Source organism: Salegentibacter salarius (assembly GCF_900168265.1).
Lineage (GTDB): Bacteria > Bacteroidota > Bacteroidia > Flavobacteriales > Flavobacteriaceae > Salegentibacter > Salegentibacter salarius.
Map to the genome: position 1 here is coordinate 1 of NZ_FVZF01000005.1, position 57671 is coordinate 57671.

The window sequence follows — 57671 nt, forward strand, 5'->3', positions numbered from 1 at the left end:
ACGTTGGGCACAATTCTCCAAATGAAGAAACTTCATTAATTTCTTCGGCTAACGTCAAGGAAAAGGATAGAGAAAAGAGGAAATTAGTAAAAGAGTGAAAAAATACAACTAATTGAAAATCAATAATAAAATTTGACGTTAGTCAGAATTAAAAACAACAAAAAATGAAGATTAAAGCCTTTATTATTTCCCTTACCCTGACAATTATTTCTTTTTGTGAATCCTACGGACAAGAAGGAAATTTAAATGATGTTGAATATACCATAATAGCAAAAGGAACGGACTCACCAATCCCCGATCTTCAAATAGTATGTTTCAATAAATATTTCAACAAAGATTATTTACCGAGCGATTTTCGAAAAAAATACAACCTGGACGAAAAACGTCTCTATAAAAAGAAAATGTTAGTTGAACTTTTTCACTCCGACACTGATGGAAAAGGCCTGGACGAAATTGAATTGATAGGAATTCAAGAAAATGATGAGAATCTAATCGTAAATTACAATGTAATTAACAGCGACACCAAAAATGACGAAGAGAAACTATCACCTTTTTTAATAGTTCAAGTTCCAAAATCAAAGAAAGATATCAAATTCGTCGTAAATGGTTCAGAATTAGGAAAAGGAACTGAGCTCTACGTGGATTAAAACTGTGCCCAACAAAATATAAAAACAATGCTTTAATTTAGTCTCAAATTTAAACTATGTGCGTTTTTTTCTAAACCTGATTTTTCCTACAGAAAAAATCATTACCTGTAAGCAGCACAGTTTTTATACGGGACGTTGGCAGCAATACAAAAATCTGAATAAAAATTGAAAAAAGACAGATTAAATTTTATTGATTTAGATCTTAATAAGATCGCACAAACTATTGAAAAACAGAATTCAATAATCAGCAGTGGACTTGCTGGAATCCAAGGAATCGAAAAAATTGCAGAAACTATTTCTAAACAAATAGGTCAATATGATAGACTAAATTCTTCACTAAATCAGACGATTGAATCTGCTTTTAAAAATCCCGAATTTATATCAAGATTAAATTCTTGGGGTAATTTAAACAGAGAACTTTCTATTCAATTTTCTAATGAAGAAGTACTTAAAAGTATCACCAGATTTACTTTTAATAGTCAGAGAATTATCAATGATTTTGATAAAATCACCAAATCCCTAAATTTCGATGGTTTTGGTCAAATAAATACCGTTAATGTTGCTATAAGTGGTTTAAGCAAAACTCTGATAAAAGATATTGCTAGAGAGGATTCTTGGAGTGACTTGGACTATGTTAACTCAGCAAATGAAGAACTATTAGATATTTCAGAACCGGACCTAATAGCTAGTCCTCAAGAAATTTTAGATTACAGAGATAAATTATTATCCCATCTTCAAGAGCTAATTCTAAAAGCTAAGTCACCAAAAGTTGTTGAATTTCTATGGAAGTTTATGAACCTGGCAAGTTTTGTACTTTCGGCTTATTCTGCATTTGTTCCAAAACCAAATCACACTACTCTTCAGATCCAAATCCAAAATCCGCAAAATGTCCAGGTGATGGAATCAAAATTTGAAAATTTCAAATTAGAGATTGAAAAAAAATTAGATGAAAAACTAGCTAATCTGGATAAACAAAGAATAGCTAAAACGAATGTTAACTTAAGATTTTCAAGTAAGAAGAACTCTAAGAAGCTCGGATTGGTTAAAAAAGGACAAATTATTAACGTTGTAGAAATAAGACATAAATGGCTTTTAATAATGTATATTGATGTTGAAACCGGTGAACCAAAATCAGGTTTTGTGTTTAAAAAATATTTTCAAAAAATCTAGATCGTACTGCTGCCAACAACTTATAAAAACAATGCTAAAATTAGTCTCGAATCGAAATTCCGTGCTCGCTTGCAACGCCTGATTGTCCTGCGGACAATCAAGCTCGCCAGCTCGCACTGTTTTTATACGGGACGTTGGCTGTAATTAGTAAAACTCAGAAAGCATACATTTTAATATGATAGAAAATGGTTTAAATAGGGAGAAAATAAAATTTGGGATGATTGCATGTTTCCTGACTTCTCTCTTCTTTCTGTATCAACATTTTTGGCAAGATACTGTAGTTGAGAATAATGATTTAGTCTCTTTCTCAGGAAATTTGGAAAATTATGTGTTTGAAAATTATAATAGTGGTATAAGGTATGATTTAAAAAATTACGTACTTAAACTTGAAAATTCACCTGATACTTATCAGATAGGAGCGGACGAAATATGGCTTTTTGATAAAAATAATTTTATCAATGAAATCCAAATAGGTGAAGAAGTTCTATTTCAAATTCCCAAAGAACAAGAGAAACATAGATTTAATAATGGGAATTTACCTATTTATGGCATTTCCCGAAATGATATAGTTTTTCTTAATTCTAAAGAAGTACTGAGAGAGAAAAGAGCCCCAACATCACTTGTGATTTCTCTAATTTTGATGCTGGCAGCTTTTTCACTTTTTTTTCTTTTCAGGAAAACGGCTGAACCAAAAAAACTACAGCCAACAACATATAAAAACAATGCTTAAACCAGTTTTGAATCGAAACTCCGTGTTTGCTTGGTTCGCTGATTGTCCTGCGGACAATCTCGCTCGTCCGCTTGCACTGTTTTTATACGGGACGTTACCCAACATATGAGAAAAGCAACTTACATAAAATTTAAAGCTCCAAAGCCTGGGCATCAATCGCAAACCGACGGAATAATAAAGCAAACTTTTAAGAAAGCTGTCAATGGAATTTTGACCTCACTAATTCCAAAAGCGAATCCGGACTTTGACCATAGAATTAACCTTATAGAAAACTGGCTGATTGAATTTGATTCAGAATCTGGAATCCCAGAACGGGAAATTGGTTTAGATAAAAATGAACTACCGATTTTAAAGATGCCTTATAAAAACAATTATGGATATTGGACTGACAACAATCTAGTATTAAAAGATTTTCAAGAACATTTTTCTTCTTTTGAAATCAGTGGTGAAGATTTTGAAAAATATTGGAAATTGTTTGACCGATCAGCGGATGAAAAAAATGAAATATTTTAAAAAAACGTTGGGTAACAACATATAAAAACAATGCTTAATTTGTTCTCAGATCAAAGTTCCGTGCTCGCTTGCAACGCCTGATTGTCCTGCGGAAAATCACGCGCGCCAGCTCGCACAGTTTTTATACGAGACGTTACCACACATTATGAAAACCAAATTTCTAATTATTTTCCTTTTAATCTTAACCTCCTCCTGTAAAAACAGAGAGGATATTCAGGCCACTTGGATCGGCGCCTATTCTTTAAGTCAGGAAACCTCTCATTTCGCACCTCATAGTGCTATCCATCAAATACTGACATTTAGAACAGATTCGGCTTTTGTAGTTGAAAGAATCATATGCGATTCTGTCTTTATCAGTAAAGCTCATTATAAATTTGAAAAAGGTGTTCTTTATCTGGGCGATAAAAAAGAAGCAATAAAAGTGGAATTGAATTCTGACAGCTTAGTCATAATAGGGGATGACAATCGCCAAAGAGTTTACAAGAAATTGAAAAACATAAACCTACCTGACCATAACAAAGAAATAAAATATACAGGCAATACTTATGTAATCAATTCACAACAAGGGACGGACACTATAAAGTTCCTCAGTAATAATACTTACCTCTCAAAAATGGAAAATATTGACCGATGTTGGGATCAAATAAACCATTCCGGTTATGAAATCCTTTTTTTGGGTGGATTTGAATCTCCTACTCTGGTGTTAAAACATGTTAGAGGAGACAGCCTCGAATTTTCTTCCTATGCTCAAGAAGAACATTCAGTTTCCTTGAGAAAATTAAACAAAAACGTGTGGTAACAACATATAAAAACAATGCTCAAACCAGTCTCAAATCGAAACTTCCGGCTCGCTTGCTCAGCGGATTGTCCTGCGGACAATCACGCACGCCAGCTCGCACGGTTTTTATACGAAACGTTGTGAAAAACACCGCTGACTAACAATACGCAGGAAAAATAAAACTGACTCGGATATATAACGGACTCTAAAAATGCCATTTTGAAAGGAAAAATAAATTGAGTTTTAAAAGAAGAGTTGCGACGGACTTCTCACTCAGGCGGAGAAAAAAAGAAACGATAAAAATATCATTTTTGAGAGGTTAGTAAATCAGAGTTTCAGATCCAAATAAAACGGACTTTCTCACTCAAGCAGAGAAAAAAATCGGACGTGAAAATGCCTTTTTTGAGAGGTAAGCAAATAGAAACTTTAAAAGCAAAAGGCAGCGGATTGAAAAGCGAAGCGGCTCACTCGGGCGAGCGGTGCATTTCACAACAACGTATAAAAACAATGCTTAATTTAGTCTCGAATCGAAAGTGCGTGCTCGCTTGCAGCGCCTGATTGTCCTGCGGACAATCAAGCTCGCCAGCTCGCACAGTTTTTATACGGGACGTTGTAAAACATTTCGCCACAACTTTTTAGAGGAATAGCAATTGGAAAAACCATACAGATCGTATTCAGGGAAAAGAAATGAATTACTATATGAATTAGCGGATCAATTCCTCGAACTTGGAAAAAAAGGCTTTGAAAGAAAAACAAAGGACTTTGAACCGCAACCATTTGCATCACTTGTAAATCTGGCATTTGCTGCAGAATTATTCCTAAAATATCTGATTGAAGAAAACAGTGAAAAAGGTTGGGGACATAATCTTAAAAAGCTATTTAATAAATTAGATGAGAACGACCGGAATACTATTTATATGTCTCTAATTTTTAGTTATTCCCAGAAAGGTAGAGTTGACGAATTGAAAAATGGTAAAATGACGGAGTTACTCGAAAATCATTCTAATTTGTTTGAGGACTTCCGATATTTATATGAAAATCCTGGACGGGCATTTAAATCTGACAAAGTGGATTTCGGATTTTTAATGGATTTTGTTGTTATTACAAAAGGGTTGTGTGATCAGCGAAAATCGGATTCAAAAAAACGTAACTAAGGGAATAAAAACGTTTTACAACAACATATAAAAACAATGCTTAAATCAGTCTTGAATCGAAACTTTTTGCTCGCTTGCTCAGCGGATTGTCCTGCGGACAATCACGCGCGCCAGCTCGCACAGTTTTTATACGAGACGTTGTGAGTCATCGAGAGGATTTTTAGGGAAAGATTGAAAATAGAGAAAGCCGGTGATTTTTGTTTTTCAATCTTTGGTCGTTTAATTAGCAAATGACGGGTAAATCGGCAATAGCTATTTATTCTTAAAATCTATTTTCAGCCATTTCTGCATTGGTTCGTAAGAACTTTAAAAAAAGGCGTTTTATCGGTAATTGTAGTTTTTCTCGGGAAGAAAAAAAGCTACGTGTTATAAAATCAATCAGCCGGAAGTGGCGCTTTTTTTTAGCACATTTGGAAGTTTCGGCTGTCGGATTTGAAGACGTCTCACAACAAAATATAAAAACAATGCTTTAATTTAGTCTTAAACCGAAACTATGTGCGTTTTTGCGAAGCCTGGTTTTTCCTTCAGAAAAATCATTGCTTATAAGCAGCACAGTTTTTATACGGGACGTTGTGTGTAAGTGTGAAAAAGTCTAACTTAATTTAAAACTATGGATATGAAAACAAAATCGAATTTTAAAACTGCAATTCTGAATTTATTTATTCCTCTATTTGTTTTGACTGCAAGTTTAGAATCAGTTGCTCAAGAAAAAAAATCGACGGATTTAAAAGATTTTAAGTTGGTGGTAGAGAAAACGGAAAGTGGAATTAAAATGCAGGGTGTTAAAGGAACTGCGTGGGTTGACTTGTCATTTACTATAAATAACGACCGACCACAAGCGATTGACGAATATGGAATGACTGATTTGGATAATGTTTCATCAAACAAGGATTCAAATCTTGCTGATTTTCTTTTTACCATAACCAGAACTGATAAAGGAATTGAATTCAAAGGATTAGAGGGAACAGCCTGGACTGATTTAAGTTTTTCACTCGCAGAAAATGGGAAACAAGCGATTGACCAAAATGGAATGACAAAACTGGATTAAAAACACCTACACACAACATTATATAAAAACAATGCTCAAACCTGTCTCAAATCGAAACTCTCTGCTCTCTTGCAACGCCTGATTGTCCTGCGGACAATCAAGCTCGCTCGCTCGCACAGTTTTTATACGGTACGTTGGCAGTAAGATAAAAAATGAAAAAGTTATTTACGATAGTTACAATTCTTCTAAGTCTGACTGCAGTGAGTCAAGAATTGTCCGTTCTCGAAATCCAGGCCGAGGTTGATAATATAAATTCCGACAACGGTTTAAAACATCACGTTTTTGATACAAATGAAATTTACAATCAGACTACTGATGGTGGCAGATCTTTTGAGCTCTGGGTGGATAAAGGAAATATCAAAAAGATTACTCAGACTCTTTTTCTCTCAAACGGACAATTTATTACCACTGTTTATCTTAAAAATGAACAACCAATATTAATTACAGAGACGGAAAAGCATTTTCAGTGGAATAAGGATCTTACCGAAATTGATTATGATAAAGAGTTGGAAACTAACTATTCAGAACTAATTTATTCTTACAATTGGGATAAAGACCCAATTAAAGTGGAAACAAAAGGGGAAAGTCTGAGACAGGAAACAATTTGTGGTTTAAGTGATTATTGGGGACTTTTGAAAACTGCAAAAAAGGTTGTGGAAAAATAAAATCCTACTGCCAACAATATATAAAAACAATGCTTAATTTAGTCTTGAACCGAAACTTTCTGGGTGTTTGTGTTGCCTAATTTTCCCAGGAAAATTAAAGCTTACCAGCCGCACTGTTTTTATACGGGACGTTGCCATTAATTTAAACGGACATTGGAAATAACAAAAAAAGAGATTGAACAACTGATTGAATTAAGAAAAGAAGATACTTTTCTCAATCACTTTTGGAATATACTGTCTCGTAATTACCAGCCCAATGGAGAAGTTGGACGGACTGAAATAAAGGTTTGGAGACAAAGCATTTGGAATTCTACGTTTTATCCAATTTTCATATTCGAACTTAACGCGAATAATCATTTGGTAAATATAAAAGATAAGATAAACCCAATTGGAAAGCTTTTCTTCGTATTATTTGTAGCAGGTCAGCTGTATCTCCTTCTTCCAAGGACTCTACCTCAAGCGGACTACTTACTCAGCTGGGTTCCTTTTTTGGTAGTATTTGCCTTTTTATGGATTCTAATTCTTATCGGAAGAAGTTTATATCGGTTTGAAAAGAAAAATCAACTGAAACAAATATTTGAAATTTTAGATATTGAGACCGAACCAGAAAAAATTGAAAAAGAATGGTCTCTAAAAAACATTTTAATTAGATCATTTACCTATCCATTTTGTTTGTTTCTCATATTCCTAAGCATTTTCTTATATATACCAGAAGGACAATACCTTCTGACATTTGGTACTTTATCTATGGTTGGCTTTTACCTTGTCTCGGATTTGAGAATGATATTGAGGAAAAAAACTAATGGCAACAATGTATAAAAACAATGCTTAAACCTGTCTCGAATCGAAACTTCCTGCTCGCTTGCAACGCCTGATTTTCCTGCGGACACTCGAGCTCGCCAGCTCGCACTGTTTTTATACGGGACGTTGTAAAACATCGAAAAAATGAATCGTACAATTTTAGTAGGAATTTTAATTCTGGTATTGAGTTGTAAATCGACCGATCTAAAATCAGAGGCTGAATTCCCGGTGGTTGATGAATCGGTAAACCTTTACGCTTTTATAGGAGAAAAAATATCAATTACGGAATTTGACCCAAATGAAAACCCTATCCGGATTGAAATCGATTCGGTAACTGGAGACACCCTCAGATTTAAAAGTTTTGTAATGGATAATGCTTTTAATAACAGATATAAGGTGGTTAAAAATATTTTCAACAAATTAGAAACGGACACGGTTGATTTTGTTGCTTACGATCATTACGGCCGACCTGGATTTGAGGATGTTAAAGATGTGCTTCTATACTTATCGTGGAATGAAGAAAAAGGACATTATTATCATCAAAAATATCAATTTGATTCGGTGGTGAAAAATGATAAGGGTACCTGGACAGGAAGTAATGGAGAAAGCATACAGGAATTGTTCAGTAAAAAGAAAGATGGAGTATTAACTGCTCGCGGGATATTTGATAAATAAAAAACGTTTTACAACAACATATAAAAACAATGCTTAAATCAGTCTCCAATCGAATCTCTGCGCCAGCTTGCTTAGCGGATTGTCTTGTGGACAAACACGCCCGCCAGCTCGCAAAGTTTTTATACGGGACGTTGGCACACATTCCCCACATGAAGAAACTCCATTAATTTCTTTGGCTAACGGGATGCAAAATATCACCTCCTTTATTAAATTTAAGTGGACTCTATGTGTGGCCGTTTTTTAAATTGGTGCTTGCAATAAAGCCCGTGACACATTCTGGTCGAAATGTAAAAAAGCCCCTGAATTAGTGGTTCAGGAGCTTGTTGATAATTTCAGTGGTGCCCCTTTTGGAGAGCCCGTTCAGAATATTGTTCAAATCAAAGATACATTTCCTTAGAGTCTTTTTCTAAAATATTTAATTATGGGACGAAAAAAGCTTTCAATGGAAATCATTAATCCCAATGCAGCCGGGATTGATGTTGGCAGTCGCTCACACTATGTGGCCGTTGGGCAATTACCAGGAGATGTAAAGGAATTTGGCGTGTATGCCGAAGAACTTTCGGCACTTGGAGTATGGTTAAAATCTAAAGAGGTTACAACTGTTGCAATGGAGTCCACAGGTGATTATTGGCAAAACCTGTTTTCGGAGCTGGTTAAACAAGGCTTGGAAGTTGTCCTGGTCAATGGAAAATTCACCAAAAATGCTAAAGGGAAGAAGACGGACGTAAAGGATTGTCGCTGGATCCAGCAGCTACATACTCTAGGGCTTCTCTCCGGGAGTTTTCTTCCAGATGAGACCACAGAGAAGCTGCGCACTTATTGCAGACAGCGTGGCAACTGGGTAGATCAGGCGGCATCCACCACTCATAAAATGCAGAAGTTTCTCAAGTTCTTAAACTTTAGGCTTGATGTAGTGGTAAAGGATGTCTGTGGCCTTACAGGACTTGCAATTATTGGTGATATTTGTAAAGGAAATTTAGATCCGGAAAAACTTGCAAAGCACCGGCATTACAACTGTAGGAAGTCAGAAGAAGAGATAGCCAAAGCATTGCACGGTAACAATAGAGAAGATTTCCTTTTTGGCCTAAAGCAGGAATACGAAACTTACCTGTTTCTGCAGAAGAAGATTGAGGAATGTGATAAACAGATGGAAAAGTTTATCAATGCAGAGCTCAAAAAGTATCCCGGCAAAAGGGCACTTAAAACCACCGAAAAACCATACAAGAGGATCAATAAGAATGCCCCTAAAATTAAAAACCTTAACCAGATAGCCTATCAGTATTTTGAAGGTGTCGATTTATTTACCATAGAAGGCTTAAGCCACGCTACAGTAGTATCAATAATGAGCGAGATAGGGCCAGAAGGGTTTAAAAAATTTGAATCTGCCAAACACTTTACTTCCTGGCTAAGATTAGCACCAAACAATAAAATATCCGGAGGAAAAATCTTAAGCCATAGAATACCAAAAGGAAGCAACCGGCTGAAAATTGCTTTTAGACAAGCGGCCAATTCAATAGGAAATCTGAAAGACACACATCTGTCTAATTTTTTTAAAAGAGTAGCCTACAGGAAAGGTAGGACTGCAGCAGTCTCAGCAACAGCCAGAAAACTTGCGGTAATAGTTTGGAACATGATGGTAAAAAAAGTTCCATATCTTCCACCAACTGAATACCTATTCTTGGATCAAAAGCGGAAATTAAAGATGGTGGCAAGGTTAAGGAAAAATATAGCTAAATTGGAACTCAAACCAGAGGATCTGGGGTTTTCACCAACCTTAGTATCGACCAACTAATTTGACGTTAGTCAGAATATAAACCAACATAACATTTTTTAAATTGAAAAAATTTATAACTTTTTTAGCCATATTCCTTTCTCTCACCTCTTGTGGACAGAAACATCAAGACCACAATCCTGATAATAATATTTATTCCAATCAAGAACTGGGTTGGACAATAGAAGTTCCGAAAAATTGGGACGTTATAACACAGACTCAAATTAAAAAATTAGAAGAAATAGGAAAAGAAACCTCGGACTACGAAATAGATACATCTGGATTGAAATATTTGATCGGTTTCAAAAAAAATATATTTAATTTTTTTCAGTCCTCGTCTGAACACCTTGACCATCCTGAAAAGTGGGAGTTCTACCAAAAAGGATTAAAAGAAATGGTTTTTAATAACTATGTTTCAAACGGTGTCCAAGTGGATTCGACCGCAACCAAAATAATAGAGGTGGACGGGCTTGAATTTCAGCATTACAAATTTCGGATTTATAATTCCAAAGGAGAACTTGTTTTAAATCAATTGGTTTACAGTCGTCTGATAAATAATGAGTCTTTTGGAGTTAACATCAATTATAACAACGAAGCGGATAAAGAAGAAATGTTGAAAGCCTGGTTCGACTCTAAGTTTAGGAAATAATACGTGCTACAACACTGTATAAAAACAATGCTTAAATCAGTCTCGAATCGAAGGTCAGCGCTCGCTTGCAACGCCTGATTGTCCTGCGGACAATCAAGCTCGCCAGCTCGCACTGTTTTTATACGGGACGTTGGCAACAATTACTAAATGAACATTTTTAAACAACCAATAATTTTAATCTAAACAAAAATGAAAATCATAATTTCTCTCGTTATACTTCTATTTTCAATTTCAAATATAATTGCTCAAGAAAAAATTTCAATGAATATCGATTATAGTACTGATAGTCAGGATTTACAAACAATTTTGAGATTTGAACAAATTAATTTGGCAAAATTCAATTTCATTGGTAATATAAAGGGTCAAGATTATACTATAAAAATTGATGAATATAAAAAAGGAGAATTAGTAAAAACGGACACGATATTCTATAGCTCACAAGATGATTATTTCAAAATAAAAGAAGATACTCTCAAACTAAACTTTATAACTAAGAACACAAATAAAGAACTTATTTTTCAATTAAACGGTAACGGATTTTCAAGTCCAAAAATGAATTATGAAATATCTGAATCCAACGGAAGATATGCCTACAAAGATTTTTTAAGCTCAGAAAACTCAAAAAGTTATGATAAGAATAGTTCATTTCCTCTATTCACAATTATAACGCCTACGGTTTACGAAGACGGTTCTAAATCATATTGTAGAGTTGCACAATCAGGAATAAAACCAGAAAATTTAGGTAAAGAATTTGATATCCCTCATTATTTTGTTGCAACAATGACTTTCAATAGATAACAGTTGCCAACAACATATAAAAATAATGCTCAAGCCTGTCTCAATTCGAAACTCCGTGCTCGCTTGCTCAGCGGATTGTCAGGCGGACAATCACAAACGCCCGCTCGCACAGTTTTTATACGAGACGTTGTAAACTATGCATAAAAGACTCTAATTCCTATAAATGACTGACCAGAATTTTTACATCGGGATTCTTCTTGTAATTGTTTGTTCTGTAGTATCCTATTTTCAAGTAAAGGACGCATTGAAGATCAAAAAGAATGATGAAACCAGGAAATATTATAAAACAAAAATTCTCGGATCCTTATTGTTTTTTTTCGTGTATGGAATTTATTTAATCTTTAGTTGAAAGTTAGCCGGATAGCTTGCAACTGATTCACCGCCTATATCAAAAATTAAAATAAAGCACAGTTTACAACAACATATAAAAACAATGCTCAATAAGTCTTAAATCGAAACTACGGGCTCATTTGCTTAGCGGATTGTCCTGCGGACAATCACGCTCGCCAGCTCGCACAGTTTTTATACGGAACGTTACAAAACATTTATGAGAAACTTACTGACCATTATTTTTTTGACTTTATGCTTGAATTGTATAAGTCAAAACCAACCGCGACAGCTGATTGAACAAACCGCTCAAAAAGTCGGAATTCAAAACTCAGAAATATTTTCAAGACTTTCGACATCACAACAATTCGATAATGGGACTCTGATAGTAATCCCTGAAATTGCAGAACAGGGAGACGGATATATAATTTTCAACAGCAATATCATTCTGATCAATCAAAATACTGGTGAAGTCAAAGCAAAATTTAGCGGACAGAAAGACTGGTATATTGATGCTGTTTCAATTGATAAAATTGAAATAGAGCCCAAACTTTATCAATTGAACGAAACAACTGTCGCTTTCGGACTAAAAGTATTTTATTCAAACCAAAGCCGACCAAATCCTTATTCAAGTACTCAGTTATCATTATACGCTCTGGAAGAAAATAAATTAAATTGCGTTTTAAAAGATTTCTCAATAAAGAAATTTAATGGAGAAACGGACACAACTTGTAAAGGTGAATTTGAAGAACATTCGAAAAATATACAAGTTTTGGATACTTACACAAATAAGTTTGCGGATTTAGAATTCACCGACAAAATCGAGTTCAGCGAAAGGAATGAAGACTGTGAAAAGGTAAAGGAGAAAACCAGAAAGGAAACTGAAATCCTAAAATACGAGAATGGTGAGTATAAAAACGTTTTGTAACAATGTATAAAAACAATGCTCAAACCTGTCTTGAATCGAAAGTCCGTGCTCGCTTGCTCAGCGGATTGTCCTGCGGACAATCACGCTCGCCAGCTCGCACTGTTTTTATACGAGACGTTGTGCGCAAGCTAAAAAAAATACTATATGAACGAAGAGTTTAATCCAAACAGTATTGAAAACCAAAGAGAAATGGACAAAATAGGCTTGGAACTATTTGTTCATAATCTTAAAGAAAACAGCTTCAATGACGCCGTTAATGAATTAATAACAAACTTAAAAACGGAACTAAATAAGGAAATAACGGAATTCTTAGAGTTTCAAGAACAACAGGAAAATGCGCATCAGAACTACCACCTAGACACCTATTTCTTAGAAGACAAACTGCTGGCTCTTTCCGAGATGAATATTGTTTATGCCTACAAAGATTTTGAAATAAACCTTAAGAAACTAATTAGTGCCGCTTACGGTATTGAAACCAAAGAATTCTACAAATGGGATTCCGTTACCGACTTTTTAAAGTCTAAAAAAATTAGATATTCAGAACTGAATGCATATCAAGAAATTAATGATTTACGCAAAGTCAATAATTCTATAAAGCATTCAACTAAACATATTGACAACAAAATTAAAAGTATTTCGGAATTTTCGAATCTTAAATATATGAGACACTATGAACTTTCCGCATTTTTTAAAAGAATAAAGGACTGTCCTAATAAATTTTTAGAAGCTCTTTCTTCAGAGATTTATCGAAATTTATATGAATTTAACGATGACCGATTAAATAAAATAGCTGAGCTATATTCGTTGAGAATGGACAAAGAAACTGCTAACCGATTTATAGAAAATTTAAAACAAAAGTATTGATTAATTGGATAAAAGCCAGCGCACAACAATGTATAAAAACAATGCTTAAATTAATCTCGAATCGAAAGTCTGTGCGTACTTGCTGCGTCTGATTTTCCTGCGGAAAATCATCGTCGGCAATCGCCGCACTGTTTTTATACGGGACGTTGTGATGCATAAAAGACTAAATTTCTTCGATAATGGAAAAACTTATAAATTTAAAACCAGTTTACCTTTATTTACTTTCTGGAGTATTCTTTATTTTGTCTAAATTGAGTACGGACGGATCTGTTCTAAGCTATATATTAACCATTATTGGAATTGCTATTTTAATCGCTGCTTTTGTAAAATATTTTCGGACTTAACTTCCGCCGACTCCGATATACTAAATTTTACGCATCACAACATTATATAAAAACAATGCTTAATACTGTCCCAATTCGAAATTCAGTGCTCGCTTGCTCAGCTTATTGTCCTGCGGACAATCACGCGCGCCAGCTCGCACAGTTTTTATACGAGACGTTGTAGCCAATTTAAGAAACAGGCATTAGATAAGACAATGAGAAATATAGTAATAGTAGTATTCATCCTATTTTCAATTAATGTGTTCGGACAGAAAAATAGAGCAGACAATGTAATTGAAATGAATTCAAAATTTACTTTAGAATTACAAACGGAGGATTCATTAACATATACTTTTAAGATAGTATCTAAAGAGCCTTTTACACAGGAAATCGAATGGTCTGATGGAAGGAAGTATTTGGATAGTGTTTCTTTAAAAAACCAAATCCAAGGGATCCTTACAAGAGGAAAATTTGGCAGCAGGACTAGTAGCATTTTATTGATTCAGAATGGACTTGAAAATTCGATTAGTTATAAACTGGAAATTAAAGTTCCTCAAAAAAGAAAACTTGTTAAGACCTCAGTCGTTGATTTACTTACAAATGTACCTTCAACTGAACTTTGGCCTTATATGATTGAGTATGTTCAATTCTCTAACTTCACTGCAGCACATGAACTTGAAGAATATGTTCATAAACCACAAATTGATTCATCATGCATAGAAAACAAAGAATACAACATTGAGTATGGTAATAAACTATTTATTGATCACTCTGCCTTAACAATCAATAGATTAAAAAGCGATAAATCATTTGATTTAAATGAATTACTGCAGTTCGAAGATTCTTTAAAAACTGAGGATGTTTCACTGGGACATTTTTGGAGTTTAGGAGAAGGTATTTATCCGAACAGTAGTGATTTTACTTTTGGCAACCCAATAAGTTATCGACGATTAGAATGTCCATATTTTGACGGAACAACTAATTTCTTCTACACGAAAGAGGAAAAGTCGGTTAAGGTGGTTTCGTATGGATGGAAAGAATTTAAGAAAAGCGGCTTCCCGATTTCCGAGAACTCAGATTCTGAGGATAAAGACTTAGCATTTAAGGAAAAGTATGATTTTGTTTTAACTCAAATCAGTAAGCTCTTGGGAGAACCAATATCCAATGTGAGAGAAGATAGCGGCAGACGAAAAACAAAATGGAAAAGTAAAACCAACATGCATGCTTACTTATTCAATTTTAGTAATATTAACGAGATACGATTGTACATTTATAAGGAGTAAAAACTGGCTACAACAACATATAAAAACAATGCTCAAGCCTGTCTCGAATCGAACCCCGATAGCTATCGGGGGTGCTCGCTTGCAACGCCTGATTGTCCTTCACTCCGCAAAAGCTACGGGACAGGACGGACAATCAAGCTCGCCAGCTCGCACTGTTTTTATACGAGACGTTGGCAACAATTTGAACAAGGATCCTTCTCTGAATGAAAAAAATTAATATCATACTTGGTTTAATTGGGGTAATAGGTTTGGCATTTTTCTTTGGCACAGCTGATCATAAAGTGGACTGTGAATCGTTAAAACAAAATGAAAAATCGGACGAATATAGCGGAGTGATAATAGAAAAGTACATTGATCAAGATCAACATATGTATGAGAAAGTGATTCTTGATAAAAGCCCAGGAACCGACGTAATTCTTTTGGATTGGGAAACAAGTGGATTTTTTGATTTTCTAAAAATTGGCGACTCAATTTCGAAGAACCCGAACAGTCTGCAAGTAAATGTTTGGCGGAATGATAAAGACACCATTTATACCCTGAAATTCTATTGTTTAGAGGAAACATACAGTTTAAAGAAATAAAACAGTTGCCAACAAAATATAAAAACAATGCTTAATTTTTCTTGAATCGAAACACCGTGCTCGCTTGCTCAGCGGATTGTCCTGCGGACAATCACGCTTGCCAGCTTGCACTGTTTTTATACGGGACGTTGGCAATAATATAAGATAACACCTAACTAATCAAATACAATGACAACGTATTACACTTTTACTCTTATTCTTTTCCTCTTCATTTACAGTGCTCACTCTCAAACGGAGCAGAAGAAAGCGACGGATACTGTAAAAGAACAAACTGCTGACACCTTTTTTAGCTACCATCCAGACGGAACCATATCAATGGAGGTCCCTTTAGAAGACGGATTAAAATCTGGAAATGGGATATTATTGGGCGAGGATGGAAACATTGTCGGCATCAGACATTATAAAAGTGATACTTTAAATGGTTTCGGACTTTTATTAAACGAAAATACTTTTAAGCCAAAACATATATACCAAAGTAAAAATGGAAAGCCTGAGGGTGTTTTAATTAACTTTTACGATAGCGGCATTATTAAAAAATTTCGAACCGCAGATATCTTTAATGACAGCCAAATTTTAGAATTCCACGAAAATGGAGTAATCAAGGAAATTGGCCAAACTAAAAAGGGAAAAGCCCACGGCACATTTTTTTACTTTGATGTAAATGGGAAATTAGAGAAAAGGGTCGAATATGAAGAAGGGAATATCGCAAAGTAAAACTATTGCCAACAACATATAAAAACAATGCTTAAATCAGTCTCTAATCGAAGTTCCGTGCTCACTGGCTTAGCGGATTGTCCTGCGGACAATCACGCGCGCCAGCTCGCACAGTTTTTATACGAGACGTTGGCAAAAATTAAATAAAAAATGGAACAAATTTTAGTAATTGCTATTATCATTGTAGCCTTTTGGTCCCTCATTACAACCTTTAGAGCTATTTATCTTATTCTAACAAAAGAATTTAAAGGAGATAAACTCAGTTGGATTTTAATTTCCCTGGTCGCCATAATCGGACCGATACTTTGGATAACAAAAGGGAAAAAACTGATCTCTTCAGCTCGCAAATAAAACTGGAAGAGGGAAACGGTGCGGACTGAATAACTGGCGTGGTGTTTCTTAGAGTTTTATGGACTATTAATCGGAAGAAAAACTTTTGCCAACAACATATAAAAACAATGCTCAAATCAGTCTTGAATCGAAATTCGTTGCTCGCTTGCTTAGCGGATTGTCCTGCGGACAATCACGCTCGCCCGCTCGCACAGTTTTTATACGAGACGTTATGCCACATTGAATAAACCATTATGAAGAATTTTTTTTCACTTCTTTTCCTTCTACTCTTTATATCCTGCTCAGTTAATCAAAAAACGAACTGCGATTACATCAAAGATTATTACCCCAAGATCTACGAAGCGGAATTGAATTATAATCAAAAAAGCTATCAAGAGGCATTTGATCTCTATAGTGAAGCGTTTAATTCTTGTAAACCAAAAAATACTTTAAGCAATTATGAAATGGACAAATATGCAGAAGTATCTGCTATTTTAGGAAAAGAAGAAATAGCTCTTGATTTCATTCAGAAAAATATTAATCAGGGAATGCTATTACGTTCCTATCTACACAATCCTGTATTTGCTGATGTCTTTAAAACTGATCGTGGAAAAAAAATAGTTTCGGACTATGAAGCTGACCGCTCTGAATATTTAGCGACTCTGGACCTTGAGCTTAGATCCGAAATTCAGGAAATGATGCAAAATGATCAAATGTATGTGGAAGAGCAGGAAAAACGAAATGTAATTTTTGAAAGAAACACTTCAAGGTTAATTGAAATTTTTGAAGAAATAGGTTATCCTGGAAACAATATAATTGGTCCTTTTAATGTAGATTTCACAAACTCGGATATAACCATTTTATTAATGCATACACCAGACTCCATAAGAATTAATTATTTTATCCCAAAATTGAAACAATTTGTAAAAGAGGGTTCCTGTGATCCAAAGACTTTGGGAGTAGTAATTGATAATTTGCACTTATTCAACGATGAGCTTCAAATAATTGGAACCTATGAAAACAAAGAACACAATATGATTTCCGATAAAGACCAGGTAAATATAAATCGGCTTGAAATCGGACTTCCCACTTTAGAAATGCAAGAAAAACTTTAATATACTAACCAGCGGACAAAAAAACGTGGCATAACAATATATAAAAACAATGCTCAATCAGTTCTTGAATCGAAGTTCCGTGCTCGCTTGCTTAGTGGATTGTCCTGCGGACAATCACGCACGCCAGCTCGCATAGTTTTTATACGGGACGTTGGCGGTAATTGAATCAGAATGGAAGAAAAAATAGATGAATTTGTTTACAAAGCTAATCCAAATGAATGGTTAGAAGTTTCTGATGAATTACATCATTCTCTTGAAATGATTTTAAAAAATAATTCATCCGTCTATTTTAAACCCGACACGTGGGACGGAATACCTATTAAAAAAGATATGAGTTCACGATCTGTTTTTCTATTAATGGGTTTCGCAGTAGAAAATTTGATTAAGGGCACTTTAATTTTTGACAATCCAGAATTTATAAATACTGGAAAATTAAGCGGCAAAATTAAAACACATAATTTACAGTCTCTGATCGAAAAAACAGACGAAATCGAGCTGACTGATTCGGAACAAAATTTAATTGGTGTTCTTTCGGAGGCGATACCGGATTGGGGGAGATATCCATCTCCATTGGCTTTCCTAAACCTAAAAAATGAAGTATTGTATTTTCAAGAGACATTTATTACTTACCAATCCGTAAGAAATAAAATAAGAAAAGTTCTAATCGACAAACTTAAGAGTGGCTGGGTTTCAGGTAGAGAAAATCAAAGGACGAATGTTCAAATAATAGAGTTTAGGGAAAAGTAAAACTACCGCCAACATTATATAAAAACAATGATAAAACCTGTTTCAAATCGAAACCCCGTGCTCGCCAGCTCGCACAGTTTTTATACGAGACGTTGTAATGCATTAAAATCAAACTGAAATTGATAGACAAAATCCTACTAAAAGACTCAATTGATTTTAACGGGACTATACCTGAATTGAAAGAAAAGATTAGGCAGAATAGAGAAGGTGAATTTGAGTTGGAATGGATTGACCAATATGACTTTAAGTTTTTATCCCATTTTTCGTTAGGAACATTAATTGTTAATGGGTTTCCTGGCGCTACCGACGGAATTAAAGGTTATGGAAATTTAAGTGAGACTGGAAATGGAAATACTCGAATTAAACTGAAAACAAAATTACGGATTGAATTATATTTCGCTCTCTTTGTTTTTGTATTTATATTTTTTTGTGGTTTTATGGCTGATGAAAATTTCCCCATTTGGATTTATTTCTTGCTTCCTATTTCTCTGTTGTGGTTTTGGTTTATTTTCAGAATACAGGAAAAGAGACTATTTGAAAAATTCAAAAACTATATTAAGCGAATAAAATAACGCATTACAACAATATATAAAAACAATGCTTAATTTGTTCTTGAATCGAAAAATCCTGCTCGCTTGCATAGCGGATTGTCCTGCGGACAATCACGCTCGCCCGCTCGCACAGTTTTTATACGAGACGTTGTGTGTAATGCTACCAAAAATTCAAAATGAATCTTAGATTACAAACCAATAGATTATTAATTACACCTATTTCATTATCGGATTTAGAGAAAATTCACGAATTACATTCTCTTCCGGAAACTGACCGATTTAATACTTTGGGGATTCCCAAAACCCTAAATCAAACAGAAAGAATAATTAAAGATTGGATTGAAAAGAATGAAAACGGACAGAACAAAAATTTCACATTTAAAGTTGAATTAATTGATAGAAAAACATTTATTGGGCTAATTTCCCTGAATTTGGGAAAGCCTAAATTCAAAATTGGAGAAGTCTGGTATAAATTTCATTCTGATTTTTGGAATAAAGGGTATGCGACAGAATCTCTGAAAAAAATCCTGGAATTCGCATTTGGTGAACTTGACTTACATCGGATTGAAGCTGGATGTGCTGTTGAGAACATTGGAAGTATTCGGACTTTAGAAAAAGTTGGGATGACAAGAGAGGGAAGAAAAAGAAAAGTTTTGCCTCTTAAAGATGGTTGGTCGGATAACTTTGAATATGCTATTTTATCAACTGACCAAATAAGCACTACAAACAACAGTATATAAAAACAATGCTAAAACCTGTCTCAAATCGAAACATTGTGCTCGCTTACTTAGCGGATTGTCCTACGGATAATCACGCTCGCCAGCTCGCACAGTTTTTATACGGGACGTTGTAAAACATTTGAAAAATGACTTATTTAATGAAGAACATAATTTCAATATTCATATTTTTTTTAACCGTCCTTAGCTATTCTCAAAAAAAACAAACTATAGAATGGATAAATAACAATTCTATTCTTATTGAAGACGCTAATCCAAACTCTGAACTGATTGATTTTGGGCAAAATACTCCCGATAAATTTGCTAATGCTAAAATTTATGGTTTTGGAGAAGCCTCTCATAATACAAAGGAATTTTTTGACCTTAAAGCAAAATTTTTTAAATACTTGGTCAAAACTCAAGGTGTCAGAGTGTTTATAATGGAAGAATCGTATCAAGCTGAATCTGGAATTAATGAATGGATAGGTGGTGGAAAAGGAGACATTAAAACAATAGCTGAGAATTTTAACATCGGATTTTGGCGTTCTAAAGAAGTAGTAAATTTATTGCAATGGATGAGGAATTTCAACTTAGATAAATCAAAAGAAGATCAAATTCGCTTTTATGGAATGGATATTCAAAATGGAAAAAACATCAATAAAGAGATACGAACGTTTATTAATGAGAATAAAATCAATATTGACGAAACACTATTGACTACTGTAGATAGTTGCGCGAAAAAAACAATAAACTATAATAAACCTGACGATTGGTGGCAACTTCAGATCCCAAGATTAAATAAATTAAAACAGCAAATACTGACTTCAAAAAACGAAAGTAAAGAGTATAAATCTTTAATCAGAAGTTTAAATTATTTGATAGGTTATACTAAATATGCGTCGTGCATTAAAGATGAATACCCAAAAAGCACTGAATTTAGAGACTTAAAAATGTTTGAAAACGTTAAATGGATTGTGGAAAATCGTTCGCCAAACGGAAAAGCTTTTATCTGGGCTCATAATGAGCACATTAACAAAAAAGAGATGTACTACGCTGGGAGTGATATAATTAATTTAGGTCGTCATTTAAAAGACTACTATTCAGAAAATTACTATAGTGTAGGTTTTGACTTTGCGACAGGAAAGATTAATGGTTATGTAGTAGATAAAAAACAAGGTAACCACTGGAAAACTTACCATATAGAGAAACCTTTTAGAAGAACTTACGCCAAAACGTTAAATGCGGCTAACAAGGAAATTTATTTTATCGATTTAGATAATGCAATTGAAAAAGAACCAACAGAATTCTTTAGCAAGAAAAAATCATACTTACTTATAGCTGGAGGCGGATATCAACCTAAACCGTTACATAAGATAAAGATTTCAAAAATATATTCAGAATCCTATGATGGTTTAATCTTTGTAAAAAAAATATCACCTCCCGATTATAAATTAAGAGAACTCTAAGAACGTTATACAACACTGTATAAAAACAATGCTTGAACCAGTCTCAAATCGAAATTCCATGCTCGCTTGCTTAGCGGATTGTCCTGCGGGCAAAAACGCTCGCCCGCTCCTGTATTTATACGAGACGTTGTAAACAATTTCGCCAATGAACATTTCTATAAATGAAAAATAAAAAAACACTAATTCTAATAGTAATAATTTTTACAAGCTCATCAGTAAATAAAATCCAAGGACAGGAAGAAAGTTTCACCAACCCTGTAGCCTTTTTAGAAATATTTATTGGACCATATGGAGGTGAAAATAAAGGAGTATTATTAGGTTCAGAAATGAATTACCAGTGGAATAAAAACTTAATGACACTTAGATATTCAAGTTTACAAGAATCTGGAGACTCTAAACTTTTAAAACAGACAACGAATGCAAACACAGATGAGTTGGCACTTCTTTACGGTTTAAGAAAAATTAATAATAGTCATTCATTATCAGGCTCCGCAGGACTTTCCTATAATGTTTATAAATCTAATAGCCGTAATGAAAATAACGAAATTAGAGACAGGTTTATCGGACTTGCATTAGAAGCTAATATTAAGTGGTTCAAATACAAAACGGACAGTCCTTTTAATGTAGGATTTGGCTTAAAACTATCTGGTAATATTTCAAAGAATTCCTACGTGGGTTTATCAGCAGTTTTAAGTTTAGGATGGCATAAAATATATGAAGAAAGAATTGATCCTGACGACTCCGAAGACGAAGATTAGGCTCAACTGTTTACAACAATATATAAAAACAATGCTCAACCCCATCTCAAATCTAAACTTCGCAATCGCTTGCTAAGCGCATTGTCCTGCGGACAATCACGCGCACCAGCTCGCACAGTTTTTATAAGGGACGCTGTGGGACATTAAAATAATAATATGAAAACAAAGGAAATCAAAGAATTTTTACCATTAGCAATCTTATCAATTATCGGACTTGTTTCAGTTCTTCAAGTTCTGTTGACCGATTACACTTTTAATTACCGACAATATATTGGATTATCATTATTAATAGTTTGTGGCATATTCTTTTTCACTGACAGAAGGTTATATAGATATTTTTTCGGTATTACATTGATTTTAGGAACTTTAAATTTAATTGCTTTTTCTACTTATATTTTTGCCTTCTATTTTATTTTCTTTCCAATACAGATATTACCATTTATTTTTTTAGTGGTTTATTTAATTAAATATAGAGAACGCATTAGTGATTTATATTTCCGATCCATTCAAAAAAGTGAGGAAGAAGAACAGGAGTATTACGATAGAAAATTAAAAAGGTTCAAAGAAAAATTTTCTGAATTGAGCGACCCAGAAATTGAAGACAAGTTAAATCAAGAACTAGTTCCAGAAGCAAAACAGGCATTGTTAGAAATAATAGAAAATAGAAACCAGGAAACACACCACAACATTATATAAAAACAATGCTTAAATCAGTCCCGAATCAAAACATCCTGCTCGCTTGCTTAGCGGATTGTCCTGCGGACAATCACCCGCGCCCGCTCGTACAGTTTTTATAAGAGACGTTGCCCACAATACTCACAAATATGAAACTTAATAAATATAAACAACAACCAAAATGAGAAATCTGATTTTAATATTTTCCTTTTTTATTTTTACAGGCTCCACCATTAAAGCTCAGGAATTTGTCTATTTTGGGGCAAAGAGTGGTATTAATCTTACTAATCTAAGTTCTGATAATTTTGCTAAAACCAGCTTTAGAACTGGATTTCATTTGGGGCTACTGGCCGAAGTCCCTTTGTCTAATAAAATTTCTATTCAACCTGAAATCTTATATTCTACACAAGGCACAGAGGCAGATGTAATTACTTTCGAGGGAAATCTCAATATAGATTACAACTTGGAATATTTACAGGTTCCCGTTTTAGCTAAAATATATCTTACAGAATCTTTATCTATAGAAGCAGGTCCTTCATTTAATTTTTTAGTAAAAGAAGAAATTTGGGATAGGAAGACCGAATACGGGAGCAGTTTTGAATTCGGAGGGGCTTTGGGAGTCTCCTATGCAATTAGCAATGGGTTTTTTGTTACCACTCGATATTTTTACGGTTTTACTAATGCTCTTGATGCTTATAGTACCAAATTTAACAATAGCGGATTTCAATTGGGTATTGGATTTATGTTTTAAAAATTATAAAAATAAGTACTGTGCTTACTTAGTTCTTGAATCGAAACATCGTGTTCCCTTGCTTAGCGGATTGTCCTTGCGGACAATCACGCACGTCAGTTTGCACAGTTTTTATATGAGACGTTTGTATTAATACACACAGATTACAAACTTAATTCTATGAATCAACAAAAAGTAATAACTTTGTATTTACAAAAAAAACAGGTTTATGGAAACTTCAATTATTAAGATCGGAAACTCGAGAGGATTAAGGCTTAGTAAAACAATCTTGGAAAAATATCACATTAAAGACAAAGTAGAATTGATTCTTGAAAAAGGACAAATCATTTTGCGACCTATAGAATTACCGAGAAAAGACTGGGAGGAAAAATTCAAGGAAATGGCAAATAATAATGACGATGAACTTCTTATGAATGATATTTTTGAGGATGAAAATTTTGATGAATGGACCTAAAACAATATTCCATGATTCTGGTAAATCTTGATCCAAAAGTTGGAAGTGAGATTAAGAAAACACGACCTTGTGTAATTATTTCGCCAAACGAAATGAACAAATTTTTGAAAACAATTGTTGTAGCCCCGATGACAACAAACCTCAAAAAATATCCGACCAGAATTTCGATTAAATCAAATGATAAAAAAGGAATGATTGCAATCGACCAAATTCGGACAATTGACAAGCAAAGAATTATAAAAGTCTTTGATTCTCTGAGCAAATCTGAGGTTAGAAAATGCAAAGAAGTGCTAAAAGAAACGTTTGTAGACTAATAGTACTTAATGCCAACAGCATATAAAAACTATGCTTTAAACCGGTCTCAAATCGAAAGTCCCCGCTCGCTTGCTTAGCGGATTGTCCTTGCGGACAATCACGTACGTCAGCTTGCACAGTTTTATGAGGGACGTTTTGCAAAATTTAAAATAATAAGAACTATGAATAAAATTTTACTGATTACAGTATTTACTTTTATAAGTCTTAATTTCTATAGCCAGTCTAATAAAGAAGAATTACTTGAAAAGGATATAGAGAAAATTGTTGAAGAAATAAAGTTTATGTACCACTATGATCAGGCAACCCGAGAATACTTACATTTTCAAACTTTTGATAAGAATATAACTGACAGCATTGAAAGTTTAAGTAAAGAAAAAAGGGATAATAGAATTAATTACACTCCAGTAAAATCTGATTCTTTAAAAAATAAAATTTGGTCTAACTATATTAATCCTATGGATCAAATCCATACAGAGCGTATGATTGAATTAACCAAAAAATACGGTTTTCCTTCGGCTCAAAGGCTTAAGAGGTTTTCAAAAGATTCAATAGATTTCAATCCACTTATATTACTAATTCATTCCCATCTGAATTTTCTAAAGAATTGATTGAAATTACAGAATATGAAAAAAGCAAAAACAGAATTAAAAAATGTGATTTCGGATACCTACTTTGGCATTTGAAGGGTAGGTCTGATTTTAAACCAATGTTGGACAATGGTTACGAGATGGCAAAAAATGAAGATGGAACTTTCAGTTTAAAAGCTGTGGATTGTGATTAAAACTTTGCACAATATCATAAAAACATGCTCAAACCTTTTTCGAATCGAAAATCTGTGCTCACTTGCAACGCCTGATCGTCCTTCGGGCAATCACGCTTGCTAGCGAGCACTGTTTTTATACGGGACGTTATGCCAATTAAAACCAGTTTTCCTTTCAGTTGAAATAAAATGATCTTACTTTTGATAATATCAAATGATAGTACCATAATGAAGCCTCCCTACGAAATTACTCCTAATATTTTAAAGATTATAACTTCTATTGCCGAGAAGTTAGGAGCTATAAATGCCAATTATTTAAATAAACCTTCTCCTAAACTGAGAAAGGAAAATAAAATTAAAACCATCCATTCTTCATTAAAAATAGAGGGAAATACGCTAACTGAGGAACAAATAACTGCACTTATAGAAAACAAAAGAATCATAGGTCCTAAGAAAGACGTAAAGGAGGTTTTGAATGCTATTGAAATCTATGAACACTTAGAAAATTATGATCCATTTGGTGAAAAATCTTTCTTAAAATGCCATCAAGATCTAATGCAAAACTTAATAATTGATGCAGGAAAATATAGAAAAGAAGGTGTAGGTATTATGAAAGGTTTAGCAGTAGAACATTATGCTCCTCCTCATCAAAATGTGCCTTTTCTAATGAAAGATTTGTTTGAATACCTACAGACCTCGAACGAAATCGAACTGGTTAAAAGCTGTGTGTTTCATTATGAAATGGAATTTATTCATCCGTTTTTAGATGGAAATGGAAGAATGGGTAGACTGTGGCAGACTTTAATTTTAATGAATAAATATCCTGTATTTGAATATCTGCCTTTTGAGACGTTGATCAGTAATGACCAGGAGAAATATTATTCTGCATTGTCTGTTAGTGATAAGGCAGGTAATTCAACAGCATTTATCGAATATATGCTTGGAGTAATAAACAGATCATTAGAAGATTTACTCAATTTTACCAATAGAACGCTTACTGAGAAAGACAGACTCGAATATTTTTTATCCTTGAATAAAAAAGAATTCACCCGGAAAGATTATATGAAAGTTTTTAAAGATATTTCTGGAGCAACAGCAAGCAGAGATCTTAAGAAAGGTGTAGAACAAAAGTTATTCGAGAAAATTGGAGATAAAAATAGAACCACGTATAGAATATAAATGGTCCTATATAAAAACAATGCTAAAGTCTGTTCTTAATCGAATTTTTGTGTTTTTTCGTGTTGCGCCTGATTTTCCTGCTGAAAATCGAACTCACCAGCAGTATTGTTTTTATACAAGACCCTAGCCAAAATCAAATATGAGAACCAAATTAATTTTAATATTCATTTTTTTATAGCTACTAAAAGTTTTGCCTGTAGCTGTGAGACCCCAAAACCGGCTGTCGAATTTTATCAATCTGATTACGTTTTTGAAGGTAAAGTATTTGAAAAAAAATATGCTTCAGATTCGCTTACCAATACAGTAACTTTTGAGATAAGTAAACATTATAAAAATGGGGATAATCCCAAGTTTTTAAAATTTCAATTGAATTCTGAGGCAGAGGTTACAGGTCTTTACTCTTCGTGTTATTGGTCTGCAGATAAGGGAGAGAAATGGTTAGTATATGCAAAAACAATAAATGGAAAATTAGATTTTCAATTCTTTTGTTCCAATAGCAAAACTCTAAATGAATCAAAGATTTATTCATCAGAACAAAAAGTTTTAAACTTTGGAAATCAATTAGATATGACTCAATATCGTTATAGATCCTATGATGCTAAACCAACAACAAACTTAGATTCAATTTTAAAAATTTATCAAAAGAAGAAATTGAAACCTTCAAAAGGATTTGCTGGAATTTGGTTAGATATTGACGCTCAGGGAAATCTAACGAAAGCTAATCTTCAACCTAATAGGGAGTTGGAGTATGAACAAATCGATACGTTATTTGGCGTGAATCAATTTAAAAATGTTTACAGAGAACCAATATCAGATTTAGAAAATATTGCTTTAGAAATAGCTAGAAAAATAAAACATTGGGAGAAATACTATTATCTTGATTTAGAGAAACCTGTGAAATATAGAAAAGCCCTAAAAATTTATGTAAATAAAGATTCAATTATACAAGTAGAACATTAGGATCATACTTTGGCTAACAATATATAAAAATAACGCACAAACCAGTCTCGATTTAAAATTCCCTGCTTTTTTTACCACCCCTGCTGCAGCTACAGACAATCAAGTAGCTCTAATTTGGAGGAGCTTACAGGATAGTTGGATTAACAAGAAAAATAATTGATGATAGAATAGATGAAGTTTAGAGTTTTAAATTTAGTCATTTTAATATTGTTATTTTATGGCTGCGACAGAAGTAATGATGAAAGAATCTATCGTTTTGTAATTAAGAATGATTCAGGTTATGATATTAACCTGGAAATTTTTGACAGTGATAGTAATGATTTTATCAAAATAATTACAATCCCAAATTCAAATTTTGTTAGTAAAGATTTTCAATCTTCGGATATGGGTGAAGTTTATGGAATTCAGGATTTTTTTGAAGGAGATTCCGTGAATGTAGTTTATGGGAATAATTTAAAAATAGAATCTTACAAATGTGTTTTTTTAGAGACAGAAAGTAATGGTTGTAGTGAAAACGGCAATATTATAAATGATGGGGATCCGCAGTGTGACCGAGATAGGGTGGGAAACCTTTATAAAACAACGTATACGTTTATACCCGAAAATTTTTAAAGCCTAAACTCAGTAAGGGCGTGAAGTAAAAAATTAATTTGGCAGTAGATTTTAAAGCATCTATAAGTTAAAGTTTGGTTAAAGGTATCAATTTCGGTTACACTAAAAATGGCCTATTCTGAAGCGCTAGTAATAGTAAGCTTTTTTGATTTTCGTTTAGTACCTCTTCCTCCGCTTAAAAGCCCCAAACACCAGTATTTAGGGGCTTTGTTTTTCTCATCTAGACCATAGAAAAATTCTCCATTTCCATTACAAATATTTCATCTTTTCAGTTCCCAGGAATTAGCTTAAAATAATTTTCGTAATATGTGATAAAAATATATTATGAATAAGATTTTACTAGTTTTCACCTTATTTTCATTGTTTTCTTTTAATTCTCAGGCGCAGGATAATTACTTTCCTATAAAGGAAAAAACTCTGAGTATTGGAGGTGGCGCTTCAATTAGATTAAACCAAACCGACTACGAGGCAGCTCTTAGCCGGGAAGTATTTGCACTTAACTTGAGGCCAAATGTTGGCTACGCAATTGGGGAGAATCTTATGCTGGGTGTTGGCCTGGGCTATTCTTATAATGAAACCACTACGGATGATTCAGTGAATAATAGAGATCAAACGGCGAACGGAGTTGGAGTCTTCCCTTTTATTCGCAAATATTTCAATATAAATAACAGATTTGCTCTTGATCTTACAGGAGAACTGGGCTATGAACATAGCTGGGGAACAAATTATACCGTTGGGGAGGGATATGAATCTACGGCGAATAGGTTTGAAGCTTCTATAAGACCCGGCATATCTTATTTTGTTAGTGATCATATTGCTCTGAATGCACAACTTGGGGGCATTTTTTACCAACATACTTCCAGAAAAGTTAATGGTGAACTGGATACAAGATATAATAGTTTAGTAGCTTCTCTCCAAATGGAGCAGTTTTATTTTGGAATCAATTTCTTCTTATAAAGAATCTTTTTCTCCCGTTTTCGGTTTAAAAACGGGGGAATTTCCTAGTAGCAAAAAAGGAAGACTAGTCTTAACTTAAGGGATAACCTTTTTGGGAAATCAGCGGTAACTATGGTGCATTTTTATTTATAAGTCTATAGATTAGATTTTTAAGACCAGGTTGAAATTAATATCGAGCATATTCTGCTTTATTTTAAACCTGTTATTGCATAGCTGCTTCTCCAATTAAGGTTTCAAGTTTAACCTTAATTTCTGTGCTATGAATCCATTCTATATTTTTCTTGAAAATTACAAGACAGCTACAGCCGGTTTTCATATTCTGGCCAAACTATTCATTTTGTTAATCCTAACCTGGATAGTTGTTGCAGCTATTTTTGCAGTTCTGGGAACCTTAAATTTGATATTTTAGTTGCCAATCAATCTTTTAAATTCTGGCTTTCCGGCTTAGTTATGTGCAGGCATGATAAAGCTGAAAACTGTTTCTTTGTCTGAAGATTTCACGTTGATATCTCCCTGGTGCGCTCTGGCAATTTCTGAAGCTATATATAGGCCAAGACCTAAACCTTGTTTAGGTTCCTCACCTTCAATGCGATAAAAAGGCTCAAATAATTTCTCTCTTACTTTTTGCGGAATTTTCACACCTTTATTGGTAATTTCCAATTTAAATTCCCCGTTAACACAAACAGCCTCAAGTTCTATAGGTTTATCCAGCGAGCCGTGGGTTACAGCATTTCCCAGGAGATTAGAGCATAATTGTGCAATTCTATTAGGATCACAATTAACAGGATTTTCAATTTTAATATTTGTAGAGAAATCCCGGTTTGGAGATATGGTTTTAATTTCATTGATTACCTGCTCCAGAATATTTTCTAGCTTTCCAAAATCCTTTGTTTTATTTAATTTGATGCCTTCCCCTAATCGGCCACGAGCAAAATCCAGCAGATTATCTATTAAATTTTCCATCCTAATGCTGGTAGATTTAATGAGTGCGGCATTGCGTTGTACAATATCTTCCTTACTAAATTTCATAAGAATTTCAGCACTCATTCTGGTGGTGGCAATAGGATTCTTAAGGTCGTGCCCTAAGATTGCTATAAATTGCTCGCGCAATTCGGCTATATGTTGCTCTTCATTAAGCTCTGCTACTGCCTTTTCTTTCTCTTCAATCGCTTCAAGATGAAAACTTATTAGTTCAGCATAAAGTTGAAACATTCCTCTAATTTCTTCCGTATCAATTTTTGCTGCCTTTTTATCTATAGCGCAAAGCGTGCCAAAGAAACTTCCATCCTTTTTATAAATCGGTACCGAGATATAACTGGAAATGCCGTACATCGCTGGAATAGGATGTTTAGCATAAGTATCACTGGTTGCTACATTATCAATATAAATTGGTTCTTCTTCTCGGCGTACCTGCTCACAAAGTGTAGTTTCTACTTCCAGTTCGTCACCTGATTTTAAGCCAAATGAAATTCCATCTTTACTGGCGCAAGTTATCCATTTGTCTTCGGTAACGCGCGCAATCGCTGCGAATCCCATTCCTGTATTAAGGCAAACAATGTCTAATAGCTGAGAGACGATCGGGATTTTATTAATATTTGCAACGTCTGCTTTATAATTTTTATGCGTAGTGGAAGTCTTAATAAGTATAAATTTTTGAGTGTAAAAAGTTTATAAAATTAGTAAATATTTTTGATTCCTGAAAAGGTTATAATTCAGTCCTGGGGCTTTATATCAGATTTCTACCTGCTCATTATCAAAAAAATGTAGTCTGTATCATTACTGATTATTTTACCTGTTTTGCTACTTAACTTTAGGATATAATTAAATACAAGCTTGTACCTAAACCGTTTATAAATCCTAAAATTTAATTGTTATGAAAACATTAGTCGTTATTTTGATGCTTGCGAGCTTTAGCTTTAGTAGCTACGCTCAGAGAATTACAGAACTGGAAGAAACTAAGGTTGCTTATTCTCCTATTGTTCTGGCAGAAACCGATAATCCAGATGAATATCGATACGAGGTGAACGATGGTTTCGCCGCCGAATTCACTGAAAACCCGATGGCATTTATGGAATCTTATTTTGATATTTCTGATTTTATTGAAGAAGTAAAAGATAAGGATTATAATTCTTACCTGGTGCGTTTCTCAACTGATAAGGGTTTTCTTGAAGCCAATTATTCAAAAGATGGAGAATTAAACCGAACCAGGCAGTTGTTTAAAGATATTGCCTTGCCTCTAGCGATTAGAAACGAATTGTGGAGACAAACCGAAGGCTGGAGTATGGTAAAGAATAGTTACAAAGCTAAGGGACAGCGTAATCTTTTGGATCAAGAACTTTATCGAATTAAAGTTGTAAAAAACAATAAATCGAAAATTATTAAAATTGATCCTAAAAATATAAATGAAGAGCGTGTGGCCGGTATGTAATTTCTCTAGAACCTCAAACTATTGCCTGTAAAGTATAAACTTCAGTCTAAATGAAGCTCGAAAAAACTTTACAGGCATTTTTATGTCTTTATATCAAATATGAACCTATTGACATCATAAAATAAATTCCTGGTAGCAAAATCAGGGTTCTTCATTAAATTAATTTACTTGATATCAATTACTTAGATTCAAAAAAATATTCAACAAGAAAAAATAGTTTTAAATTACATGAGTATATCTTAAATGTAAAAATTATGAAAGCACTTGTTGTAGATGATGAAGAACTGGCAAGAAGAAAAGTGCTTAACTTGCTTGCCGAAGTAGAGGAAATTGAAGTTTTGGGTGAATGCTCCAATGGGAAATCGGCCATTGCCCAAATTAATAAGCTTAAGCCGGAACTTGTTTTTCTTGATATTAGTATGAAAGATATGAGTGGTTTTGAAGTGCTGCAGAAGCTTAATGTGAACCCAAAACCGGTGGTTGTTTTTGTAACTGCTTATGATAATTATGCGACTAAAGCTTTTGATGTAGATGCCTTCGATTTCCTGCTGAAACCCTTTAGGGACGAGCGGTTTTTTAAAACCATAAAAAAAGTACTTAATATCTCAAATAATGAAGTTCAGGAAAATTTTGAAAAGCGCCTGCAAACTTTATTTGAAGTTTATAGCAAAGACAGGAAAACCTCCAAAATTCCCTTAAAACTTCCGGTTAGGCAGGGCAATAAAACCGTTTTATTAACACCCGACGAGATCAGTTATATCTGTGCCTCTGGTTATTACGCTGAAATTTATACTGAAAATAGCAAGTATTTACTAAGGGAATCTTTAAATAATCTGGAAGAATTTTTCAAAGATCACGCCTTTTTTAGAATTCATAGATCGGCCATTATTAATCTTAATCACATTAAAGAAATTGTTCATTCAGATTTCTCTGAAGTAGATGTGAAAATGAAAGACAATAAATTATTACGCATCAGTAAATCCAATAAAAAGGAATTATTTGATAAACTCGGAATTTAAAAGAACCTCAAAATGAGCCTTTCAGCCTTAAAAAATAAATATATAGACGTAAAGCTTATTTTGCTTTTGGCGGCCTTCTATACTTTATTCAACCTGGTGTAGCTGGGCAAATTGGCTTATATGCGTGCCTTTGTTTACCGGGAAATCGTAGAATCCTGGCACGACATTATTATCCATAATATGCTTATAGACTGGATTATTGTTGTGGTCTATATGGGCCTGATTGCGATAAGTACTAAGCGACTTTTAGATAAAAATTATTCGTGGATAAGAATTTTTCTACTGCATACCTTATTTTCAATTTTAATAGGATTTGTAATTCGGTTTTTCTTTGATCTCCATGGGATTCTACTCGGCTTAATGACTTTTGCCGATTATAGTTTAAAAGCCAGCATAGACCGAATGATATTTGTGATAGATCTTAATTTTCTGATCTATTTTGCGATGATTTTTATCATCTACACCTATTATTATTTAAAACAGGTAAAAGAGACTGAAAAGCAAAAGACACTACTGGAATCTCAACTTACCAATACGCGTATGAAGATGTTATCTTCTCAGCTACAGCCGCATTTTTTATTCAATACCTTAAACTCAATTTCGGTTTTAGTAGAAATAGATGCTAAAAAAGCCCAGGATACCATTGCAGATCTAAGCGACCTGCTTCGGGAGATCTTGTACAGTAGTGAGAATTATAAGGTTACGTTGAGAAAAGAATTACGAATGCTGGACTATTATTTAAATATTCTTACTTTAAGGTTTTCAGATCATTTAATAATCGAAAAAAATATAGACGAGAGCCTTTTAGATCAATTAGTGCCTTCTTTACTATTGCAACCTGTTATAGAGAATTCGGTTAAACACGGTTATTCTTACCATAACATACATCTTAAGATTGTAATCAATATTTTTAAATCTAGAGGTTACCTGGTGCTTAGCGTCTATAATAATGGAAAACCACTTACCGAAAAACAAGAAGCTTTGTTAGAAAAAGGAGTTGGCATTTCTAATACCAGGGATCGTTTACTTACACTTTACGGAAAGAGAGCCAGTTTTAAAATACGTAATAAAGACGCTGGGGTAGAAACGCTAATAAAAATTCCCTATTCCAAAACCTGATTATAAACTTAAACGTTCCCCGTTCTTACTGGCAGATTCATAGATCTTTTCCAGAATTATAATATCTTTTAATCCATCTTCCCCGGGAACCAGGACTGGTTTATCCTGAATTATCGCCAGGGAATCATCATCCATTTGTACAGCTTGCTGATTCTTACCAAATGGAGGTAAAACAGTTCCATCACTGGCTTTTCCTTTTACCCCGGAATAAGATTGAAAAGGTCTTAAATAATACCATCCATCTTCGCAATTTGCTTCAAGATTATTTAGATTTTCTCCAAAGCTGGTTTTACAATCAGCGGTAATTCCGTTTGGGAATTCAAGATTAAAAGTGGTCGTTTCATCTACTTCATCAAAAATTTCGGGTCTATTAATGGTATGTCTTGCACTTACCGAAATAGGTTCTAAACCGGTGCTATAGCGCGCGGCATTTAAAGGGTAAACTCCCATATCATACATTGCACCGCCACCCATTTCTTTTTCCAGTTTCCAGGGTGTCATGGGGTCTCCATAATAACCGGCTTCTGCTTTTAGGTTTTTCATTTTACCAAAAGGTTTGGTTTCTGCCCACTTTATTAATGTTTGAGTATTCTTTTCGTGTTGCATTCTATAGCCAATAGAAAGTTTTACCCGGTTTTTATTACAGGCTTCGATTATTGCCCGGCATTCTTCCGAAGTTTTTGCCATAGGTTTTTCGCACCAAACATGTTTCCCCGTATTTGCGGCTTTAATGGCATATTGGGCGTGCAACCCGGTAGGTAATACAATATAGATAACATCTATCTCATCGTTATTAGCAATACGGTGCATATTGTCATAATTATACACGTTTTGATCTTTAATACCGTATTTACGTTGCCAAACCGGGATTTTTTCGGGACTTCCGGTAACTATACCCTTTAGTTCACAAAATTCTGTTTCCTGCAGTGCGGGCGCCAATTGGCCGGTGCTGTAATTTCCCAATCCAACCAGGGCAACGCCTAGTTTTTCTTTGTTCTTAGGAAATAAAAAGTTCGGAATTGGTAGCGTGCTTGCGGCAATCAATAATCCCGATTTTTTAATAAATGCTCTACGATCTTGCATACTGAAGTTTTTAATTGGGTTTAAAAGTTACTCAAGTGTTCTTAAATTCTAACTTCAAAAAATACATTTAACTATTTTTTAAAACCTGATTCACAAGGCTTAGGCTGAATTTCCTTAACTTAAAGAAAGATTTTAAAACTTACTAATTATGAAAAAATTACTCTTTTTAACCGGAGATTTTGCTGAAGATTACGAAACTATGGTTCCTTTCCAAATGCTGGTTATGTTAGGATATACCGTCCATACCGTTTGCCCCGGAAAGAAAAAAGGAGAGAAGATAAAAACTGCTATCCACGATTTTGAAGGAGACCAGACTTACACTGAAAAACCGGGTCATTTATTCGAACTCAACTACTCTTTTGATGATGTGAAACCGGAAGATTATGCCGGTTTGGTAATGGCCGGTGGGCGTGCTCCGGAATATCTCAGATTAAATAAAAAGGTAATTGAAATCACTAAGCATTTCTTTGAAAAAGATAAACCGGTAGCTGCAATTTGCCACGCCATTCAAATTCTTACTGTCGCAGATGTCTTAAAAGGAAGAACCCTCACAGCTTACCCAACCATAGGCCCGGAAATTGAATTGGTAGGAGGGAAGTATAAAGAGGTTGAACCTACAGAAGCGGTGGTAGATGGCAATCTAGTGACCTCGCCAGCCTGGCCAGGGCATTCGGCTTTTATTGCGGAATTTGTAAAACTTTTGGGAGCTAAAATCGAGATTTAAAAGATTTGAAGGTTTTATTGGAAAATAAGTTTCCCAGCTTTCAAGGAGGTGGCCGCAGGCCGGATGGTTTCAACCACCCCTTTCTTCAGCAAGCTGAATTCATTCCCCTCCTTTGAAAGGAGGGGAGCTTTTTTATACTAAATCAGGGGCAGAAGCTAAAGCTGTTTAAATATTGATTTTTTTTCTCAAAGATAATTTAGAAAAACTTTTTTAGCTCCTCCAGTTATTTTGAAGGGAAGCAGGCTGCAGTTTCAAAAGAACTTTTAAAGCTCCTCCCCTTATTTTCAAGGGGAGGTGGCCGCAGGACGGAGGGGTTAATGTTGAGATTTTTTTCTATTGTTCAAGAATGAGATCTATCACTGATTTTTGAGTCAATGAATTGCTGAATTTCTTCTACAGGGGTTTTATATTCAAACCAGTTTGTTTCCCTATCTTTTCTAAACCAGGTGAGTTGTCTTTTGGCAAATCTCCGGGTATTTTTTTTAATTTCTGAAACTGCAGTTTCCAGGGAATCTTTTCCTTCCAGAAATGCGAAGAGTTCTTTATAACCCACGGTATTTAAAGCATTCAATTCGCGTTTCGTGAAAAGTCCCTCAGCTTCATCCAATAGACCTTCATCTATCATAAGATCTACCCGTTCGTTTATGCGATCATAAATTATTTCGCGGTCAGCGCTAAGCCCTATACTTATCGCGGTGAAATTTCGTTTCTTTTTTGGCTGGTTGAGGTAAGAGGAGTAAGGATTTCCACTGCTTATACAAACTTCCAAGGCTCTAATAACTCGATGCGGATTTTCTAAATCTACTATTTTATAATAATCAGGGTCTAATTTATGCAATTGTTGTTGTAAAGTATCTAAACCTTCTTTTTCTAATTTCAGGTTAAGCTCCTGCCTTATTTCTAAAGAAACTTCAGGGAAATAATCTAAACCTTCCAATACACTTTTGGTGTAGAGTCCACTGCCGCCAACCATGATCACGATATTATTATTTTGAAATAATTCGTCTAATTTCTGAATGGCTTCAGATTCAAAATCGCCTACGTTGTAATTGTCTTCAATAGAAATATGCTGTATAAAATGGTGTTTAGCCGCCTGTAACTCATCTGCGGAAGGAACCGCTGTGCCAATGCGCATTTCTTTATAAAACTGCCTTGAATCTGCTGAAATTATTTCAGTATCAAACTTATTTGCGAGTTGAATGGCCAAAGAAGTTTTGCCAATGGCAGTGGGCCCCACAATATTAATAAGGTAATTAGTGTTCATGAAGTGGTTTTCCGCAGTTATGGCAAAATTCAGCATTGTCTAAATGCTTTGTTTCGTTACAATGCGGGCAGGCTTGTGTATTTTTAGGAATTTTATCCTTTTCAGACCTGGTGATCTCTGAAGTAACAATTCCTGTTGGCACCGCAATAATTCCATAACCAACAATCATAATAAAAGAAGCTATAAAACGTCCAACCGGTGTTACGGGGTGGATATCGCCAAAACCAACGGTGGTAAGCGTAACGATACACCAGTAAATGCTAAGCGGGATATTATCAAAACCTCCTTTTTCTCCTTCTACCAGGTGCATTACCGTACCCATAATGATGCATATAATAAGTACAGCAAATAGGAAGACAATAATCTTGGGCCTACTATTTCTTAAGGCTAATAAAAGGCGGTTAGACTCACCTATATAGCGAGTGACTTTTAAAATTCTGAAGACTCTAAGTAATCTTAAAGCTCTAACAGCAAATAGTAAGTTATGGCCGCCAAAAATAAAGGCGAGATAGGTTGGGAGTGTAGATAGTAGATCTACAATTCCATAAAAGCTGAAAATATAATTCTTAGGTTTTTTTATAGCGATTATTCGCAGAATGTATTCTATGCTGAAAATTATAGTGATTACCCATTCTGCGATATAGAAATGCCAGTAGTACTTGGTATTAAGCGTTCCTACACTCTCCAGCATTACTAAGGCGATACTTATAGCAATTACAATAAGTAAGGTCACGTCAAAAAACTTCCCTGAAGGAGTATCGGCTTCATAAATTACTTCATGAAGTTTTGCTTTCCAACCTGATTTTGGTTCTATTTTCGGCAATAATTGGTGATTTACGAATTATTCAAATTTAAATAAATTACTGAAGCTGGTAAGTAATTTAGAACTTATTTAGCCAGGGGATCTAACTGAACAATTTTTAACCTGGAATTACGACGCAAATAACTTTGAATAATATGCTGCGCGTCCCTGTCGTTTTTCATGGGTGTGATTATAGACCTAATAATGTCTAAATTATTAATTTGATGATTCAAATTAAAGTAACCAATACCTTTAAATTCCCCGTCTTCAACCAGTAAAGCACTTTTTTCGTCTATTTCCCGCCCGCGGTCTATAACCAGCATGTGTTGGTTTTTATAAGAATGTTTCTCTATTAGTGCTCTAACTCTTTCGTTGTAAGCTTCAGCTGGTTCTTCCTTGATACAGGCGCCGTGACATTTTTTAATGGTATAATTAAAGCAATTTCCAGATCCTTTTTCCAGGTGACAAAGTCTATGGCAGAGTTCATATGTCTCTATCCATTTTTCTAATACATTTCTGGCTCTTTTTAAAGAAGAAAAGGTAGTGATGCTATTCTTTTTCCCGGCTCTGGCTATATAAAGGTTGATATACCCATTCTCATCTGTAGAATGATAAAGCGCGTGACTAAAAATGTTCTTTTTTAAGGCTTTGTTGTATTTGGGTTTGTTATGCTTTATTTCCTGGTTTTCTTTTAATAAGGCGGCGAGTTCATTACCCGTAGCTTCATAACTTACTGAAGAAACTTCTTTTTGCAATTGACGGGCTTTGTGTTGTTCGCTGGTAAAATGCTGTGTGACCCGTTTTTTGATATTCTTGCTTTTCCCGATATAAATAATATCACCGTCTGCATTATGAAAATAGTATACGCCGGTAATGCCGGGTAGATCTTCTAAAATATAAACCAGGCGGGTATCAACCTGGCGTTTTGGTTCAAGTTTTACGGCATCTTTTAAAATATTCTTTTCAACATCTTTGGCGAGTAACATTTTAAAGAGCTTTACAGTTGCCTGGGCATCTCCGCTAGCTCTATGCCGGTCACTTAAAGGAATTCCCAAAGCTCTCACCAGTTTGCCTAAGCTATAAGATTCCTGGCCGGGAATAAGTTTTTTAGAGAGTTCTACAGTACATAGTGATCTTCTTTCAAAATCAAAGCCCAATCTTTTAAATTCGGTGCGAAGAATGCGATAATCGAATTTTGAATTATGAGCCACCAAAACACAATCTTCGGTGATTTCTACAATGCGTTTGGCAACTTCGTAAAACTTAGGCGCATTGCGAAGCATATCGTTATTTATGCCGGTAAGGTTAACTACAAAAGGTTGAATTGCTTTTTCTGGATTTACCAGGCTTATAAACTGATCAACAACCTTTAGCCCATCAAATTTATAGATAGCAATTTCGGTTATTCCCTCTTCGTTATACTTACCACCGGTGGTTTCTATGTCTACTACTGCGTACAAAAAATATGCTTCTGTTTTCTATAATTAATCTCTGGCTCCAAAAATTTCACTTCCTATACGCACCATATTACTACCGGAATCTATAGCAATTTTATAATCGCCGCTCATTCCCATAGAAAGTATTTCCATATCTGAATATTGTTCTTTAAAATCTTTAAAAACCGATTTTAGGTGATCAAATTCCTTTTTTACCTGTGCTTCATCATCGGTGAAAGTAGCCATTCCCATTAGGCCTTTTACTTTTACGTGATCTAATTTTTTAAACTCTTCTGAATCTAATATTTCTTTAGCTTCATCTGCTGAAATTCCAAATTTACTGTCTTCTTCAGCAATTTTAATCTGCAACAGGCAATTTATACAATGGCCATTTTTGTCGGCTTCCTTATTAATTTCTTTCAGTAATTTCAAACTATCTACCGCGTGAATAAGGGAAACGTATGGCGCCATATATTTCACTTTGTTACGCTGGACGTGGCCTACCATATGCCATTTAATATCTTTGGGAAGTTTTTCCCATTTTTCGGTCATTTCCTGGATCTTATTCTCTCCAAAATGTCTTTGGCCGGCTTCGTAAGCTTCTAAAAGATCGTCTACAGGTTTGGTTTTTGAAATAGCCACCAGGGTTATATCCTTAGGTAATTCATCCTGGAAACTTTTAATATTTTCTGAAATATTCATGCAATTTACTTTTTAGTTGATTTCAAACTCATAAATGGTTAATCCGCTTAATAGTTTGGGTTCAATATAGGTGCTTTTTGGGGGCATTGTTAAACCTTCATCGGCAGTTTCCTTAATTTCTTTTATGCTTAACGGAAGCATCCCAAAACCTACAGCAAATTCTCCTTTATCTATACGAGTTTTAATTTCTATGAGATCATTCTTACCGTGAATATAAGAAATACGCTTGTCATTTCTAAGGTCTTCAATTCCCAAAATTGGCTGAAGCACTTTTTTATATAAAATATAAGGATCTAATTTAGATAAAGAATCACCAAATTCATAGTTTGTTTTTCGCAAATAAAGGGAATAAAATTCCCCATCCAAATACATATTGAAATGATGTTTTTGCTCTGGCTTATAAACTTCCATCCCATGATTTTCAATCCGGAAATACTCATCTAGTTGAATAAGGAACTCTTCCTTGGTATGTCCATTCAAATCGGTTATTAATCTGCTAAATTCGTGGATCTTTAAATTACTTTCCGAAATAAGGTAGCTCATAAAATAATTATAAGCTTCTTTTCCGGTATGATTTGCGTTGGCTGCTTTTGATTCCTGGGCCAACAAATAGGAAGAGGCACTTCTATGGTGGCCATCGGCAATATACAAATGCGGCATTTGCTCAAACTCTTCCTTAATTTGTTCTAATAGATCTTCCTCATCAATCTTCCATAAATAATGAATTTCCCGGTTGGCAGTGGCAAATTCGTATTCGGGCCGGGTTGCCATAACCTGGTCAATCACCTCATTTATCTTAGAATTATCAGGATAGGTAAGTAATACCGGCTCGGTATTAAAGCCCACCACTTTTAGGTAATCCTTGAACATTGTTTCGCGGTGGGCAATGGTGTCTTCGTGTTTTTTAATGAGGTTGTTTTCATAATCTTCGGCACTGGCCGCAGCGATAATTCCGCAGCAACTACTTTCCCTGCTTACAATCTTATAAAGGTAGTAAGCGGGTTTTTCATCTTTTATAAAAGAGTTTTCTTCTTTGAATTCCAGGTAACGATTTTTAACCATTTGAAATCGTTGTCCGCCCGTAATCTCGTGCTGAAATTTATAACCCGGATTCAGAATATGTAAAAATGAATACGGGTTATACTGCAAGATTGCTCTTATTTCAGCTTCAGTATAATCTTCAAAAGATTTTGTAGCTACAAGACCGGCTTTGGCACGTTGCGGTCTAACCGCTCTAAATGGAAGTATTTTGGTCAACTATAAATATTGAAATTCTACTTAATTAGTGAGATTTTAATGAGATTCAGAAAAAACTGAATTCGTCAAGCTGAACTCGTTTCAGCTTCTCACATGTTTTAATTACACATCTTAGATTCTGAAATATCCCGAAACTTCGGGACAGAATGACGACTTAAAAGTTAATAGAAAAACTCATTAAATTATTCTTACTCATTGAAAAAATTTTAGCACTTAGCTGAATTGTGAAGAAACCTTGTCGGCTTTTTTACTTTCAGAATAATCATAAAAACCTTCCCCAGATTTTATTCCCAGTTTTCCGGCCATAACCATGTTAGTCAGTAACGGGCAGGGTGCGTATTTCGGATTTTTAAAACCGTCGTACATTACTTCAAGGATAGAATGACAAACATCTAAACCAATAAAATCTGCTAACTGAAGCGGGCCCATTGGGTGCGCCATTCCAAGTTTCATTACGGTGTCAATTTCTTTAACACCGGCCACACCGTTGTAATACGCTTCAATGGCCTCGTTTATCATGGGCATTAAAATACGGTTGGCAACAAAACCCGGGTAATCGTTAGCTTCAACCGGAACTTTTTTTAGGTTTTCTGAAAGCTCCATAATGCTTTTAGTAACCTTATCGCTAGTATTATAACCGCGAATAATCTCTACCAGTTTCATAATTGGCACAGGATTCATAAAATGCATTCCAATTACACGCTCTGGATTGGAAACTTCAGAAGCGATTTTTGTAATAGAAATTGAAGAAGTATTACTCGCCAAAATGGTTTCTGCTGAGCAATTCTCGTCCAGTTGCTTAAAGATCTTAAGTTTTAGGTCTTCATTTTCTGTAGCTGCTTCAACTACAAGATCTATTTCCTTAACACCTTCAGGAATATCGGTATATGTTGTGATGTTGTTAAGCGTTGTCTCTTTATCTGCTGCGCTAATTTTTTCTTTAGAAACCATTCGGTCTAAATTCCCGGAAATAGTTTTCATTCCTTTATCCAGACTTTCTTCTGAAATGTCTATAAGGTTTACTTTGTATCCAAATTGGGCAAAAGTGTGGGCGATTCCGTTGCCCATAGTTCCTGCTCCTATAACTGCTATATTCTTCATTTTGTGTGGTTTTTATATGAATTTCAGTCTTAAAATCGACTGAAATAGTATTTATATTATTTACTAAAACTTTCAATAACTCCATTTGCAACACGCAAAGCTTCAGCGCCCTGTTCCAGCGTCACTATTGGAGTGGTATTATTATTTATGGCGTCGGCAAAAGTTTCCAATTCGTCTAAAATGGCGTTGTTTGGGGAAACATCAGGATTATCAAAATAGATTTGTTTTTTCACTCCTTCGGCATTTTGCAAGATCATCGCGTAATCATCTTCTTTTTCGGGCGCATCTTTCATTTTTACCACCTCACATTTTTTCTCCAGAAAATCTACCGAAATGTAAGCGTCTCGCTGGAAAAACCTGGATTTACGCATATTTTTCATTGAAATTCGGCTGGCGGTTAAGTTGGCCACGCATCCGTTTTCAAATTCAATTCTTGCGTTGGCAATATCTGGAGTATCGCTAATCACTGAAACTCCGCTGGCATTAATATTTTTCACCTTCGACTTTACTACGCTTAAAACCGCATCAATATCGTGGATCATTAAATCCAGAACCACGGGAACATCTGTGCCACGCGGATTAAACTCTGCAAGACGATGCGCCTCAATAAACATAGGATTTTCAATTCGGGAAGCTACAGCTCTAAAGGCAGGATTAAAACGTTCTACGTGACCAACCTGACCTTTAACTTTATATTCCCTTGCTAGAGCGATAAGTTCTTCGGCTTCAGCAAATGTGTTGGTAATGGGTTTTTCTATAAAAAGATGCTTACCTGCCGTTATTGTTTTTTTCGCTACTTCAAAATGGGAAAGGGTAGGAGTTACTACATCTACCACATCTACCGCCTCGATGAGGTCTTCTATGGTATCGAATTTTTTATAACCGAATTCCGCAGAAATCTTTTCAGCATTTTCTGAATTGGCATCGTAGAAGCCTACAAGCTCATATTTTTCAGACTGGTTGAGTAATTTTAAATGTATCTTCCCTAAGTGTCCTGCACCAAGCACGCCAACTTTCAACATATTTTTTAGCTTTTTTCACAAAAATAGCATTTTGATTGCAAATAGTTTAGGGATTAGACGGGGAATCTCCCGCGATTTCGCTTGGCAACTTTGACTTGTAATGAGTATTTTTGCAATCTAAACGGGAAATTAAGTGATTCAGGACAATTATAGACATAAAGGAAAAAGACAACAATTGGTGAAGACCGTAAAGAAAAAGGGAATCACCGATAAAGTGGTTTTAGACGCGATAGGGAGAATTCCCAGGCATCTCTTTATGGATAGTAGTTTTGAAGATCACGCCTACCAGGATAAAGCTTTTCCTATTGCTGCAGATCAAACTATTTCCCAGCCTTATACCGTAGCTTTTCAAACCGAAAAACTGGAAATCGAAAAAGGCGATAAAGTTTTGGAAATTGGCACCGGAAGTGGTTATCAAACCGCAGTTTTATGTGAACTTGGTGCGAAAGTTTACAGTATAGAACGCCAGCGAGAGCTTTATAGAAAAACAAAAATGTTTCTGAATAAAATAGGCTATCGTCCTAAGCATCTTAGTTTTGGAGATGGCTACAAAGGAATGCCAGATTATGCGCCTTTTGATAAAATAATTGTAACTGCCGGCGCTCCTTTTGTTCCTAAAGATCTTTTAGGACAGTTAAAAGTTGGAGGCAGGATGGTAATTCCTGTGGGAGACGATGTGCAAACAATGACTCTTTTTATAAGAAAATCTCCTACAGAATTCGATAAAACCGAATTTGGGCAGTTCAGGTTCGTGCCTTTACTTGGCGATAAGAATTAAATAGAAGTAGAGGTTGCTTAAAATGCCTTTTCCGTCAAGCTGAACTTGTTTCGGCTTCTAACATGATTTAATTTCTAAGCTTATTAGATCTCCGAATAAATTTCGGAGCAGGCTCTGAAACAAGTTCAGGATGACATAATAAAAAAGCCGGTTTAAAACTATTTAAACCGGCTTTCTCTTTTTAAGCTACAATTAGCTTACTTCTTCTTTTGTTGATTTTTTTGCTGTTCTGCCTGCTCCATCATTTCCTGCATTTTCCTGGTGAATTTATTCTGTTTCTTAGGCTTTTTCTTGTTCTCCTGGATCTTTGCATGAATTTTATCTTCATCAATAATCACATATTTAATCACTAACATAATACCAATGGTAATTAGGTTAGAGGTAAAGTAGTATAATGAAAGTCCACTCGCATAGTTGTTGAAGAAAAACAACATCATAATTGGAGACAGGTACATAATAAATTTCATATTAGGCATTCCCGGCTGCTGAGCTTGCTGCATACTTTGCCCCGTGGTCATCATCATATAAATAAAGATGGCGATAGATGCTAAGATTGGAAATAAACTCACGTGATCTCCATAAAATGGAATGTTGAAAGGTAACTCGGCTATAGTATCATAACTTGATAGATCGTCTGCCCATAAAAATCCTTTCTGCCTTAGTTGGAAAGCACTTGGGAAGAACTGGAATAAAGCGTAGAAAACTGGAATTTGCATTAAAGCGGGTAAACAACCACTCATTGGGCTGGCTCCTGCTTTACTATACAGCTTCATAGTTTCCTGCTGCTTTTTCATCGCATTATCCTTATACTTCTCGTTAAGCTCGTTAATTTCAGGTCTTAAAACCTTCATTTTAGCTTGTGAGAGATAAGATTTGTAAGTAACCGGAGAAAGAACAATTCTCACTACAATGGTCATAACAATAATCGCGATACCGTAACTTGGTAGAACTCCGCTCAGAAATGCAAAAAATGGAATAAATACATATTTGTTGATCCATCCAAAAATTCCCCAGCCTAATGGTACAACTTCATCAAGGTTACGGTCATAATCGTTTAATATCTTATAATCTGTAGGCCCGTAATACCAATCCATATTATAATTAAGCTCGCCGCCCTGTAATTCCAAAGGTAATTGTGCGGCAAATTTTTTGGTATAAACCGTATCTACCTCTTCATCTTCTACAAGATTTTCTGAAGTAAATTTTCCTCTCTCAAAAGGATTATCGGTTAATAATATAGAGGTGAAGAAATGCTGCTTGAAGGCTACATAAGTAATATTTTCATCTTCCTGTTCCTCAAAATCACCGCTGCCTAAATAATCGTCATCACCTTCATCATATTCATAGATAAGCTCGGTATAACGATTTTCGTAGGAAATACTTTTTGCGTGGCGATAACCTTTTAATTCCCAGTTTAAATTAATATCTCTTGAACTGTTTATTACATCGTTTAAGCCCTGGGATCTAATGCTAAAATCCAACATATATTCACCCGGTTTCAGTACGTAACGATATTCAAGGAATTCGTTTTCTGAAACTTTAAGTTTCATAGAGATAATCTGGTTATCCCCGCTTTGAGTTATTTCAGGTTCAAAATAAAGATTTTCGGTATCTAAGGTTCTACCGTCTGTAGTGGTGAAATTAATATTGAAGGAAGCATTTCCATCTTTAATTAAGTAAACCGGAATAGAATCAAAAGTCTTATAATTGGTTAACCTTGCTTCGGAAATATATCCACCTTTATTGTCTATTTTAAGTTCTAAAACATCGTTAGAAATCGTGGTAGTATTTTCTGTAGCCGACGGAAGACTTGCCGAATACCCAAAAGCGCCTAAACGCTCACGTGCCTGGGCAAGGGCAGTAGAATCTGCACCCTGGCTTTGTACATCCTGTTCTTGTTGTGGTGGTTGGTTGGAATCTGTATTTCCTGGAACTTCAACCTGCTCGGTTTCTTGCTGTGGGTCTACAGCTTCTTCTGAAGCGCTATTGGTGTATAACATCCAAATTAAGATTCCCCCAATAAGTATAAATCCAATTAAGGACTGAACATCAAATTTCTTTTCTTCCATGCTTTTTTAAACTATAACTTGCTTTTGGTCAATAAGTCGGCCATTATTGATTTTATGCCAGACTGGCATTTTCTTTATTTTTTGAAAAATCGTATGCTGCCTTAATAAAGGCTATAAATACCGGATGCGGAGTAGCAACTGTACTTTTATATTCAGGATGGTATTGTACCCCTACAAACCAGGGATGATCTTTTAATTCTATAACTTCTACCAGGCCTGTTTCAGGATTAATTCCTGTGCTTAACATTCCAGATTTTTCCAGCTCGTCTTTGTATTTGTTGTTATATTCATAACGATGACGATGCCTTTCTTTGATCTCGGTTTTGCCGTAAGCTTTTTGAATTTTAGAACCTTCGGTAAGTTTGCAATCCCAGGCTCCAAGTCGCATTGTTCCGCCTTTGTGAGTTACCTCTTTTTGCTCTTCCATTAGATCTATAACCGGGTGTTTGGTTTTAGTATCCATTTCGGTAGAATTGGCAGTTTTTAACTTTAATACGTTTCTTGCAAATTCAATTACTGCCATTTGCATTCCTAAACAAATACCTAAAAATGGTAAATTATGTTCTCTTGCATATTTTACGGCATCAATTTTTCCTTCCACACCGCGTTCGCCAAATCCGGGTGCAACCAAAACTCCGTCTAAATTCGCGAATTTATGGTCTATGGTATTTTCATTTATAAATTCAGAATGAATACTTTCTACATTCACCTTAACTTCATTTTCGGCACCTGCATGTATAAAAGCTTCCAGAATAGATTTATAAGAATCCTGTAATTCTACATATTTACCAATTAAACCAATAGTGATTTCGGCTTTAGGATTTTTATGTCTATCCAAAAACTGGTTCCACCTGTCTAAATTTGGAGTAGTATCATCGGGTAAATGTAATTTCTTCAACGTTACAGTATCCAGGCCTTCTTTCAGCATTAAATTGGGTACATCATAAATAGTAGCCGCATCAATACTTTGAATTACCGCTTCCTGTCTCACGTTACAGAAAATAGCCAGTTTACGACGAATATCGTCTGAAAGTTCGTGCTCGGTTCTACAAACCAGGATGTCGGCTTTTAGTCCGCTTTCCATCAAAGTTTTTACACTGTGCTGGGTTGGTTTGGTTTTAAGCTCGCCTGCAGCGGCAAGATAAGGCACAAGGGTTAGATGAATAATCAAAGCATTTTCATCGCCTAATTCCCATTTTAATTGACGTACCGCTTCAATATATGGCAGGGATTCAATATCACCTACTGTTCCACCAATCTCAGTAATTACGATATCATATTCGCCATTCTGACCCAAAATCTGGATTCGGTCTTTTATCTCGTTGGTAATATGAGGAACCACCTGAACGGTTTTTCCTAAAAATTCTCCTCGGCGTTCTTTTTCAATAACACTTTGGTAGATGCGGCCGGTAGTTACGTTGTTCGCCTGGGAAGTATTTACATTTAAAAAACGTTCGTAATGCCCAAGGTCAAGATCGGTTTCGGCGCCATCTTCGGTAACATAGCATTCGCCGTGTTCGTAGGGGTTAAGGGTGCCGGGATCTACGTTAATATAAGGGTCGAGTTTCTGAATAGTGGTTCTAAATCCACGCGCTTGTAATAATTTTGCCAGTGAAGCTGCTATAATCCCTTTCCCGAGAGAAGAAGAAACGCCGCCGGTGACAAAAATATACTTGGTTTCGGCCATCTTTGAAGTGTTTGTTGCGTTGTTTTATTCAGGGCGCTAAATTACAAAGAAGAATAGAAAAGGCGTTAATTTTAAACCTAATATTTTAAAAGTTAAAACCAGGTTTTTAACTGCGAAAAATTCAGGGTTTTGGAAACTTTCTTCTTATATCCCTAAGTAATTGCTCCATCCCGTTAAGTTTAAGTTCAAAGACCTCGCTCATTTGCTGGCCAAGCTTTCCTTCAGGAAAACCTTTTTGCCGATACCAGACCAAATAATATTCGGGAATGTCGCTTAAATAATAGCCTTTGTATTTTCCAAAATGCATTTTAGCATGGGCTAGTTCTAAAAGTGCTTTGTGGTTGGGTTGTATACTCATTTACTCGAGAATCGAGATTTAATTATTGCTGTTGCAAAAGAGGTTGAAGTTCCTTGAATTTGTCTTTATTTAAAGGTTTTTCTACATATTTTATCACCGAATCATATTCTTTAGCTCGGTTTTGGTCTATAGCGCTGGTGCTTGAAGTAAGGATAATTATTTTATGTTTTTGTGATTTAGATTTTAGATTATCCAGAAACTCCCAACCATTCATTTCGGGCATATTTAAGTCTAAAAAAATGAAGGTGTTTTGTTTATCTTCCAAATAGACCAAAGCCTCTTCGGGATTGGTGAAATCTAAAACATCTTCATTATAACCTTCTATTTCAAGGAGTTTTCGCGTGATAAAATTGGCTATGGGCTGGTCGTCTACCAGGATAATGGTGCTCATAACTCTTTTGCTTTTAATTGGTTCAATTCGGTGGTGGCCATTTTAATTACTTCTTGCAAAACCTGGTCCATTTCTTCAGAAGATTGTTTGAGTTTTGGCAGAAGTTCTTCCCTGCAGGTTGCATCATCAAAAACGTCATAAAGCTGAACTATACCTTGAATTCTGGATAATGGTTCTCTTACATTATGTGCGTTTAAAGCCGAAATACGCAATAATTTCTCGTTTTTTTCTACCACTTCTTTCGTGCGATCGGCGATAGTTTGCTTTTGATTCTCTACGATTTGATTGATCTTTTTATTCTGATTTTTAATAATATCTAAAGCCTGCAGAAGGGATTTGTTTTTACTGTCTAATTCTTCTTTAAGATAAATTTCCTGGAATTTCGCCTGGAAACTGTCGCTAATTAATTTCAACATTTCAATATCTCCAACATCAAAAGCTTTACTTTCATCGGTTACCAGGGAAACGGTAAAATCTATATCCATTTTTTTAAAGGTCCAGCACCAGAGAAAAGGCGACTCTAAATTTGTTTCAGAAATTTTTTCGCTTAATTGGGTGGGAATCTTTTCAGTTCTAATAGGAATATTGTCTTCCAGGATCTGTACTTCGTATGGGAGCAGATTTTCTTTCTGAATAAGTTCAAATTGACCTTTTGAATTACATTGGCAGTAAACCAGGTAAGAACCCGCCTGGTTAACGCTGATCCTGAATAAATGGAAATTCAGCAGATATTTTAAGAAACGCTCGGAAACCTTAGAAACTTCTTTCAAACTGTTACAACGATTTAAGTTGTTGCTGAATTTAGAAAAAGTTTCGTAGGTTATTCTGTAAACCCGCGAGTTCCTATCCTGTAGGGATTCCATAAAAGTTATTCTGGGGTTTCCAGTAATTCGTTGTCTATTTTGATTCCGGAAACATCGGCTATGGTATTCAGCATATTTACTAAATCGGCCTGTGCCATCAATTCCTGAACTTCTGGAGAGGCTTCTTCATAAGAAACCATTGGATATCGTGAGGTTAAATTCATTTTAGTAAAAATTTGTAATAAGATTTAGGGTTTTGAAATATTTTACAAAATAAGTTAAAATTATAAAGCGGCCTAAAAAAAATCTTTTCTGTTTGTGATTATTTAACAGAACTCTCAAAATTTAAAAAACTATGCAACAAATTAGAAAATCATATTTTTGCTCGAGAATCAAGATTTAAAAGATTGGGCCCGAAGATTCGGGATACCCCGAAAATCGAAAGAAAATACAATTAACACCTCGCAGGCCTGCCTCGAGATAGTTTCGTTTAGATTTTATATAATGAAATATCAATATCAAATTAGAGTAAGTCCAGAAGAAGCTGCAAGTGAGCAACAAATAAAAAGGGCTGTTTCTCGTCACGGCAGTATTCCTCAGAAAGAAATAACCGCTATAAATATTTTAAAGCGATCTATAGATGCCAGGCAAAGGGCGATAAAGATCAATTTAAAGGTAGAGGTTTATGTGAATGAAGAATTTAAGGAAGAGAAGATTAGGCTGCCTGAATATCAAAATGTAAGTAATAACGAAGAAATTATTATAGTTGGAGCAGGGCCTGCCGGATTATTTGCCGCATTGCGCTGTATGGAGCTGGGATTTAAACCCATAATTATTGAACGGGGTAAAGATGTGAGATCACGTCGTCGTGATCTCAAGGCTTTAAATATTGAGCATATTGTAGACGAAGACTCTAATTACTGTTTTGGCGAAGGTGGTGCAGGTACTTACAGTGATGGTAAACTTTATACCCGCTCCAAAAAACGCGGTGATGTAGACCGAATTTTAAAATTACTTGTGGGTTTTGGCGCTACCCCAGAGATTATGGTAGAGGCACACCCGCATATTGGAACCAATAAACTTCCGGCAATTATTGCAGATATTCGTGAACTTATTATAGCTTGTGGCGGAGAAGTTCTTTTTGAAACCCGGCTAACCGATATTCTTATTAAAGATAATGAAGTAGCAGGAATAAAAACTCTAAGCGGTGAAAGTATTAAAGCGAAAAAGATCATCCTGGCTACGGGACATTCGGCGCGGGATATTTTTGAACTTTTACACCGAAAAAATATAAAAATTGAAGCCAAAGCTTTTGCCCTTGGGGTAAGGGTAGAACATCCGCAGGAACTTATAGATCAAATTCAGTATAAATGTGATTCCAGGGGAGAATTTCTTCCGCCTTCACCTTATAGTATCGTAAAACAGGTAAAGGGTAGGGGAATGTATTCGTTTTGTATGTGCCCAGGCGGAATTATCGCTCCCTGTGCAACTTCCCCGGGAGAGGTGGTTACCAATGGCTGGTCTCCCAGTAAACGCGATCAACCAACAGCAAATTCTGGAATTGTAGTAGAATTAAGACTTTCAGACTTTATAAATGTTGAAAAGGATCCCTTGGCGGCAATGGAATTTCAAAAACAAATTGAGCAAAAAGCCTGGTTTGAAGGAGGAAGTACCCAAAAAGTTCCGGCGCAACGCTTAGTAGATTTTACCCAGGGAAAAATATCTGGAAATTTGCCGGTAACTTCCTATAAACCCGGGGTAACTTCTGCTGATTTAGGAAATGTATTTCCAGAATTTATTCATAAAACTTTACAGGAAGGCTTTAAAGAATTCAATAAAAGTATGCGTGGTTTTTTAACCAACAATGCCGTGGTTCACGCCCCGGAGTCCAGAACTTCTTCTCCGGTGAGAATTCCGCGAGATCCTTATAGTTTTGAGCATATACAAATAAAAGGACTATATCCTTGCGGGGAAGGTGCCGGTTATGCCGGCGGTATAATTTCCGCAGCGATAGATGGAGAAAGGTGTGCCGAAAAATGTGTGGAAAGTTTAATAAATTCTTAGTGAGCTGAAAGGTTAAATTCTTGATAATTGTCAAGACATTAATAGTGTTGATTTCTGTTTTTTTTATCTTCATTTTTTGAAAACAACTACCGATAAAAACCAGAATTATGCCCATAGTAGGTTCCTTAATTAAAAGTCTTATAGATCTTCGCGATACCATAGTTTCCGAACCGGAAGCTGAAGAAGCCCAACAAGAAGTACTTACCAAATTACTTAGAAAAGCAAAGGATACACAGTTTGGAAAGCATTACGATTTTGAGTCGATTTTAAAAGCCGACGATATTCAAAAAACCTTTGCAGAAAAGGTGCCTTACTTTGACTATAATAAATTAAATGCAGAATGGTGGCATAAACTTCACGATGGTGAGAAAGATGTGACCTGGCCTGGAAGACCGCCTTATTTCGCGGTGAGCTCTGGAACCACGGGGAAATCAAGTAAACGTATTCCTGTGACCGATGAAATGCTGGAATCTATTAGGAAAGCAGGGATCAAGCAGGTAAGCGCATTGAGTAATTTTGATCTTCCTCCAAATTTCTTCGAAAAGGAAATTATGATGCTTGGCAGTTCTACAGATCTGGAAAAAGAAGGAGACCATAAGGAAGGTGAAATCAGCGGAATTAGCGCCAGTAATATTCCTTTTTGGTTTCGAGGTTATTACAAACCCGGTGAAGAAATTTCTAAGATTGAAGAATGGGATGAGCGGGTACAGCGAATAGCCGAAAATGCTAAAAACTGGGATATTGGTGCACTAAGCGGGATTCCCTCCTGGTTAGAATTAATGATGAAAAAGGTTATTGAATATAATAACCTGAATAATATTCATGATATATGGCCAAACCTGCAGGTGTATGCTTCAGGTGGCGTTGCCTTTGAGCCTTATGAAAAGAGTTTTAATGCTTTATTGGCGCGACCTATTACAGTTATTGATACTTACCTTGCTTCAGAAGGATTTTTGGCGGTACAGGCAAGACCTGATACCAACGCCATGAAGCTTATTCTGGATAATGGAATTTACTTCGAATTTGTTCCGTTTAAAGCCGAATATATTAACCAGGATGGTTCTATAGTAGATGATGCGCCGGTAATTTCTTTAGATGAAGTTGAAGAAGAAAAGGATTACGTATTGCTTATTAGTACTGTTTCCGGTGCGTGGAGATATCTAATTGGAGATACCATTAAATTCACCGATGTAAAGCGGAAGGAAATTCGCATTACCGGAAGAACAAAATTCTTTTTAAATGTGGTTGGTTCTCAACTTTCAGTAAATAAAATGAATGATGCCGTGCAGGAGCTTGAGAAAAAATTTGATATTAAAATTCCTGAATTTACCCTTGCTGCGGTAAGAATTGATGGCGAGTTTCATCACCACTGGTATTTAGGAACCGAAGGCGAGACCCCGGAAGAAGAACTTAAAGAGGCTTTAGATGAATCGCTTAAAAATGCTAATAAGAATTATAAAGTTGCCCGTTCTAAAGCTTTAAAGGGCGTTAAAGTGACCAAAGTTCATCCAGATATTTTCCCGGAATGGAGTGCTGCCAATAAGAAAAAAGGTGGGCAGGTAAAAATGGAAAAAGTTATGGACGAAGAGAAATTTGCGAAATGGGAAAAATTCGTAAAGGAAAAAAACGCTTAATCCTCGTCTTCATCTATTTCGTCAATTAAAGCCATAATTTCTTCTTGTGAAAGATATAATTTCTTGATTCGCGCCTTGTAGGAATCTGCAAGGTGCGTGTGGTTTAAGATAAAATCTTTAGTAGCAATAATATATTTACCAAGGCCGTGGTTTACCGCATAGGTATCTGCGGCTCTTTCAGCTTCCTGTATATATTTCTTTGAGGTTAAATATTTAATGCCGAACCAAACCATATTTGCCGCGTTGCGTTCGCGATAATCCATAATATGCCCCAGCTCGTGACCAATCCAACCAATTAAGACTTCTGAAGGAACATTTTTTACATCAAAAACTTCATCTTCAATCTTTATGTGTTCACTAATCATTACAAAGTAAGAACGATTTTTCTTATTTTTTAGTAAACCCGAAAGTTTTGGCTGGGCCTGCATAAAAGATTTCTGGATCTTCTTTTTAAATTTAAATTCAATAGGAGTATCCCTTAATTCGGGGTAATGGGAAAGTGCGACGTAAGTCTCGCGCCATATTTCATCGGGTACTACTTTGTTTTCAAATTTTAAAGTGTCTTTTTGTTTCATGGTTTTTTGTGCGTGCAGAGCACTCCAATTTAATTGAGAAATTAAAATTGAAGCTATTAATATAAAGTAAGTTTTAGGCCCAGATTTCAAATTGATATTTCTTTTAGAATCTATCTAAAAATATAGCCCACTTGCGCTGTTGTACCAAAAATCAAGTTATAAAATAAACATAAAAAAAGGTCGCCTAAGAAGGTGACCTTTTTTATTAGATTTCTAAAAATTATTTAGAAATTATCCTTGCATTAGCTGTTGTAAACGCTGTTGTAATTCGGTATCGGTTTGAAGAGCCATTGCGATTTTCTCGTAACGTGCAACCTCAAGACCTTGTTCTGAAATAGCGTTTTCCATTTCTTTTTGAAATTCGCCTTGCATACTTTCTATTTCTGCAACTACTTCTTTGTGCTTTTTCTTCTCTTCCTCAGTTGCGTCACTTTCAGTATTTGGGTCTAAAGCCGCCTGGTGAATTTCATTAAAACGTTGAATATCAAATCCGCTATCTTCAACTTTCTTCGCCATTGCTTTTTGTGCTTCTTGGTTTACCATTCTAATTCTTTGGTAAGCATCAGCAAATTTAGAAAGCTCCTCGTCGCTAACATCTACTTCTACAGCTTGTTGCTGTTGTTGCGGTAATTGCTGGGTTTGAGCAAATACACTTGCTGTACCTAAAAGGGCGAAAGCGAATAATAAACCTGCAATCTTCTTTGATTTAATCATAATCTTTGTTTAAATTTTTAAATGGCTTGCAATCTATAAATACGCTATTGCTATTCAAAAAATATTGCTCATTAATTTGTGTTTTTTAGAGAAGCTTAACTCAATTAAGGCTGTTGTTAACATGTTTTCCCTAATTGCTCAGTTTTTTATTTTAAGATTTATGATGAGTAAAACAAATGAGTGTTTGTTTTACGTAAATATTTTATGTCATAAACTTTGTAATTATCTTAAATTCAGCCTCTTATTTGGTTTTTGAAATTTTAAAAGCCCCGTGCGGAGATCACTTCAAGGTTAATAGGTTCGCCAATACTTTTCTCTATTTCTTTTTTGATTTCCCTAATTTCATCACCTTCCAGGTTATCGGGGCCCACCAGCGTTAGGGAAACTCTTAGCGGTTCTTCAAATCTCACGCTCACATTTCTAATTACCAGTTCATTTATTGTAGATCCTTCTAATTCACGGGTGATATTAGCTTCTTTTTTAATTCGGTTAAAGGAAAGCGAAAGTGGCACCATAACCATTCCAATTAAAATTAGGGTATAAATTAATCCGATCCTGGCTCTTCTAAATGGCGCAAAGCCAAGGAAAAGAAAGGTGATGCCGGCAAACATAATAATTCCGGCAAGGTTGGTTAAATACAGTAAAAACGCTCCTGAAAATACTGCCCAGTCCCACCAGCCAATTCCAATTCCCGCTACTGCCAGTGGAGGTACTAATGCCACCGCAATTGCAACACCAGCCAGGCTTTTAGCAATGCCTTCTTTGGCGTGAGCATAAGCTGCAGCAATACCTGAAGCTACGGCAATTCCCATATCTAAAAGGGTAGGAGATAGCCGGGCATCTACTTCAGAAGTAATTATCTTAATTGGAATAATTAGGCTAACTCCTGCCGAAAATAACAAACAAACTCCTGTACCAATAAGAATAGTTATAAGTCCCTGTCTAAGCATATTCGTGTCGTAGCGCACCATTCCCATTGCAAACGATACAATGGGAGAAATAATTGGCGCCAGGATCATGGCTCCAATTATTACCGGAGAGGAATCTCCAAAAAGCCCAAAAGTTGCAATTAGGGTAGAAAGGATCATCATGACTACATACACAGAACTGGTTTTGGAGTTTTCTCTTAGTACTTTAAACAAATCCTGAAATTCCTCGGTAGTAGCCCTTGGGTATATGGGAAGTGTTCTTTTGGTTAATTCTTCTCGTTTTTCACCGGTTGGTAACGTATTGGTTTTAATACTTTTTTTGAGATTGGCTTCATCTTTCTCGGTACCATATTTACTGGATTGCGCGAGACATAATGATTCCGGTTCTACCCGGAGGTCTATTTCTTCAGCTTGCTCCTTTTCACCATCTATTGTGAATTCAATAGAAGAATTGTTTTTTATTTTAAGTTTGGTAATTCTTATTCTTCCTATAAAAGACGGGGTTTTATTTAATTGTTTTCCGCCGGGGAGTAAACTGCGTAATAAAAACCAGATTAACTGTAATAAATTGGTTGGTGAAATAACCAGTACGTTAAACATACCATCGTTTAATGAACTGTCTGAAACCAGTCTCCTGGAAACTACGGAGCTAAGTGCGTGTTCCACCACAATTATTCCCAGGGCAGAAGTACGAATTATTTTTTCATCTTCTGAAGTTAATTCATAAGAATTATGGGAAAGAGAAGACAAGTGCCTAATATTCTTAAAAAAGGAAAGAACTTCCCGAAATACGTTGTTATTCTGATGATCTTCAGTAAAAATAAAAACGTTCCCAATATTCACCGATTGGAATACGGGAATATCATTGCAGAAAAGCATATCTAGTTTATGAACCTCTTCATCATTGAGGATTTCCTCAATAACTTTTTCCGGATCGTCTGAAATCCCTAAACCTTTAGTGGTAAAAGTATTTTCAGGATGAGGTAAAATACCAATATTAATATTTTCCTGGGCTGCCCTGGGTAAAAACTCTCTTAAATTTTCATCGCTTAAATAGGTGACTATAATATCATTATCTCCTCGCTTAAAGTCTGTTTCAGGATAGCTTAAGATCTTTTTTTCGGTGTTTTCTAGTAATGGAAAAATATCTTCTTCCATTTTTTGTTTATCCTCAGGATGATGTAAAATATACAGCATAGTCAGTTATTGCGATTGCAAGGCCAAGATAAGGCTTTTTGAAATCGGTACTAAATCTTTAACCGGAGTTTTGGATTTTACTCGATAATCGAGATTAAATGATTCGAGTCTTGCCTCGAAATCAAATTGTATTTTCCAATCATAAGGCTTCGTGAGCTTGCTTCGAAGTAGTGTACCTACAATATTAGAGCAACGCTATTCTTCTTCTTTTAAGTATTTATCCAAAAATTCCCTGATTTGCCTGTAAGCTTTAATTTCATTTTCTTTTTTAATAAATCCGTGACCCTCATCTTCAAAAACAATATATTCAACCGGTACATCATTTTCTTTTAAAGCTGCTACAATTTCATCAGATTCTACCTGGAGTACCCTGGGATCGTTAGCACCTTGTAAAACCATTACAGGATTTTTAACCTGGTCAGCGTGAAAAAGCGGTGATTTATTATAAAGTGCTATGGAATCTTTTACCGGATCACCCATTTCCTCATAAAGCGCCTCACGGAAAGCTTCCCAGTAAGGGGGAATAGATTTTAAGGTGCGCAGCCAGTTGGTAACACCAAAAATGTTTACTCCCGCCTCAAACTCATCTGGAGTAAAGGTCATCGCGGCCATCGTCATGTAACCACCGTAACTTCCGCCTATAATTCCTATTTTTTCAGCTTCTATATAATCTTGATCCTGAAGCCATTTTTTGCCCCAAATACAATCTTTAAGATCTTCATCCCCATGCTTTTTATCATCCATTTTATAAAAGGTTTTTCCATAACCGCTACTGCCACGGTTATTTACCGCCAGGATTGCATAACCCTGGTTCACCAAATATTGAATTAATGCAGAATAACCTACCCGCGATTGACCTCCCGGGCCACCGTGCACCCAAACCAGTGCCGGTACTTTGTTATTTTCTGAAGCTTGATGAGGTTTGTAATAAATGGCTGGGATCTCCAGGCCATCAAAAGATTCGTAGCGAACTACTTCGGCTGAAACCAGGTCTTCAGCATCGATTTCAGGATTTAGAGTGTTGGTTAATTTTTTTAGTTCTCCAGATGAAAAATCATACACATAAAGATTATTTGGAGCCTTGGCGGTACCAATGGTGAGCCTCATTAATTCTTCACTATCTGAAATATTTACGGCTACAATATCTTCATTTTGCATATCTGGAAGATCTACTTCTTCCCCGGTTTGCGTATTTTTAATTATAAGGCTGTTCTTCCCATCTTCATTAATCCCTATCACGCGGTATTTATCATTTTCACTAAGATAACTGTACATTACATCCCAATTTGTTTCAAACAGGTTGTCGCTTTGTTTGGTTTTCAAATTGTATTCAATCAGGCTTTTAAATTCTCGTCCGGCGTTAGTAATATAATAGAAATGCTCATCATTTTTATCAAAACCCGAAGCCGAATATTCAGCAGCTTCTTCTGAAAGTTCCGTCATCTCCTTGGTTTGCAGGTCATAAAGATAGAGCTTATTTTCACTGGTAGTGATCGATTTTGTTAGGGCTAAAAGTTGCCCATTGTGAGAAATATCCTGTACAGAGAGATTTTCTTCAATTTTATAGATCATTTCGCTTTTCCTGCTCTCCATATCCATTTCATAGAGATCAAAAAATTGCGGGTTTCTCTTGTTGGAAATATAATAGAAGCCAGATTTATCTTTATTCCAACCTGCAAACTGTGCTTTTTCATTTTCACCCGGGGTTAGATCTGTGGAATTTCCGTTTTCTTCCAGCAGATAAATATGA

The 57671-nt window shown here is 35.3% G+C and carries 60 protein-coding genes (1 of these 60 running past the window's edge); 41 read left to right on the forward strand and 19 right to left on the reverse strand.

Going from position 1 to position 57671, the window contains the following annotated elements:
- The first annotated feature begins 164 nt into the window (after nucleotides 1-164).
- The 34 genes from B5440_RS04295 (at nucleotide 165) to B5440_RS04470 (ending at nucleotide 28765) form a co-directional block, all read left to right on the forward strand.
- Complete coding sequence (locus B5440_RS04295) at nucleotides 165-647, forward strand: hypothetical protein (protein ID WP_079711066.1); 483 nt, start codon at nucleotides 165-167, stop codon at nucleotides 645-647.
- 165 nt (nucleotides 648-812) lie between these two features.
- Nucleotides 813-1817, forward strand: coding sequence for an SH3 domain-containing protein (locus B5440_RS04300; RefSeq protein ID WP_070054997.1), 1005 nt, complete (start codon nucleotides 813-815; stop codon nucleotides 1815-1817).
- Between the two features lie 175 nt (nucleotides 1818-1992).
- A complete protein-coding gene (locus B5440_RS04305) occupies nucleotides 1993-2547 on the forward strand; it encodes a hypothetical protein (RefSeq protein WP_070054996.1) in 555 nt (184 codons plus the stop codon).
- Between the two features lie 105 nt (nucleotides 2548-2652).
- Nucleotides 2653-3060, forward strand: a complete 408-nt coding sequence (locus tag B5440_RS04310) for a hypothetical protein (RefSeq protein WP_070054995.1) — start codon at nucleotides 2653-2655, stop codon at nucleotides 3058-3060.
- Between the two features lie 145 nt (nucleotides 3061-3205).
- Nucleotides 3206-3859 (forward strand): hypothetical protein, encoded by a 654-nt coding sequence (locus B5440_RS04315; protein ID WP_070054994.1) that lies wholly within the window; start codon nucleotides 3206-3208, stop codon nucleotides 3857-3859.
- A 629-nt stretch (nucleotides 3860-4488) separates the two neighbouring features.
- Entirely contained in the window at nucleotides 4489-4992 is a 504-nt protein-coding gene (locus tag B5440_RS04320) for a hypothetical protein (RefSeq protein ID WP_070054993.1), read from the forward strand.
- 616 nt (nucleotides 4993-5608) lie between these two features.
- The gene (locus tag B5440_RS04325; protein WP_079711076.1) at nucleotides 5609-6040 is read left to right on the forward strand and encodes a hypothetical protein; all 432 of its coding nucleotides are present in this window, start codon (nucleotides 5609-5611) and stop codon (nucleotides 6038-6040) included.
- 152 nt (nucleotides 6041-6192) lie between these two features.
- Nucleotides 6193-6705, forward strand: coding sequence for a hypothetical protein (locus B5440_RS04330; RefSeq protein WP_070055002.1), 513 nt, complete (start codon nucleotides 6193-6195; stop codon nucleotides 6703-6705).
- A 153-nt stretch (nucleotides 6706-6858) separates the two neighbouring features.
- Nucleotides 6859-7524, forward strand: coding sequence for a hypothetical protein (locus B5440_RS04335; RefSeq protein WP_070055001.1), 666 nt, complete (start codon nucleotides 6859-6861; stop codon nucleotides 7522-7524).
- Between the two features lie 126 nt (nucleotides 7525-7650).
- Complete coding sequence (locus B5440_RS04340) at nucleotides 7651-8181, forward strand: hypothetical protein (protein WP_070055000.1); 531 nt, start codon at nucleotides 7651-7653, stop codon at nucleotides 8179-8181.
- Between the two features lie 421 nt (nucleotides 8182-8602).
- Nucleotides 8603-9973 carry an IS110 family RNA-guided transposase gene (locus B5440_RS04345; protein WP_079711067.1) on the forward strand — a complete coding sequence of 457 codons (1371 nt, stop codon included), beginning with the start codon at nucleotides 8603-8605 and terminating at the stop codon, nucleotides 9971-9973.
- Between the two features lie 43 nt (nucleotides 9974-10016).
- Nucleotides 10017-10601, forward strand: a complete 585-nt coding sequence (locus tag B5440_RS04350; RefSeq protein ID WP_070055121.1) for a hypothetical protein — start codon at nucleotides 10017-10019, stop codon at nucleotides 10599-10601.
- Nucleotides 10602-10790: 189 nt separating this feature from the next.
- Nucleotides 10791-11399, forward strand: a complete 609-nt coding sequence (locus B5440_RS04355; RefSeq protein WP_079711068.1) for a hypothetical protein — start codon at nucleotides 10791-10793, stop codon at nucleotides 11397-11399.
- Nucleotides 11400-11946: 547 nt separating this feature from the next.
- Entirely contained in the window at nucleotides 11947-12654 is a 708-nt protein-coding gene (locus B5440_RS04360; protein ID WP_070055122.1) for a PA3715 family protein, read from the forward strand.
- Between the two features lie 144 nt (nucleotides 12655-12798).
- Complete coding sequence (locus B5440_RS04365; protein ID WP_070055124.1) at nucleotides 12799-13518, forward strand: hypothetical protein; 720 nt, start codon at nucleotides 12799-12801, stop codon at nucleotides 13516-13518.
- A gap of 538 nt (nucleotides 13519-14056) precedes the next feature.
- On the forward strand, nucleotides 14057-15124 hold the full coding sequence (locus tag B5440_RS04375; protein ID WP_070055127.1) for a hypothetical protein: 1068 nt from the start codon (nucleotides 14057-14059) through the stop codon (nucleotides 15122-15124).
- A gap of 203 nt (nucleotides 15125-15327) precedes the next feature.
- Nucleotides 15328-15705: a hypothetical protein gene (locus tag B5440_RS04380; protein WP_070055128.1), complete on the forward strand. Its 378-nt coding sequence runs from the start codon at nucleotides 15328-15330 to the stop codon at nucleotides 15703-15705.
- Between the two features lie 168 nt (nucleotides 15706-15873).
- A complete protein-coding gene (locus tag B5440_RS04385; protein WP_141728142.1) occupies nucleotides 15874-16419 on the forward strand; it encodes a toxin-antitoxin system YwqK family antitoxin in 546 nt (181 codons plus the stop codon).
- A 150-nt stretch (nucleotides 16420-16569) separates the two neighbouring features.
- Nucleotides 16570-16770: a hypothetical protein gene (locus tag B5440_RS04390; RefSeq protein ID WP_070055130.1), complete on the forward strand. Its 201-nt coding sequence runs from the start codon at nucleotides 16570-16572 to the stop codon at nucleotides 16768-16770.
- 443 nt (nucleotides 16771-17213) lie between these two features.
- Complete coding sequence (locus B5440_RS04395; protein ID WP_141728143.1) at nucleotides 17214-17864, forward strand: hypothetical protein; 651 nt, start codon at nucleotides 17214-17216, stop codon at nucleotides 17862-17864.
- Between the two features lie 171 nt (nucleotides 17865-18035).
- A complete protein-coding gene (locus B5440_RS04400; protein WP_070055132.1) occupies nucleotides 18036-18611 on the forward strand; it encodes a hypothetical protein in 576 nt (191 codons plus the stop codon).
- A 119-nt stretch (nucleotides 18612-18730) separates the two neighbouring features.
- Nucleotides 18731-19183: a hypothetical protein gene (locus tag B5440_RS04405; protein WP_070055133.1), complete on the forward strand. Its 453-nt coding sequence runs from the start codon at nucleotides 18731-18733 to the stop codon at nucleotides 19181-19183.
- A 155-nt stretch (nucleotides 19184-19338) separates the two neighbouring features.
- Nucleotides 19339-19902, forward strand: a complete 564-nt coding sequence (locus tag B5440_RS04410; protein ID WP_070055135.1) for a GNAT family N-acetyltransferase — start codon at nucleotides 19339-19341, stop codon at nucleotides 19900-19902.
- A gap of 137 nt (nucleotides 19903-20039) precedes the next feature.
- On the forward strand, nucleotides 20040-21344 hold the full coding sequence (locus B5440_RS04415; protein WP_070055227.1) for an erythromycin esterase family protein: 1305 nt from the start codon (nucleotides 20040-20042) through the stop codon (nucleotides 21342-21344).
- Between the two features lie 161 nt (nucleotides 21345-21505).
- Entirely contained in the window at nucleotides 21506-22102 is a 597-nt protein-coding gene (locus tag B5440_RS04420; RefSeq protein WP_070055136.1) for a hypothetical protein, read from the forward strand.
- Between the two features lie 156 nt (nucleotides 22103-22258).
- Nucleotides 22259-22798, forward strand: a complete 540-nt coding sequence (locus B5440_RS15420) for a hypothetical protein (RefSeq protein ID WP_141728144.1) — start codon at nucleotides 22259-22261, stop codon at nucleotides 22796-22798.
- Between the two features lie 160 nt (nucleotides 22799-22958).
- On the forward strand, nucleotides 22959-23528 hold the full coding sequence (locus tag B5440_RS04430; RefSeq protein ID WP_070055138.1) for a porin family protein: 570 nt from the start codon (nucleotides 22959-22961) through the stop codon (nucleotides 23526-23528).
- A gap of 208 nt (nucleotides 23529-23736) precedes the next feature.
- A complete protein-coding gene (locus tag B5440_RS04435) occupies nucleotides 23737-23982 on the forward strand; it encodes an AbrB/MazE/SpoVT family DNA-binding domain-containing protein (RefSeq protein ID WP_070055139.1) in 246 nt (81 codons plus the stop codon).
- Complete coding sequence (locus B5440_RS04440) at nucleotides 23973-24296, forward strand: type II toxin-antitoxin system PemK/MazF family toxin (protein WP_070055140.1); 324 nt, start codon at nucleotides 23973-23975, stop codon at nucleotides 24294-24296. Before B5440_RS04435 ends, B5440_RS04440 begins: the two co-directional genes overlap by 10 nt.
- 162 nt (nucleotides 24297-24458) lie before the next feature.
- Nucleotides 24459-24905 (forward strand): hypothetical protein, encoded by a 447-nt coding sequence (locus B5440_RS04445; RefSeq protein ID WP_070055141.1) that lies wholly within the window; start codon nucleotides 24459-24461, stop codon nucleotides 24903-24905.
- Between the two features lie 380 nt (nucleotides 24906-25285).
- Nucleotides 25286-26236 (forward strand): Fic family protein, encoded by a 951-nt coding sequence (locus B5440_RS04455; RefSeq protein ID WP_070055143.1) that lies wholly within the window; start codon nucleotides 25286-25288, stop codon nucleotides 26234-26236.
- Between the two features lie 105 nt (nucleotides 26237-26341).
- A complete protein-coding gene (locus tag B5440_RS04460; protein WP_070055144.1) occupies nucleotides 26342-27196 on the forward strand; it encodes a hypothetical protein in 855 nt (284 codons plus the stop codon).
- Nucleotides 27197-27367: 171 nt separating this feature from the next.
- Entirely contained in the window at nucleotides 27368-27808 is a 441-nt protein-coding gene (locus B5440_RS04465; protein WP_141728145.1) for a hypothetical protein, read from the forward strand.
- A gap of 324 nt (nucleotides 27809-28132) precedes the next feature.
- Nucleotides 28133-28765 (forward strand): outer membrane beta-barrel protein, encoded by a 633-nt coding sequence (locus B5440_RS04470; RefSeq protein WP_070055146.1) that lies wholly within the window; start codon nucleotides 28133-28135, stop codon nucleotides 28763-28765.
- Nucleotides 28766-29209: 444 nt separating this feature from the next.
- Here B5440_RS04470 and B5440_RS04475 read toward each other — a convergent pair whose 3' ends face one another.
- A complete protein-coding gene (locus B5440_RS04475; RefSeq protein WP_317039386.1) occupies nucleotides 29210-30412 on the reverse strand; it encodes a GAF domain-containing sensor histidine kinase in 1203 nt (400 codons plus the stop codon).
- Between the two features lie 226 nt (nucleotides 30413-30638).
- Between B5440_RS04475 and B5440_RS04480 the strand changes: the two genes are divergently transcribed.
- From B5440_RS04480 to B5440_RS04490, 3 genes are all read left to right on the forward strand, one after another.
- On the forward strand, nucleotides 30639-31193 hold the full coding sequence (locus B5440_RS04480) for a hypothetical protein (protein WP_070055148.1): 555 nt from the start codon (nucleotides 30639-30641) through the stop codon (nucleotides 31191-31193).
- A gap of 254 nt (nucleotides 31194-31447) precedes the next feature.
- Entirely contained in the window at nucleotides 31448-32212 is a 765-nt protein-coding gene (locus B5440_RS04485; protein ID WP_070055149.1) for a LytR/AlgR family response regulator transcription factor, read from the forward strand.
- Nucleotides 32213-32332: 120 nt separating this feature from the next.
- Entirely contained in the window at nucleotides 32333-33331 is a 999-nt protein-coding gene (locus B5440_RS04490) for a sensor histidine kinase (RefSeq protein WP_232756043.1), read from the forward strand.
- Here the strand turns inward: B5440_RS04490 and B5440_RS04495 are convergent, their stop codons facing one another.
- Nucleotides 33332-34414, reverse strand: coding sequence for a Gfo/Idh/MocA family protein (locus tag B5440_RS04495; RefSeq protein ID WP_070055150.1), 1083 nt, complete (start codon nucleotides 34412-34414; stop codon nucleotides 33332-33334). It lies immediately after the preceding gene.
- 148 nt (nucleotides 34415-34562) lie between these two features.
- Between B5440_RS04495 and B5440_RS04500 the strand changes: the two genes are divergently transcribed.
- On the forward strand, nucleotides 34563-35138 hold the full coding sequence (locus B5440_RS04500; protein WP_070055151.1) for a DJ-1/PfpI family protein: 576 nt from the start codon (nucleotides 34563-34565) through the stop codon (nucleotides 35136-35138).
- Between the two features lie 340 nt (nucleotides 35139-35478).
- On the opposite strand, the gene miaA is transcribed toward B5440_RS04500, so the two are convergent.
- From miaA to B5440_RS04535, 7 genes are all read right to left on the reverse strand, one after another.
- On the reverse strand, nucleotides 35479-36402 hold the full coding sequence (miaA, locus tag B5440_RS04505; protein ID WP_070055152.1) for a tRNA (adenosine(37)-N6)-dimethylallyltransferase MiaA: 924 nt from the start codon (nucleotides 36400-36402) through the stop codon (nucleotides 35479-35481).
- Complete coding sequence (locus B5440_RS04510; RefSeq protein WP_070055153.1) at nucleotides 36392-37225, reverse strand: ion transporter; 834 nt, start codon at nucleotides 37223-37225, stop codon at nucleotides 36392-36394. The genes miaA and B5440_RS04510 overlap by 11 nt, the downstream gene beginning before the upstream one ends.
- Before the next feature lie 65 nt (nucleotides 37226-37290).
- A complete protein-coding gene (locus tag B5440_RS04515; RefSeq protein WP_070055154.1) occupies nucleotides 37291-38664 on the reverse strand; it encodes an exonuclease domain-containing protein in 1374 nt (457 codons plus the stop codon).
- A 24-nt stretch (nucleotides 38665-38688) separates the two neighbouring features.
- Nucleotides 38689-39342: a YggS family pyridoxal phosphate-dependent enzyme gene (locus B5440_RS04520; RefSeq protein WP_070055155.1), complete on the reverse strand. Its 654-nt coding sequence runs from the start codon at nucleotides 39340-39342 to the stop codon at nucleotides 38689-38691.
- Nucleotides 39343-39354: 12 nt separating this feature from the next.
- Entirely contained in the window at nucleotides 39355-40599 is a 1245-nt protein-coding gene (locus B5440_RS04525) for a DUF1015 domain-containing protein (protein ID WP_070055156.1), read from the reverse strand.
- A gap of 213 nt (nucleotides 40600-40812) precedes the next feature.
- Nucleotides 40813-41700, reverse strand: a complete 888-nt coding sequence (locus tag B5440_RS04530) for a 3-hydroxyacyl-CoA dehydrogenase family protein (RefSeq protein ID WP_070055157.1) — start codon at nucleotides 41698-41700, stop codon at nucleotides 40813-40815.
- A gap of 56 nt (nucleotides 41701-41756) precedes the next feature.
- On the reverse strand, nucleotides 41757-42722 hold the full coding sequence (locus B5440_RS04535) for a Gfo/Idh/MocA family protein (protein WP_070055158.1): 966 nt from the start codon (nucleotides 42720-42722) through the stop codon (nucleotides 41757-41759).
- A 136-nt stretch (nucleotides 42723-42858) separates the two neighbouring features.
- Here B5440_RS04535 and B5440_RS04540 point away from each other — a divergent pair, with 136 nt between their 5' ends.
- Entirely contained in the window at nucleotides 42859-43500 is a 642-nt protein-coding gene (locus tag B5440_RS04540) for a protein-L-isoaspartate(D-aspartate) O-methyltransferase (RefSeq protein ID WP_070055228.1), read from the forward strand.
- Nucleotides 43501-43697: 197 nt separating this feature from the next.
- On the opposite strand, the gene yidC is transcribed toward B5440_RS04540, so the two are convergent.
- From yidC to B5440_RS04570, 6 genes are all read right to left on the reverse strand, one after another.
- Nucleotides 43698-45569 (reverse strand): membrane protein insertase YidC, encoded by a 1872-nt coding sequence (gene yidC, locus B5440_RS04545; protein ID WP_070055159.1) that lies wholly within the window; start codon nucleotides 45567-45569, stop codon nucleotides 43698-43700.
- 52 nt (nucleotides 45570-45621) lie between these two features.
- Nucleotides 45622-47256: a CTP synthase gene (locus tag B5440_RS04550; protein WP_070055160.1), complete on the reverse strand. Its 1635-nt coding sequence runs from the start codon at nucleotides 47254-47256 to the stop codon at nucleotides 45622-45624.
- A 121-nt stretch (nucleotides 47257-47377) separates the two neighbouring features.
- On the reverse strand, nucleotides 47378-47614 hold the full coding sequence (locus tag B5440_RS04555) for a DUF3820 family protein (RefSeq protein ID WP_070055161.1): 237 nt from the start codon (nucleotides 47612-47614) through the stop codon (nucleotides 47378-47380).
- Nucleotides 47615-47636: 22 nt separating this feature from the next.
- On the reverse strand, nucleotides 47637-48005 hold the full coding sequence (locus B5440_RS04560) for a response regulator (protein ID WP_070055162.1): 369 nt from the start codon (nucleotides 48003-48005) through the stop codon (nucleotides 47637-47639).
- Nucleotides 48002-48868, reverse strand: a complete 867-nt coding sequence (locus tag B5440_RS04565) for a histidine kinase (RefSeq protein ID WP_070055163.1) — start codon at nucleotides 48866-48868, stop codon at nucleotides 48002-48004. The genes B5440_RS04560 and B5440_RS04565 overlap by 4 nt, the downstream gene beginning before the upstream one ends.
- A gap of 5 nt (nucleotides 48869-48873) precedes the next feature.
- Nucleotides 48874-49032: a hypothetical protein gene (locus B5440_RS04570; protein WP_232756044.1), complete on the reverse strand. Its 159-nt coding sequence runs from the start codon at nucleotides 49030-49032 to the stop codon at nucleotides 48874-48876.
- Between the two features lie 280 nt (nucleotides 49033-49312).
- Here B5440_RS04570 and B5440_RS04575 point away from each other — a divergent pair, with 280 nt between their 5' ends.
- On the forward strand, nucleotides 49313-50872 hold the full coding sequence (locus B5440_RS04575) for an NAD(P)/FAD-dependent oxidoreductase (protein ID WP_070055164.1): 1560 nt from the start codon (nucleotides 49313-49315) through the stop codon (nucleotides 50870-50872).
- A 107-nt stretch (nucleotides 50873-50979) separates the two neighbouring features.
- A complete protein-coding gene (locus tag B5440_RS04580) occupies nucleotides 50980-52506 on the forward strand; it encodes a GH3 family acyl-acid amido synthetase (protein WP_070055165.1) in 1527 nt (508 codons plus the stop codon).
- On the opposite strand, the gene B5440_RS04585 is transcribed toward B5440_RS04580, so the two are convergent.
- The 4 genes from B5440_RS04585 to B5440_RS04600 form a co-directional block, all read right to left on the reverse strand.
- On the reverse strand, nucleotides 52503-53081 hold the full coding sequence (locus tag B5440_RS04585; RefSeq protein WP_070055229.1) for a M48 family metalloprotease: 579 nt from the start codon (nucleotides 53079-53081) through the stop codon (nucleotides 52503-52505). The genes B5440_RS04580 and B5440_RS04585 overlap by 4 nt on opposite strands.
- Before the next feature lie 231 nt (nucleotides 53082-53312).
- The gene (locus B5440_RS04590) at nucleotides 53313-53795 is read right to left on the reverse strand and encodes a DUF4168 domain-containing protein (protein ID WP_070055166.1); all 483 of its coding nucleotides are present in this window, start codon (nucleotides 53793-53795) and stop codon (nucleotides 53313-53315) included.
- A gap of 260 nt (nucleotides 53796-54055) precedes the next feature.
- Nucleotides 54056-55921: a TIGR00341 family protein gene (locus tag B5440_RS04595; RefSeq protein WP_070055167.1), complete on the reverse strand. Its 1866-nt coding sequence runs from the start codon at nucleotides 55919-55921 to the stop codon at nucleotides 54056-54058.
- Between the two features lie 195 nt (nucleotides 55922-56116).
- Nucleotides 56117-57671 carry the 3' portion of a S9 family peptidase gene (locus B5440_RS04600; protein ID WP_070055168.1) on the reverse strand. Its footprint extends 317 nt past the window's final position, so the window shows 1555 of its 1872 coding nt (coding positions 318-1872); its start codon lies off the right edge, out of view — the gene reads right to left on this strand; the stop codon is at nucleotides 56117-56119.

What these genes read in the sequence shown, in the direction of transcription:
- miaA (WP_070055152.1), bottom strand. Translation starts at nt 36,402, where the DNA reads ATGAACACTAATTACCTTATTAATATTGTGGGGCCCACTGCCATTGGC.
- B5440_RS04360 (WP_070055122.1), top strand. Translation starts at nt 11,947, where the DNA reads ATGAGAAACTTACTGACCATTATTTTTTTGACTTTATGCTTGAATTGT.
- B5440_RS04440 (WP_070055140.1), top strand. Translation starts at nt 23,973, where the DNA reads ATGGACCTAAAACAATATTCCATGATTCTGGTAAATCTTGATCCAAAA.
- B5440_RS04355 (WP_079711068.1), top strand. Translation starts at nt 10,791, where the DNA reads ATGAAAATCATAATTTCTCTCGTTATACTTCTATTTTCAATTTCAAAT.
- B5440_RS04340 (WP_070055000.1), top strand. Translation starts at nt 7,651, where the DNA reads ATGAATCGTACAATTTTAGTAGGAATTTTAATTCTGGTATTGAGTTGT.
- B5440_RS04400 (WP_070055132.1), top strand. Translation starts at nt 18,036, where the DNA reads ATGGAAGAAAAAATAGATGAATTTGTTTACAAAGCTAATCCAAATGAA.
- B5440_RS04580 (WP_070055165.1), top strand. Translation starts at nt 50,980, where the DNA reads ATGCCCATAGTAGGTTCCTTAATTAAAAGTCTTATAGATCTTCGCGAT.
- B5440_RS04560 (WP_070055162.1), bottom strand. Translation starts at nt 48,005, where the DNA reads ATGAGCACCATTATCCTGGTAGACGACCAGCCCATAGCCAATTTTATC.
- B5440_RS04585 (WP_070055229.1), bottom strand. Translation starts at nt 53,081, where the DNA reads ATGAAACAAAAAGACACTTTAAAATTTGAAAACAAAGTAGTACCCGAT.
- B5440_RS04390 (WP_070055130.1), top strand. Translation starts at nt 16,570, where the DNA reads ATGGAACAAATTTTAGTAATTGCTATTATCATTGTAGCCTTTTGGTCC.
- B5440_RS04550 (WP_070055160.1), bottom strand. Translation starts at nt 47,256, where the DNA reads ATGGCCGAAACCAAGTATATTTTTGTCACCGGCGGCGTTTCTTCTTCT.
- B5440_RS04575 (WP_070055164.1), top strand. Translation starts at nt 49,313, where the DNA reads ATGAAATATCAATATCAAATTAGAGTAAGTCCAGAAGAAGCTGCAAGT.
- B5440_RS04590 (WP_070055166.1), bottom strand. Translation starts at nt 53,795, where the DNA reads ATGATTAAATCAAAGAAGATTGCAGGTTTATTATTCGCTTTCGCCCTT.
- yidC (WP_070055159.1), bottom strand. Translation starts at nt 45,569, where the DNA reads ATGGAAGAAAAGAAATTTGATGTTCAGTCCTTAATTGGATTTATACTT.
- B5440_RS15420 (WP_141728144.1), top strand. Translation starts at nt 22,259, where the DNA reads ATGAAAACAAAGGAAATCAAAGAATTTTTACCATTAGCAATCTTATCA.
- B5440_RS04565 (WP_070055163.1), bottom strand. Translation starts at nt 48,868, where the DNA reads ATGGAATCCCTACAGGATAGGAACTCGCGGGTTTACAGAATAACCTAC.
- B5440_RS04310 (WP_070054995.1), top strand. Translation starts at nt 2,653, where the DNA reads ATGAGAAAAGCAACTTACATAAAATTTAAAGCTCCAAAGCCTGGGCAT.
- B5440_RS04455 (WP_070055143.1), top strand. Translation starts at nt 25,286, where the DNA reads ATGAAGCCTCCCTACGAAATTACTCCTAATATTTTAAAGATTATAACT.
- B5440_RS04555 (WP_070055161.1), bottom strand. Translation starts at nt 47,614, where the DNA reads ATGAGTATACAACCCAACCACAAAGCACTTTTAGAACTAGCCCATGCT.
- B5440_RS04345 (WP_079711067.1), top strand. Translation starts at nt 8,603, where the DNA reads ATGGGACGAAAAAAGCTTTCAATGGAAATCATTAATCCCAATGCAGCC.
- B5440_RS04415 (WP_070055227.1), top strand. Translation starts at nt 20,040, where the DNA reads ATGAAGAACATAATTTCAATATTCATATTTTTTTTAACCGTCCTTAGC.
- B5440_RS04495 (WP_070055150.1), bottom strand. Translation starts at nt 34,414, where the DNA reads ATGCAAGATCGTAGAGCATTTATTAAAAAATCGGGATTATTGATTGCC.
- B5440_RS04595 (WP_070055167.1), bottom strand. Translation starts at nt 55,921, where the DNA reads ATGCTGTATATTTTACATCATCCTGAGGATAAACAAAAAATGGAAGAA.
- B5440_RS04330 (WP_070055002.1), top strand. Translation starts at nt 6,193, where the DNA reads ATGAAAAAGTTATTTACGATAGTTACAATTCTTCTAAGTCTGACTGCA.
- B5440_RS04530 (WP_070055157.1), bottom strand. Translation starts at nt 41,700, where the DNA reads ATGAAGAATATAGCAGTTATAGGAGCAGGAACTATGGGCAACGGAATC.
- B5440_RS04445 (WP_070055141.1), top strand. Translation starts at nt 24,459, where the DNA reads ATGAATAAAATTTTACTGATTACAGTATTTACTTTTATAAGTCTTAAT.
- B5440_RS04485 (WP_070055149.1), top strand. Translation starts at nt 31,448, where the DNA reads ATGAAAGCACTTGTTGTAGATGATGAAGAACTGGCAAGAAGAAAAGTG.
- B5440_RS04325 (WP_079711076.1), top strand. Translation starts at nt 5,609, where the DNA reads ATGAAAACAAAATCGAATTTTAAAACTGCAATTCTGAATTTATTTATT.
- B5440_RS04535 (WP_070055158.1), bottom strand. Translation starts at nt 42,722, where the DNA reads ATGTTGAAAGTTGGCGTGCTTGGTGCAGGACACTTAGGGAAGATACAT.
- B5440_RS04420 (WP_070055136.1), top strand. Translation starts at nt 21,506, where the DNA reads ATGAAAAATAAAAAAACACTAATTCTAATAGTAATAATTTTTACAAGC.
- B5440_RS04465 (WP_141728145.1), top strand. Translation starts at nt 27,368, where the DNA reads ATGAAGTTTAGAGTTTTAAATTTAGTCATTTTAATATTGTTATTTTAT.
- B5440_RS04435 (WP_070055139.1), top strand. Translation starts at nt 23,737, where the DNA reads ATGGAAACTTCAATTATTAAGATCGGAAACTCGAGAGGATTAAGGCTT.
- B5440_RS04385 (WP_141728142.1), top strand. Translation starts at nt 15,874, where the DNA reads ATGACAACGTATTACACTTTTACTCTTATTCTTTTCCTCTTCATTTAC.
- B5440_RS04430 (WP_070055138.1), top strand. Translation starts at nt 22,959, where the DNA reads ATGAGAAATCTGATTTTAATATTTTCCTTTTTTATTTTTACAGGCTCC.
- B5440_RS04410 (WP_070055135.1), top strand. Translation starts at nt 19,339, where the DNA reads ATGAATCTTAGATTACAAACCAATAGATTATTAATTACACCTATTTCA.
- B5440_RS04500 (WP_070055151.1), top strand. Translation starts at nt 34,563, where the DNA reads ATGAAAAAATTACTCTTTTTAACCGGAGATTTTGCTGAAGATTACGAA.
- B5440_RS04375 (WP_070055127.1), top strand. Translation starts at nt 14,057, where the DNA reads ATGAGAAATATAGTAATAGTAGTATTCATCCTATTTTCAATTAATGTG.
- B5440_RS04395 (WP_141728143.1), top strand. Translation starts at nt 17,214, where the DNA reads ATGGACAAATATGCAGAAGTATCTGCTATTTTAGGAAAAGAAGAAATA.
- B5440_RS04480 (WP_070055148.1), top strand. Translation starts at nt 30,639, where the DNA reads ATGAAAACATTAGTCGTTATTTTGATGCTTGCGAGCTTTAGCTTTAGT.
- B5440_RS04315 (WP_070054994.1), top strand. Translation starts at nt 3,206, where the DNA reads ATGAAAACCAAATTTCTAATTATTTTCCTTTTAATCTTAACCTCCTCC.
- B5440_RS04305 (WP_070054996.1), top strand. Translation starts at nt 1,993, where the DNA reads ATGATAGAAAATGGTTTAAATAGGGAGAAAATAAAATTTGGGATGATT.
- B5440_RS04520 (WP_070055155.1), bottom strand. Translation starts at nt 39,342, where the DNA reads ATGAATATTTCAGAAAATATTAAAAGTTTCCAGGATGAATTACCTAAG.
- B5440_RS04570 (WP_232756044.1), bottom strand. Translation starts at nt 49,032, where the DNA reads ATGAATTTAACCTCACGATATCCAATGGTTTCTTATGAAGAAGCCTCT.
- B5440_RS04380 (WP_070055128.1), top strand. Translation starts at nt 15,328, where the DNA reads ATGAAAAAAATTAATATCATACTTGGTTTAATTGGGGTAATAGGTTTG.
- B5440_RS04295 (WP_079711066.1), top strand. Translation starts at nt 165, where the DNA reads ATGAAGATTAAAGCCTTTATTATTTCCCTTACCCTGACAATTATTTCT.
- B5440_RS04470 (WP_070055146.1), top strand. Translation starts at nt 28,133, where the DNA reads ATGAATAAGATTTTACTAGTTTTCACCTTATTTTCATTGTTTTCTTTT.
- B5440_RS04490 (WP_232756043.1), top strand. Translation starts at nt 32,333, where the DNA reads ATGCGTGCCTTTGTTTACCGGGAAATCGTAGAATCCTGGCACGACATT.
- B5440_RS04365 (WP_070055124.1), top strand. Translation starts at nt 12,799, where the DNA reads ATGAACGAAGAGTTTAATCCAAACAGTATTGAAAACCAAAGAGAAATG.